Consider the following 55,601-nt stretch of genomic DNA (forward strand, 5'->3'; position numbering starts at 1 on the left):
AGCCGGGCCGACGCTGCCGAAATCCATCTGGCCGGTATATCTGGACTTCAAGAGGCCCATGACCTTGCCCATGTCGCGAATGCTGTCCGCCCCGACCTCGGCCACGGCCTCGTCGACCGCCTTGGCCACCTCTTCCTCGCTCAACTGGCGCGGCAGGAAATCCTCGATCACCTTGATCTCGTTCAGTTCCTTCTCCGCCAGTTCCAGACGCCCGCCCTCCTCGTAGGCCCGCGCGCTCTCCTGACGCTGCTTGACCATCTTGCCCAGGATCGCAAGAACCTCGCTGTCGTCCACGCCATCCGCGTTGCCCTTGGCGCGCGCGTTGATGTCCTGATCCTTGATCGCGGCATTGATCAGACGCAGCGTGGACAGCCGGGTGGCGTCCTTTTCGCGCATCGCCTCTTTCAATCCGGTATTGATCCGCTCTCTGAGTGGCATGTTGATCCCATGTCCCTGTGGTTTTCCAAGGGATGTTAGATAGGTCATCTGCCGCGCCGCAACAACACCCCTTGCCTGCTTGACCCCGGATGGGCGCGCCCATACTGTGCCGCGACTTTTCCCAAGCCCCTGTTGATGGAGTCGCCCCGATGCCCGACCATGCCACAGCCTGCCTGGTGCTTGCAGACGGCACCGTTTTCTACGGGCGCGGGTTCGGGGCCACGGGGCAGACGGTGGCGGAGCTCTGCTTCAACACCGCGATGACCGGATATCAGGAAATCATGACCGACCCGTCCTATGCGGGGCAGATCGTGACCTTCACCTTTCCCCATATCGGCAATACCGGCGTCACCGCCGAGGACGATGAAACCGCCACCCCCGTCGCCGCCGGCATGGTCGTGAAATGGGATCCTACCGAGCCGTCGAACTGGCGCGCGGAGGCGGAGCTGACCGGCTGGCTGGCACGGCAGGGGCGGATCTGCATCGGCGGTGTCGACACCCGGCGGCTGACCCGTGCGATCCGGCAGCAGGGCGCGCCCCATGTGGCGCTGGCCCATGACCCCGAGGGCAAGTTCGATCTGGAGGCCCTGGTGGCCGCTGCCCGCGGGTTCGCGGGGCTGGAGGGGCTGGATCTGGCCAAGGATGTGACCTGCGCCCAATCCTACCGCTGGGACGAAAAGCGCTGGGCCTGGCCGGAAGGCTACACCCGGCGGACGGAGCCGGGCCCCAAGGTCGTGGCGATCGACTATGGGGCGAAACGCAACATCCTGCGCTGTCTGGCCTCGGCGGGCTGCGACGTGACCGTGATGCCGGCCAGCGCGACCGCGGAGGATGTGCTTGCGCAGTCGCCCGATGGCGTTTTCCTGTCGAACGGTCCCGGCGATCCGGCGGCAACCGGGCGTTATGCGGTGCCGATGATCCGGGGCGTGCTGGATGCCGACCTGCCGGTTTTCGGCATCTGTCTCGGCCATCAGATGCTTGCCCTCGCGCTTGGGGCCAGGACCATCAAGATGAACCACGGCCATCACGGGGCCAATCATCCGGTCAAGGATCTGGAAACCGGCAAGGTGGAAATCACTTCCATGAACCACGGCTTCACCGTCGACAGCCAGACCTTGCCGGCCGGTGTCAGGGAAACCCATGTGTCCCTGTTCGACGGGTCGAATTGCGGGATCCGGATGGAGGACCGCCCGGTGTTTTCGGTGCAGTATCACCCCGAGGCAAGCCCGGGCCCGCAAGACAGCTACTACCTGTTCGAGCGCTTTGCGGCGGCGATGCGCACCCGCGCCGGAACGCCCGCGTGACACCCGACCGGGTGCGGCCCGCACCGCCACCGGGGGACCGCAAGCGTAGTTAACCGCTTGTTAACACTGTACAACGCATTCTCGGCAAATTGTCTTGTCGCCGCTGGGGCACATGCCGTTGAATACGCTGGTCTTCAAATCCAACCGGACACGTCCGGAGCCTCGTCTGCTGCGTGATCCTCCGGTTCGGGTGGAGGACCGAAAGGCGCGTCGCCGCCCCCGCCCGCTGGCCGAAATCCTCGTGGATCAGGGTGTTATCGGGCCAGAGACGCTGCTCAAGGCCATCGCGCTGCAACGCCATCAGGATCTTCCGATCGGCGAAATCCTGATTGCCCATGGGGACATATCCGAGCGCCAGTTGCTGAACGGCCTCTGCGCGCAATACGGCGCCAAGGCGATCAATCTGGCCACCGACCCCGCCGACGCGACCCTGGCCGCGCTTCTGCCCGCCAAGACCGCGATCACGCTCAGCGCCCTGCCGTGGCGGCGTGCCGGTCAGGCGCTGATCGTCGTCACCAACAGACCCGATCAGGAGGCCGCGATCCGCGCGGCCTTCGACCCCGACCAGCCCTTGATCGTGGCCATCGCCAGCCGCAGCCAGATGCACGATGCGCTGACGCGGGCCTATGGACCGGAACTTGCCCGGCTGGCCGAGGCGCGGGTGCCGCAACAGGCCAGTTGCCGCAACTGGAACGCCAGACGCTGGATGCCGGTTCTGGCAAGCTGGGGCCTGGCGGTCGCGGCCTTCGCCTGGACGAACCCGGTGGTGCTGGCCGTGCTGGCCTATGGGATCGCGCTACTGGTCTTTTTCTGCAACGCGACGCTGAAACTGGCGGCGCTGGCGGCGGCCCTGCGCGCACCCGTCCCCGAACCCTCGAACGGCATCGCGGCGGCCCTTGCCCCGCTCCGCCAGCCGATCCCGCTGCGCCGGCAACCCGTGGTCAGCATCCTTGTGCCGCTCCTGCGGGAACAGGACATCGCGGGCCAATTGGTCAAACGCCTGTCACGGCTGGATTATCCGCGTGAATTGCTGGATGTGATCCTGGTTCTCGAAGCCGGAGACCGGACCACGCAGACCGCCCTGGCCCAGGCCACGCTCCCGTCCTGGATGCGGGCCGTGACCGTGCCGCCCGGGCATCCGCAAACCAAACCCAGGGCGCTGAACTACGCGTTGAATTTCGCCCGCGGCTCGATCATCGGCATCTATGACGCGGAGGATCGGCCCGACCCGGACCAGATCCGGAAGGTGGTACGCCGGTTCTCGGAATGCCCGCCCGAGGTTGCGTGCCTGCAGGGCCGCCTGGATTACTACAACGCCACCCACAACTGGATAAGCCGTTGTTTTACAATCGAATATGCAAGCTGGTTCCGGATGATGCTGCCCGGCGTCCAGAGGCTTGGCCTGTTCGTGCCCCTGGGCGGCACGACGCTGTTCCTGCGCCGGGCCGCGCTGGAGGCGGTGGGCGCGTGGGATGCCCATAACGTGACCGAAGACGCCGAGCTGGGCCTGCGGCTGGTGCGCAACGGCTATCGCACGGAAATCGTGGCCACCACCACCTATGAGGAGGCGAATTCGGCCATCCTTCCGTGGATCCGGCAGCGGTCCCGCTGGCTGAAAGGCTATGCGATGACTTGGGTGACCCATATGCGCGACCCGGTCGCGCTCTGGCGGTCGCTTGGCGCCCGGGCCTTTCTCGGCTTCCAGTTGCAGATACTGGGCACCGTTCTGGGCTTTCTGGCGGCCCCGCTTTTGTGGACCTTCTCCCTTGTACCCTTCGGTCTGCCCCACCCGCTTGACCCGGTGCTCACGCCCTTCGGCTTCGGCATGATCGGGGCGGGCTTCGTGCTGGCGCTGGTGCTCAGCCTGACCATGTCCTTCCTCGCCTGCCGCGCCCCGCATCTGCGCCGGCATCGGCTGGCGCTGCCGCTGATGCTTCTCTACTTCCCGCTTGCCTCCGCGGCGGCGGTCTTGGCGCTGGTCGAGATGCTGTTGCGGCCTTTCCACTGGGCAAAGACCGCCCACGGCAAGTTCAGTCATCGCCGCGGGATGGTGGCAACCCCCGGCACCGGGACAGCGCCCTAGACGTTGCGCGCCTGTTCCTTCAGGCGCACTTCGAAAGCCGTGGAGAGGTGCTTTCTCAGCGCTTTCGCCGCAGTGTCCCCGTCCCGGTCGGCAATCGCCTGAACGATCGCGGCATGTTCGCTCAACGCATCCTCGCCCCGGCCCGCTGCCGCCAGCGACGTGGTCGCCATCAGCGCCATGGAGCGATGCACGAGGTCAAGCTGCTGCACCAGATACCGGTTGTGGCTGGCCAGATGGATCTGCTTGTGGAACCGGCGATTGGCCCGCGACAGCGCGTCGGGATCATCCAGAAGCGCGCGGTCGGCCTCCACCATGTCGCGCAGCACACGGATTTCCTCGGCCGCGGCATGCTGCGCCGCAAGCCGGGCCGCCAGTCCCTCAAGCTCGGTGCGCACCGCGTAAAGCTCCGCCGTCTGCGCGTGGTCCAACGACGCCACGATCAGGCTGCGGCCATCGCGGGTCAGCAGGCTTTGCGTCTCAAGACGCTGCAACGCCTCGCGGATCGGCGTCCGGCTGACGCCGAAGCGCTCCGCCAGTTCCGACTCCACCAGCCGCGCGCCGGGCCGGTAGATGCCCACATCGATCGCCTCAAGGATCAGGTCATAGGCATCCTTGTGCGGGGGTTTCTTCTGAGCCATCCAAAGTCCTTTCGATCTGCCCGAGGCTAGGCAAGCACAGGGGCCAAGACAAGCCACCCCTTGCCGCGCCCCGCGCCACGGCCTAAACCGCTCCCATGCCAGCCGAGCAGTTCCACCATATCGACACCTGGGTCTTCGACCTCGACAACACGCTGTATCCCCCGGAAATGGCGCTGTTCGACCAGATCAACATCCGCATGACGGCCTATGTGATGGAGGCCCTTGGCGTGGATCGCCCGGAGGCCGACCGCCTGCGGCGGAAATACTGGCAGGATCATGGTACCACGCTGGCGGGGCTGATGGATCTGCACGGGGTCGATCCCGGCCCCTATCTGCACGAGGTCCACGAGATCGACTTCACCGTCCTGAGCCCCGACCCCGACCTTGCCGGGCGGATTGCCGCCCTGCCCGGACGCCGGATCGTCTTCACCAACGGAACCGCGCCCTATGCGGAGAGGGTGCTGGCCCATCGCGGGCTGACCGGGCTTTTCGATGCGATCTACGGGGTCGAACACGCCAATTTCCGCCCCAAGCCCGAGGCGCGCGCCTTCGAAGTGGTCTTTGCCACGGACGGGCTGGCCCCGACCCGCTCCGCGATGTTCGAGGACGAGGCCCGCAATCTGGCCGCCCCCCATGACATGGGGCTGCGCACGGTCCATGTGGCCGCCACCCCGGTGGAGGAGGTCTTTATCGACCATCACACCGATGACCTGACCGGGTTTCTCACCGTACTGACCCGCTGAGGCGAATAGGAGAATCCAAGCAGATTCGGCATATTCGATAGTATTCTCCTATATACTCGATAGATGCCGCACTGCGGCAATTGTGCCTCTCGTTTTCGGTCCTGCCCGCCCCATCTGTGCTCCAGCGAACAGGAGAAACCGCAGATGACAATGACGCCCGAGGCCCCGCGCCCCTATTTCACCCGCAGGATCACATACCGCATCCCGCTCATCGGCCGCATGGCCCGCGAGATCGTGGAAGGCGACGAGGATACGCCCTTTTACGCCATCGCCATGCTGGTCGGGCTCTGGGGCAGCGCCTTCATGATCTTCGGCTATCCCGGCCTGATCATTCCGGCCCTGATCCTGGTGCTCGTGATGTTCCTGACCCTGATCCGGATCACCCTTGGCTGATCTGCGCCCTGTGCGCGTTTGACGCTTCGACCGGTCCGGCTCCGCACCCTATTTCTGTGTCATGGCCAAGCTGATCGACACCGATATCCTGATCTCTGGCGGCGGCGTCGCCGGACTGACCGCCGCGGTCGGGTTCGGCCGCGCCGGCTTCTCGGTGATCTGCGTCGACCCCATGCCACCGGTCACCGAGCGGGACGCGGAAGGCTCCGACCTGCGGACGACCGCATTTCTGCAACCGTCCCGGGATTTCCTGGACAGGATCGGCCTCTGGGACCGGCTGGCCGATCATGCGACGCCGTTGCAGGTGATGCGGATCGTCGATGCGGGCGGGGAAACGCCCGAGCCCCGCGCGGTCCATGATTTCAACGCCGCCGATATCTCCGACCTGCCCTTTGGCTGGAACCTGCCCAACTGGTTGCTGCGCCGCGAGATGCTGGCCGCGTTGGACGGGCTGCCGAATGTCCGGTTCCGACCGGGCACCGCAACCGCCGGGCTGCTGACCCGGGAGACCGAGGCGCGGGTGACCCTGAGCGATGGCGCGCGGGTCCGGGCCAGGCTGGTGATCGGCGCCGACGGGCGCGCCTCCCCCGTCCGGGAAGCGGTCGGGATCGGCGTGAAGACAACGCGCTACGGGCAGAAGGCGTTGGCCTTTGCCGTCACCCATCCGATCCCGCACGAGAATGTCTCGACCGAGATCCACCGCTCGGGCGGGCCCTTCACGCTGGTGCCGCTGCCCGATTACGAGGGGCTGCCTTCCTCCGCCATCGTCTGGATGGAGCGCGGGCCCGAGGTGACGCGGCTGGCCGCGCTGGATGTCACCGCGTTCGAGGCGGAAATGTCCGAACGCTCCTGCCATCTGTTCGGGCCGCTGACGCTGGTCTCCCGCCGGACGGTCTGGCCGATCATCAGCCAGGTCGCCGAGCGGATGGAGGCCGAACGCACCGCCCTGATCGCCGAGGCCGCGCATGTCATGCCGCCCATCGGGGCGCAGGGTCTGAACATGAGCCTCGCGGATCTGCGGGTACTGCTGGAGTTGATCGAAGCGGCCCCGGGCGATCCGGGCGCGCGCGACCTGCTTCGCAAGTACAACCGGATCCGCCATGCCGAGGTGCTGGCCCGGGTGACCGGCGTCGATGCGCTCAACCGCGCCTCGATGGTGGAGGCGCAGGGGCTGCGCGATCTGCGGATGCAGGCGTTGAACACCTTCTACTCGGTCGCGCCCGTGCGCCGTGTGCTGATGCGCGCGGGTCTGGGCGCCCGCGGCTGAACCGGGCGCCCTGCAACGGTGTGCCCGTCAGGGAAAGACCTTGTCCACGACCGTTCGAAGTCGCGCCACCGCGCCCTCCACGTCATAGAGCTTGTCGAGCCCGAAAAGCCCGATCCGGAAGGTCATGAACCCCTCCGGCTCATCCACCTGCAACGGCACGCCTGCCGCGATCTGCATGCCACATGCGGCGAATTTACTGCCGTTCTGGATCGCCGGGTCGTCGGTATAGCTGACCACCACTCCAGGCGCGCCGAACCCGTCGCCCGCGACGGAACGAACGCCCTTCCCGGCCAGCAGGTCGCGCACGGCGTTGCCCAAAGCCCACTGATTTTCCTTCAGTTTCTCAAAGCCATAGTTCTGCGTTTCCAGCATCGTGTCGCGAAAGGCGCGCAGCGCATCGGTGGGCATCGTGGCGTGATAGGCATGGCCGCCCTCCTCATAGGCCTGCATGATCTGGCGCCATTTCGCGAGATCGAGCGCAAAACTGTCCGATGCGGCACCGGCCATCCGCGTCACCGCCCGGTCCGACAATATCACCAGCCCCGCCGAGGGCGAGGCGGACCATCCCTTCTGTGGCGCCGAGATCAGCACGTCGACGCCGGTGGCTTGCATGTCCACCCAGACGCAGCCCGAGGCGATGCAATCCAGCACCATCAGCGCACCGACCTCATGGGCCGCCGCGGCCAGCGCCGTGACATAGGCATCCGGCAGGATCAGACCCGCGGAGGTTTCCACATGGGGCGCAAAGACCACATCGGGCTTTTCCGCGCGGATCCGTGCGGTGACCTCTTCGATCGGGGCGGGCGCGAACGGTGCGTTCGGGGCGTTGCCCGAAGCCCGCGCCTTCATCACGGTCACCTCACCCGCAAAGCCGCCCGCATCGAGGATCTGCGACCAGCGGTAGGAGAACCAGCCGTTGCGGACGACCAGCACGCTGGCATCCCGCGCGAACTGGCGCGCGACCGCCTCCATCGCGTAGGTGCCGCCACCGGGGACAAGCGCCACCGCGTCGGCATTGTAGACCTCCTTCAGCAGGGCGCTGATATCGGTCATCACCGTGCGAAAGCTCTGGCTCATGTGATTGAGCGAGCGGTCGGTGAAGACGACGGAGTATTCCAGAAGCCCCTCCGGGTCTACGTGATCGAGAAGTGCGGCCATGTCAGGTGCTCCCATTGCATGGGGCATGGGTAGCGGCAGGCCGCCGGCGACGCAATGTCGGGGCGTCATCCCAAGGGCCCCGGTCGCCGCTCCTCGGACAGAAGGACATTGGCCTCCACATTGCCGATGCCGGGCAGGGTCATGATGCGTCGTCGCAGAACCCGTTCGAAATCGGGCAGGTCGCGGGCGACGACCCGCAACCGGTAATCGTAAAGGCCAAGCACATGCTCGACGGTCTGCACCTCGGGGATCGCCGCGACAGCGCGCTCGAAATCCTCTAGGCTCACGCGCCCCTTGGTGGCCAGTTTCACACCCAGAAAGACCGTGACGCCGAAGCCGATTTTCTCCGGATCGATCCGCAACCGTTGCGGATGCAGGATGCCGGCCTTCCGCAGATCGACGATCCGCCGCCATGTGGCCGGTTGCGACAGGCCGATCCGACGCCCGATCTCGCTTGCGGTGAGGGTGCCGTCCCGCTGCAACTCGCGCAGGATCTCCCAATCGGTGGCATCGGGATCGCTCATAGCGGATAGACCTCCTCCGCCTTGATCCGGGCGACATGCATCAACGCCTCGATATCGGCGATATGCGGCAGCGTGAGGATGCGGTCGCGATAGACCTCCTGATAATGCGGCATGTTGCGAGCGATCAAGTTGAGCCGCGCATCGACACGGCCCAGAAAGGTCTGGATCTCGATCACCTCCGGCACCTCGCGCGCGGCGGCCAGAAACTCGTCGAAGGCGCGCGGCACCGTCTTGTCGAGCGTGATCCGCAGCGACACCTCCACCGTGTAGCCAAGCGCGGGCCAGTTGATCTGCGCCTCGATGGACTTCACCACACCGCGCTGCCGCAGCATCTTCATCCGCCTTGCCACCTGCGCCGCCGACAGCCCGACCTTTTCCCCGATTTCACCCGGGGACAGACTTGGCTCGTCCTGCCAGTAACGGAGTATGCGTCGCTCGTGATCGGTTAGCATGGTTTTTCCATAGAATCTGTAAATAGAGAATAATTATGCCACTATATGGATCATTTTCTGCGTGTATCATAGGTGCCAGCGCCGCAAAAACGCCATAGGGTCGCGCTGAAACGTATCCGCAGACGACCCCGGAAAGGAAAATGACATGCGCGTTTACTATGATCGCGATTGCGATGTGAACCTGATCAAGGACAAGAAAGTGGCCATTCTGGGCTATGGCTCCCAGGGCCATGCCCATGCGCTGAACCTGCGGGATTCGGGCGCGAAGAATGTCGTCGTCGCGCTCCGCGAAGGCTCCGCCTCCGCGGCCAAGGCGCAAGGCGAGGGTCTGGAGGTGATGGGCATCGCGGAAGCCGCGGCCTGGTGCGATCTGATCATGTTCACCATGCCCGACGAACTTCAGGCCGAAACCTACAGGAAATACGTTCATGACAATCTGCGCGAGGGCGCGGCGATTGCCTTCGCCCATGGGCTCAACGTGCATTTCGGCCTGATCGAGCCGAAAGCTGGCGTCGACGTGATCATGATGGCGCCCAAGGGCCCCGGCCATACCGTGCGCGGCGAATACACCAAGGGCGGCGGCGTGCCCTGCCTTGTCGCGGTGCATAACGACGCCTCCGGCAAGGCGCTGGAACTGGGGCTCAGCTATTGCTCGGCCATCGGTGGCGGCCGGTCGGGCATCATCGAAACCAATTTCCGGGAGGAATGCGAAACCGACCTGTTCGGGGAGCAGGCCGTTCTGTGCGGCGGTCTGGTGGAACTGATCCGGATGGGCTTCGAGACGCTGGTGGAGGCCGGCTATGAGCCCGAGATGGCCTATTTCGAATGCCTGCACGAGGTGAAGCTGATCGTCGACCTGATCTATGAGGGCGGCATCGCCAACATGAACTACTCCATCTCCAATACGGCCGAGTATGGCGAATACGTCTCCGGCCCGCGCATTCTGCCCTATGACGAGACCAAGGCGCGGATGAAGGCGGTCCTGACCGATATTCAGACCGGGAAATTCGTGCGCGATTTCATGCAGGAAAACGCCGTCGGCCAGCCATCCTTCAAGGCGACGCGCCGGTTGAATGACGAACATCAGATCGAAAAGGTGGGCGAAACCCTGCGCGGCATGATGCCATGGATTTCCGCCGGCAAGATGGTGGACAGATCCAAGAACTGACTGCGCTGCGGGCGGCATGCCTGCCCCCGCGGACCAGAAAAACGGCCGTCCCGATGGCAGATCGGGGCGGTCAGCGCGTCGCCAAACGCCGCCTTGCGAGCGCTTTGGAGGCGTATCTCCCGCGCCTGGACCGGTGGCTCAGGGTTTTGTATTCGGGTTCGGCCCCGGGCCATCCTTGGCCAATGTCGATTTCGGGGCGTCGTCATCCTTCATCCGCTCTTCGGTTTTCGCTTTCGAGCGAAGCGCAAGGACGATAACGGCACCAAAGGTGATAACGATGAGCGTAATCACAAGGGCTGAGGTATCCATGGTCAATCTCCGGGCTGAATGCGGGGGGTCTTGTGTGAAGAACGCAGAGACCCCCGTCAGGGTTCCTTGATGCAGGCCGCCACGCCTGAGAGGCCCGGCGCGCTCAACTGGGCGCTTGTCCTCGGGCTGGGCGTCATCTGGGGCACCGCGTTCATGGGCGTTTCCGCCGCGCTGGAGGGGTTCGGAGTCTGGACGGTGACCGCGGGGCGCACGGCGATGGGCGCGGTGGCATTGATCCTTGCCGGGCCGCTGATCGGTCAGAGCCTGGCGCAGGTCAAGGGCGCGCGGGCCTGGGCCTACAGCTCGGTGATCGGCGTCGTTTCGGTTGCGATGCCCTTTTCGCTGCTGAGCTGGGGGCTGAGCCATGTCCCCTCGGCCTTTGCGGGCGTGGCGATGGGGGCGGTGCCGTTGCTGGTTCTGCCGCTGGTCGCGGTCTTTTCACCCGAGGAAGGGATCGGCCCGCGCCGGATCGCGGGCGTGGCACTGGGCTTTGTCGGGCTGGTTCTGCTTGTCGGCGACGGGGCCTTCGACCGGACCGGCCGCGATGCGGAATGGCTGGGCCGGCTGGCCTGCATCGGTGCCGCGGCCTGTTATGCGGTGGGTTCGGTCATGACGCGGCGCGCGCCGCCGATGCCGCCGGTGGCCTTCGCGACCGCCACCTTGGTGGTGGCCGCAGCCGTGATCGTGCCCATCGCCTTGCTGGTGGAGGGCATTCCGCGCGAGTTTCCGCTCTGGCCGACGAGCGCACTGATCTATGTCGCCCTGCTGCCGACCGGGCTGGCCGCGATCATCCGGGTTCGGGTGATCACCACCGCGGGCTCCATATTCATGAGCCTCGTCAGCTATATGGTGCCGGTCTGGGCGGTCATTTTCGGGATCACGCTGATGGGCGAGGCCCTGCCCCCCACGCTTTTCTGGGCGCTCGGCCTAATCCTCGCCGGTATCCTGCTCAGCCAGTGGCGCAGCCTTTTCGGCCGCCGCTAGCAGGGACGCGCCAGCACCAGCACCCAGACATCGCCTGCATTCGCGAAACCGAACTGCGTGGCGTTGGGGTTGACCATATTCGCCTGATGCCCGGCCGAGCCCGACCAACTGGCGATCGCGCTGCGGGTATCGGGCTGGCCGCGGGCGACGTTTTCGGCGGCAAAACAGGCGGTATAGCCGCTGCGGCGGATCCGGTCGGACAGGGTCGAGCCGTCGCTGCCGACATGGCCCAGACCGCCGGTGATTTGCAGATCATCGGCATGAGCCTGAGCCGCGCCCTGCAAGGCCGCGCTGTGGACCAGGGGGCGCAGGATACCCGCGCTTGCGCGCTGGACCGAGATCAGCGTGTTGGCCTGCGCGATCATCCCGGTGGAGGCAAGCGGCACCCGCTCGGTTCCGGGCGCAGGCGCGCAGGCGGCAAGGGCAAGGGACAGAAGGAGAAACAGGGCGGAACTGCGGATCATCGGGGGCCTCGTCGGTTCTTGGATGCTTCTTGGGGCAGCGTTACGGCCAAGGATGCGGGATCGGCGGGGTTTAGGCAAGAAAACGATATCCCGGCGTGGCACGGGGGCGAAGCTCCGCCTTTTTTGCACAAGGGGATGGATCAATCTGTGGATGGCATGTGGATCGCTCGGACCTTGGCAAGCACGGGCCGCGATGTGGGCCTGACGGGCGGGTTAAAGGTGGCACGAATCCAAGGTCAGAACGGGCGCACGTGTGTGTAACCCTGTGGAAAATGCCTTGGGCAAGGGTTCGCGGGGGATGCCGTCTCCGCCGCCCGCGCCACCGCAAGACCGCACCTCGAACGACGCCAGGTCCGCGCCCTACGAAGCCGTTTTCAGCAACTCCAGCGCGGCGGCATGCAGCGTGGCGTTGCCCGCGGCCAGTATTCGGCCGCCTGCATGGGCCGGGCCGCCCTGCCAGTTGGTAACCACGCCACCCGCCGCCTCGATCACCGCGATCGGGGCCGCGATGTCGTAGCAATGCAGCCCCGCCTCTATCACCAGATCGACCTGACCGGCGGCCAGAAGCGCATAGGCGTAGCAATCCATGCCATACCGGGTCAGCCGCACACGGTCGCGAACGGCCTCGAAACCGACACGCTCCGCCGCGGTTCCGACCTCCGGGAATGTGGTGAAGAGGATGGCGTCGGCCAGCCGGGCCGTGCCCCGGGTTCGCAGCGGCGCGATGCCCTGCGGCCCGATGACCCGCGCCCGGTCGAACCCGCCTTCGAACCGCTCGCCGATATAGGGCTGGTCGATGATCCCGAAAACCGGTCCCGCGTCCGCCTGCAGCCCGATCAGTACGCCCCAGGTGGGCGTGCCCGCGATGAAGCCCCGGGTGCCGTCGATCGGGTCCAGCACCCATGTCAGGCCCGAACGCGACGGGATGTCGGCCTCCTCCTCGCCCATGATACCGTCCTCGGGGCGCAGATCGGCCAGAACCCGGCGCATCGCGGCCTCGGCGTCGCGGTCGGCGCGGGTGACCGGATCAAAACCGTCCGCCTGCTTGTTCTCGGTCAGCAGATCGGGCGCGCGGAAATAGGGCAGGCTGGCCGCCCGCGCCGCATCGGCAAGCTTGTGGGCTACCGCCCGCAACTCATCAATCGGCAACTCGGATCGGTCTGTGGTCGGCATCGGGCTTGGGCACCTCGGGCACTGGCAGGTCATTGCGCACGCGCGCCGAGGTCGCACGGGGTGGCCCCCGTGGTCAACCCGGTCTCAACCCGATCTCAGGCAGCGGTATCCGACAGGACGCGTGCGAGCTCGAACAGACGCCGGCGCTGGTTCTCCGGGATCGCGTAGTAGGAGCGCACAAGCTCCAACGCTTCCTTGTCCGCCAGAATGTCGCCCGGCACGACGCCTTGGGCCATCAGGCCCTCCTCGCCGCCAAGGCCTTCGAAGAAATAGTTGATCGGCACACTCAACGCCTCGGCGATATCCCAAAGCCGGGAGGCGCTGACGCGGTTCATGCCGGTCTCGTATTTCTGGATCTGCTGGAATTTGATGCCCACTTTTTCGGCCAGCTGCTGCTGTGTCATGCCCAGCATCCAACGGCGGTGCCGAACGCGTTTGCCGACATGGACATCAACGGGGTGTTTCACGAAATCATCCTCTCTTTGTCAAACCTGGTTCCGGCTCACCGCCGGGCGTGTCCCGGACGGCGCGTGCCACGTTTCCGGACGGCGCGGGCGCAAGCTGATGGCACGACGGGCGCGGCCTTTCAGATAACCGCCGATTTCGTCACGATTTGGGCGGCACATGAAAAGGCTACTCTACTTATGCGTGTCCGGCAATGATCTGGATCAACTGCGCTGTCTGCTCGCGGCGCGGTCGGGTTTGGCACTGGTACAGGCGCTTCAGGCGCAGTAGCTTTGGCGCCGATCCCGGCCAGAAGGAGCCACAAGATGCGCGCTTTTCGCGTCACCGCCCATGACACCCCGCCCGCCCTGACCCGGATGGATCCGCCGCAACCCGGACCGGGGGAGGTCCTGGTGGAAATCGCGGCCTGTGGGCTGAATTTCGCGGATTTGCTGATGATCCGGGGGCAGTATCAGGACACGCCCGCCCTGCCCTTCACATTGGGCATGGAAATCGCCGGAACCGTGCGCGGCCATGGCGACGGGGTGACCGGCCCCGCCATCGGCACCCGGGTTGCGGTGTTTGCCGATCAGGGCGGGCTTGCCGAGTTTGGGGTTTTCCCCGCGTCCCGCGCCATCGCCATCCCCGAGGAGATGCCGTTCGAGGATGCGGCGGGGTTCCTGATCGCCTATGGCACTTCCCATCTGGCGCTGGCGCATCGGGCGCATCTGCGGGCGGGGGAACGGTTGCTGGTGCTGGGTGCCGCGGGCGGTGTCGGTCTGACAGCGGTCGAAATCGGGGCCCGCATGGGCGCCGAGGTGATCGCCTGCGCGCGCGGGGCCGACAAGCTGGCCGCGGCCCGCGCCGCCGGGGCGGCCCACGCGATCGACAGTGAAACCGGCGACATCCGCGCCGAGGTCAAGGCGTTGGGCGGGGCCGATGTGGTCTATGACGCGGTGGGCGGCGCGCAATTCACCGCGGCGATGCGGTGCACCAACCCCGAAGGGCGCATTCTGGTCATCGGTTTCGCCAGCGGAGAGATCCCCGACATTCCGGCCAACCACCTGCTGGTCAAGAACATCTCCGTGATCGGCCATTACTGGGGCGGCTACATGCAATTCGCGCCCGAAACCCTGACGGACAGTCTTGCGACCCTGTTCGGCTGGTATCGCGACGGCGGGCTCAGGCCGCATATCGGGGCCACCTATCCGCTGGATCAGGCCGCCGATGCACTGGCGCTGCTGAAAGGGCGGAATTCGACGGGCAAGGTTGTCGTGACACCGTAAAGCCGCCGGACCGGGGCGGGTCGTCCCGAGGACCCGCACGGCGACGGCCCGCGCGGCCGGTCGGGCACATGGAATGGCCCCACCTTCACCAATGAACCGGAGCCCGGCGTCTTCCACGAAAGCACCGACGGCAAGATCTATTTCTTTCCCGATCTGGGGCCGGTCGACACGCTGAGCGAAGCCAGCGCCGTTTCGCCCGCCCACCGGTCCGGCCCAGTCGGCCCCCGTGGCCACGCCAGAAAAAAAGCCCCCCGTGCGCGCAGGCACGAGGGGCTTTTCCGATGTTTACGTGGTGCTGGAGGTTACTCGTCCTCAAGGCTCAGCGCGACGAAACGCGGGTTCCCGGCGCGGCGGATCAGCAACAGAATGCTCTTCTGTCCGGCGTCCCGGGCCTCGGTCACGCGGGTCTCAAACTCCGCAACGTCGCTGACCGGGCGCTGGCCCACCTCGGTAATGATGTCGCCGGCCATGAGGCCCTTGGCGGCGGCGTCGCTTTCGACATCCACCGCTTCGATCACCAGCCCGCCCTGAACGCCCTGGGCGCCCAGTTCCTCGCGGCGCGCATCGGTCAGCGGCGTCAGCGTCATGCCCATCACATCGGCGCTGGAGGGCGTCTGCGGCGTGGCACCCGGCCCTGCGGCCCCTTCGGCGGTTTCCCGTCGCCCGAGCGTCACCCGCAGGGTCTGCGTGGCGCCGTCGCGGAACACCACCATGCGCACGGTCTCGCCCACCGGTGCGTTGCCCACGTTGCGGACCAGTTCGCCGGTATCGTTCACATCCGTTCCATCGAAGGACAGAATGACATCGCCAACCTCCACACCGGCCTCCATCGCCGGGCCTTCCGGCACGTCGGTCACAAGCGCGCCGCGTGCCTCCTCAAGGCCCAGACCTTCGGCGATATCGTCGGTCACGTTCTGAATGCGCACACCCAGCCAGCCGCGGCGGGTTTCGCCAAACTCACGCAATTGCGCCACGACATCGGTCACCACGGTGGATGACATGGCAAAGCCAATGCCGATCGAGCCGCCATTGGGCGACAGGATCGCCGTGTTCACGCCGATGACCTCGCCATCCATGTTGAAAAGCGGCCCGCCCGAGTTGCCCCTGTTGATCGCGGCATCGGTCTGGATGAAATCGTCATACTGGCCTGACAATTCACGCCCGCGGGCCGACACGATACCGGCGGAGACCGAAAAGCCCTGACCAAGGGGGTTGCCCATGGCCATGACCCAATCGCCCACGCGCATCACATCGCTGTCGCCGAAGGGAACGAAGGGCAGCGGTTCATCGGGCTCCACCTTCAAAAGCGCGATATCCGTGCTGGGGTCGGTCCCGATCACCTCGGCATCAAGCACGAACCCGCCGCGAAACTCGATCAGGATTTCATCGGCCCCTGTGATCACGTGATTATTGGTCACGATATAGCCGTCTTCGGAGATCACGAACCCGGAGCCGAGCGCCTGACTGCGGCGCGGCGCTTCCTGCCCGCGATTGTTGCGGTTCATGAAGTCGTTGAAGAAATCCTCCAGCGGGGAGCCTTCGGGCACCATCGGCTGCGGGCCCGTGCGGGCGGCCACCACCGATGAGGTCGTGATGTTGACCACGGCATCGCCCACCTGATCGACCAGATCGGCAAATGTCGCGGGTCGGGCCGTCTGGGCGCTTGCCGGGGAAAAGCTGGCCAGAACGGCTAGGATCGCCATCGCCAGGATCATCGCCATCATCGATACGCGATAGACCATGCTACGCTCCTGACTGGCGCTCAGGGCGTAGGCACGCGCCCCTTGTCGCTGATGGGTCTTTTGGATGTTCACGGATCGTCCTCCTGTCACGCCGTAGGCGGATGTCTCCCGCCCTTCGACCCATAATATTTGACCGAAGACGGCTATAATCAACCGCAGCCGTGTGGCTCAGGGATCAGATATCCGCCAGTTCGGTGTCACATAGACGTGAAGCAGTCTCGCATCCGGGCATCCACCCGGCAATGAGTCTCTTGCCCCGGCCCCGGTCCGCACCGTTTTTCAGCCCAGAAGACTTGTCGCCCAGGACACCAGGACGGCCCCGATCACGATTGCGAAAAAGCCGATGAGCCGGCGGGTCTCCACCGGGATCTGGGTCAGCACGCGCATCAGGTCTTCCAGACGCGATGGGGCCAGTGCGAACACCAGCCCCTCGATTACCAGAACCATGCCGATCCCCAGAAGGATCGTCGCAAGCATCGGACGGGCCTATTCCTGCGCGGGCGCCAGAAGCGTGCCCCGGGATTCGCCCAGATACTCGAAGAACTCGCCATCCGGGCTGATCACCATGGTGGAGTTCTGCTGCCGCAGGGCGCGCTCATAGGCCGTCATCGACCGGTAGAACTCGAAGAATTCCGGGTCCTGACCGAAGGCTTCGGCGAAGATCCGGTTGCGTTCGGCATCTGCCTCACCCCGGATGATCTCCGCCTCGCGATTGGCCTCCGACACAAGCTCGACCACCGTCCGGTCCGCCTGCGCGCGCACCCTGAGCGCGGCCTCTTCACCCCGGGCGCGTTCGTCCGTCGCCTCCCGTTCGCGTTCCGCCCGCATCCGCGAGAAGGTCGCATCGAGGTTCTGGGTCGGCAGATTGGTCTGCTTCAGACGCACATCGAGCACTTCCAGTCCAAGCGGCAGCGCACTTGCCCGGGCCTGCGCGGTGATCCGCGCCATGAGTTGGGCCCGATCGGCCGAAAGGATCGTGTTGGATGTCACCCCCTCGGAACCGAGCACCCCCCGGATCTGCGGGTTCAGAATACCCTCCAGCCGCGCCTCGGCCACGCTCATCCCGCCGACGCCCACGGCACGGCGGAACTGCTCCACATCGTTGATCCGGTACCGTGCGAAGGCGTCCACGACCAGACGCCGGTCATCGGACGGGGTCACCTCGATCGCGGCTGTGTCGAGCGACAGGATCCGGTCGTCGTAATAGACCACTTGCTGAGCGATCGGGATCTTGAAGTACAATCCCGGGTCTTCGATGGCCTGGCGGATCTGGCCGAACTGCAGAACCAGCGCGCGCTGCCGCTCGTCCACGATGAAGATCGAACTGAGCAGCCCGATCACCGCGACGATCACCACGGGGACGACATAAACCATACGTTTCATCAGTTGCTGCTCCCTGTGGTGGTGGTGGTTGCTCCGGCGCCGCTATTGCGGCGCAGTTCGTTCAGCGGCAGATAAGGCACAACACCGTTCGTGCCGCCCTCTCCATTGCTGTCGAGGATGACCAGATCGACATCGCTGAAGACCCGCTCCATGGTTTCGAGATAAAGGCGTCGCCGCGTCACTTCCGGGGCTTGCTCATATTCGCCCAGCACCGCGAGGAAGCGGCTCGCTTCACCTTCGGCCTCGTTCACCACCCGGGCGCGATACCCTTCGGCCTGTTCGAGAAGCTGGGCCGACTCACCCCGGGCGCCGGCCAGAACCTGGTTGGCATAGGCATCCGCACGGCGTTCAAGCTGGTCGCGCTCCTGTTCGGCGGCCTGCACGTCGCGGAACGCATCGATCACTTCCGATGGCGGGTCGGCGCGGTCGAGGTTCAGACGAACGATATTGATACCGCTTTCATAGCTGTCGAGCGTGGACTGGATCAGTTCACGCACCGTATCGGCGATGGCTTCCCGGTCCCGGTTCAGGATCGGCGCCAGCTGGGAGGCCGCGATGATCTCCCGCATGGCCGATTCCGACACCGCGCGCACGGTCGCTTCCGGGTCACGCAGATTGAACAGGAACTTGCTCGGATCGTTGATGTTCCAGACCACTTCGAAATCGATGTCCACGATGTTCTCGTCCGTGGTCAGCATCAGCCCGGTATCGGAGGCGCCGGACCGGTTGGTCCCGATGCTTTCCGTCCGTTCCGAGGTCACCGCGATGACTTCGGCGGTGACCACCGGCCAGGGCGCGAAGTTCAGGCCCGGCTCGCCCACCTGGGAAAACGTGCCCAGAAACAATTCCACCGACTGCTCTTCGGGCCGCACCGTGTAGACCGACGAGAAGAGCCAGAGAAGAAACAGGGCCGCACCGCCCAGGAGCCATCCGCGGCGCCCGATCTCCGGGAACTGACCGCCACCGTCGCCGGAGCCGCGGTTGCCGCCACCGCGCCCGCCCATGAGCACGCGCAACTGCTCCTGACCCTTGCGGACGATTTCATCAATCTCGGGGATCTGCTGGCTGCCATCGCCGCCGCCGGGCCTGCGCCCGCCGCCTCGGTTATCATCACCGCCGCGGTTGCCACCGCCGCTTCCGGAGCCGCCTCCGCCGCCCCATGGACCGCCGTTATTGCCAGCCATTGATGTCTATTCCCCTCATCATCACGTCTGTTGTGTGTCTATATGGGGCCTAATGGCCCCAGTTGCACGGGCAACCTGTGCGTTTTCTGCGTGAAATCAAGCCACCCGCATGGGTGTCTTCATCGTCACCAGTTCTTCGGACATCGTCGGGTGCACCGCGACGGTCCTGTCAAAGTCTTCCTTGGTTGCGCCCATTTTGACCGCAATCCCAGCAAGTTGGATCATCTCTCCGGCCCCGGGCGCGACGATATGACAGCCCAGAACGGTGCGGTTTTCCTTCGAAACGACCAGTTTCATCAGCACCCGGTCCGGCCGCCCCGCAAAGGCCGATTGCATGGGCCGGAACGAGGTGCAGTAGATTTCCACCGGCTCCCGTTCGCGGGCCTCTTCCTCGGTCAGACCGACCGTGCCCAGTTCGGGCTGCGTGAACACCGCCGAGGGGATCAGGTGGTGATCGACCGGCGTCGGGTTGCCGTTGAACACCGTCTCGACGAAGGCCATGCCCTCGCGGATCGCGACCGGGGTCAGCTGCACCCGGTTGGTCACATCGCCGATCGCATAGATCGAGGGGACGGCCGTCTGGCTGTAGTCATCCACCACGATCTCCCCGCGGCGGCCGATTTCCACGCCGATCTCCTTCAGCCCCATGTCTTCGGTGTTGGGGTCCCGCCCGGTCGCGAACAAGACCGCGTCATAGACCGCTTCGGTGCCGTTGGTCGCCTTGACCCAGACCGGCCCCGAGCCACCACCATCCGCATCCTCGCCCACCCGTTCGCCCGCGGGCGCGCCCATCGCCGCATCGCTCTGCGTGCCGGTCCAGCTGGCCGTGTGATCGTCGCTGGCGCGGGCCATTTCCACGATGTTGGTGCCCAGATGCAGGTTCACCCCTTTTTCGCGCATCATCTCGGCCACCAGCCCGCGCGCCTCGTCATCAAAGCCGCGCAGGATCTGCGCGCCGCGATAGAATTGCGTCACCTCCACGCCCAGCCCGTTCATGATGCCCGCGAACTCGCAGGCGATGTAGCCGCCGCCGATGATCAGCAGACGCTTGGGCAGTTCGGGCAGATGGAAGATGTCGTCCGATACGATCCCCAGATGCGCATTCGCCATGTCCGGGCGTACCGGCCGCCCGCCGGTCGCCACCAGGATGTGCTTCGCCGTCTTCTTCGCCCCGTCGGCCAGTTCCACCGTATGGGCATCGGCCAGACGCGCCCGGGTATCGTAGATCTCCACATCCGAGCCCTTCAGGAGGTTGCGATACACCCCTTCCAGCCGGTCTAGCTCCGAATTCAGATGTTGGGAGAATCGCGGCCAGTCGAAGGCGCCGTCCTCCAGATCCCAGCCATAGCTGCGCGCGTCGTCGAACATCTCGCGATAACCCGAAGCGAAGACCATGAGCTTTTTCGGCACGCAGCCGCGGATCACGCAGGTGCCGCCCATCCGGCTGCTTTCCGCAATCGCCACCCGGGCCCCGCCCGCCGCCGCAACCCGCGCCGCACGCACCCCGCCGGACCCGCCGCCGATGACGAAAAGGTCGTAATCAAATGCCATCAGCCGGTCCTTCCCGCGCCCTTAGTCGGCGACATCGACGAACAGGTTATCGGTGTCGACGATCTCGATCCGTTCATGTTCCACGGTGCCGTTGTTGATGTCGCGCACCTCGACCGTACCATCGGAATTGCCGATCACGACGATGTCGCAGATATCCAGGAACAGCCCGTTTTCCACCACGCCGGGGATCTGGTTCAGAACCAGGCTCAACTGCTGCGGGTTGCCGATACGGCGCAGGTGCAGGTCCAGAATATAGTTGCCCTCGTCGGTGCGAAACGGCTCGTCCATGTTCAGTCGAAGCGACGCATTCCGGCCCTGAACATCAATGTTCGAAAGCATTTCCTCGATCAGCGCCTTGGTCGTCTGCCAGCCGAACGGGATCACCTCCACCGGCAGGGGAAACGCGCCCAGCGTGTCCACCTGCTTGGACGGATCGGCGATCACGATCATCTGGTCCGACGCGGTGGCGACGATCTTTTCCTGCAACAGCGCCCCACCGCCGCCCTTGATCAGGTTCAGGTTGCTGTCGTATTCATCCGCCCCGTCGATCGTCAGATCCAGCCATTTGACCTCGTCCAGCGTTCTGATCGGCACACCGACCTGCCGGGCCAGATCGGCCGTCCGCGACGAGGTGGCCACGCCCGTGACCCGGATGCCCTCCTCCCGGACGATCTCTCCCAGACAGCGCACCATCCACGCGGCGGTGGAGCCGGTGCCAAGGCCCACGCGCATCCCGTCCTCAACATAATCGACCGCCCGCTTGGCAGCCACGAATTTCGCTCGGTCGATGGGCGAAAGCTCCGCCGTCATGTTGGTATCCGTCCGTTGTTTCGGGGCCTGTTTACAGAAGCCGGTGCGGGCATGCGAGAGGAAATGACCTCAGATCAGCGCCTCCAGCGCGGCATCGAGCATCTCGCGCGGCAGGATGATCAGCATGCCGGGCCCGTCAAAGGCCATTTCGACCCGCGGCGCCACCGCCTCGTTCGAGGTTCCGATCTGCCCCCAGGGCCGGAAGTCGACCGGGTCGATCGGCCAGCGCAAACCGGTGGACCGGCCCCGGACCGGCGCCAGAGGAAACAACGACACCCGCGTGCCCGGCGGCAGCGTCAGGGCGATCTCGGGCGGGGCGTGAAAGGCGATGTCATCGCTTCCCAGTACCACGCAGGTCTTCTCGGGCCGGGTCACCAGCGTGTTGTAGACAGACAGCTCATGATCGATCCGCCGGCCGGTAAACCCCACCGCAATCACCCCCGGCGCCGCGATATTGCGCAGGGCCTTGTCGAAATCGGTGCTGATTTGTTCATCAATATGGTGAATACTGCGCGGGTCCAGTGCGGCCCGTGCCGCCGATCCAAGCGAATCCATGTCGCCGATCACGGCCCGGGGTCGATGACCGCTGGCGAGCGCCCGATCGGCCCCGCCATCGGCGGCCACAAGAACCGGTGCGCGGCGCAGCGCATCGGCAAGATCGGCGGGTTCATGCTGCCCCCCGCCCAATAATGTCACCAATGTGTCAGCGCGAACAATCACAGAAGGATTTGGCAAATTGTCGCCTTTTTTGAGGTTAAAGATCACCGAATGGCCCAAATACCGTCCCGTTTCCTAGGAATCAGTTTGTTACACCAAATGACGAGATGGTAAATTCCGGCCTCGTCCGGACGAGCAGAGTGAAGTTGAGCGATGTCTGACGCAAACAAGATCTTGACCGTATCCTACGGCACATTTTCCTGCACTCTGGAGGGCTTCGAAGACCCGTTCAGTGCGATGAAAGGCATTGCCGAGTATTTCCGCGACCTTGCCGCGGAGGACCGGTATTTCGGCGCCGAGCCCCCCACGCCCGATACCGAGATGCTGCAACGCATCACCGAAGAGGCGATCAACCGCCGGGTCGAGGCGCGGATGTCCGAAACCGGGCTGATCATGCGCCCGCAGATCGAGGACGCGGTCGAAACGCCGGCTGCCGATGAAGTTGCCCTGGCAGATCGCGCCCCCATCTCGCCCGCCCCGGCGACAGCCACGGAAGACAACATAGTCGCCAAACTCGATGCGGTTGCCGACGCGCCCGAGGCCGAACTGAAAGCCCCCGACACGGAGCCGCTCGCCACCGCCACGCCGCAGCCGGACGAACCCGAAGATGGCGTCCCCGAAGATGCCGGCCGGGGCGACGCCGATGACAAGGAGAAGCCGGTCGCGGAAGACACGCGCCCGGTCGAAATCGTCGCAGAGACCGAGGACACGCCGGACACCGGCGATGAGGCCGTCGCAGTCACGCAGGCGCCCGAAGCCGCGGCCGAAGAACCCGACGAGGCATCCGACGACATCGCCGCCATCGCCCCTGAGGAGACCACGGAGGAGGACACGTCCGGGACCGACGCCGCCGACATGGAGCCCGCCGAGAGCGAGGCCGCGGCTGAAGCCGCCGAGCTTGATCAAGAGCCCGCGGATGACGGGACCGAGGATGACGGGGCCGAAGCGGAAGACGCGATGCTGGCCAGCATCGCTGCCGCCACCGCTTCCGAAGATCGGGCGGATGATAAGGCGCAGGATGCGGATATCTTCGCCGGTGAGAGCGATGAGGAAGGCTCCTTCGCCGAAACCTCCGACGCCGGGCCATCCGAGGATATCGACGTCGCCGCCTTCTTTGCCGAGGGCGAGGGGGATGAGCCCGAACTGGCCGAAGATGACGGGTTCTTCGCCGACCAGCCCGCCGATGGAGCCGAAAGCGTCGCCGCCAAACTGGCGCGGATCCGTCAGGTCGTCGCCGAGGAAGACGACGGAGATGCGCCGACCGACTGGTTCATCGAGGATCAGGACAGCGGTACCGCCGATGACGTCCCCGAGGCCGAGGCCTTCGCCGAAGCGTCACCGGATATGGCCGACGACCTGCCCGAAGCGGAAACCGCAGAGGACGAGTCGCAGGCAGTCGCCGACGCCGCATCTGAAGAGGACGGGGCGGAGACCGGTGCCGAAAGCACCGACCCCGAGGCGCAGGCCGACACCGCGCCGGAAGATGCGATCCGGGCCGAGATCACCGTCCTGCGCGCCAGCCGGGACGACACCGCCGCCGCCCCGGACGCCACCGAAGACATGCCCGCCGAAGATCATGCGGAGGCCGCGCTCAGCGCCGAAGCAGAAGCGGAATTGCAGGCCGAACTGGCCGCGATCGAACGCGAACGTCAGGCGCAGGAAGAACAGCGCGCCTCCCGGCGGCGCCAGTTTGCCGATCCCGACGAGCGCGAAGAGGCGGATGCCGAAGTCAGCCGCCTGTTCGAGGCCACCGCCAGCCGTCTGGAAACCGAGGAAACCAACCGCCGCCGCGCCAATATCGAACATCTCAAGGCCGCCGTCGCCGCGCGGAGCGCCGAGGAAAAACTCGGCGGCAGTGACAGCGCCGGTTCCGATCATACTGCGGATTACCGCGACGATCTGGCCCGTGTTATGCGCCCGCGCAGGGTGCGCGTCGATGGCACCCGCCGCCCGCGGGCCGAAAACCGGCCGGCGCCGCTCGTGCTTGTCTCCGAACAGCGGATCGACACCGCGCGCGACACCGGCGGCGACACGCCTGCCGCCCCCGCACGGCCGCGCCGCGTGACCTCCGGCAGCCTTGCGCTGGCCGATCACGAAGACGAGGCACGGATGCAGAGCCCGCTCCGCCTCAACGAGGAGAACCGGGCCGAGACCCAGACGCGCGCGGAGCCGGCCCCGGAGTTTTCCGAGACCGACCGCGCAGACACCGCACCGCAGCACCGCGACGACACCGGCGACCGGCACGCACCGCGCAAGATCGCGTCAAGCCTTGCCGATCTGGCCGCCCGCGCCGGTCAGATCATCGGCGCGGCCAGTTCCCGCAGGCGTGCGGAATTCATCGAAGAGGACGCGACAGCCGCGGAGACCGCGTATCTGGCGGAGCCGGAGCGGGACATGGCCGCGCATCAGACCCACCACGCCGATGCCGCAACCGACGAGATCGCGCCGGTCGACAGGCCCCGGCAGGACACGCCCCGCCCGACGGAGCCCGAGAGCGATTACGACGACGACCTGGCCGATGATCTGGCCGACACCGGCACATGGACCGAGGATCAGACGGATGCGTCTGCCCGGCCCGCGGCGGACGCCACCGATGCCACGGCCACCGAAGAGACGGACGCGCCCGCGCAACCGGCGACCGGTTTCCCCGCCTATCTGGCCAAACACGATGCCAGCACCGTGCAGGACAAGATGGAACTGGCCGCCGCCTATATCACCCACGAAGAAGGGCGCAGCGTTTTCGGCCGCCCCGATCTCGTGCGGCACATGTCGGCAGCGGGCGACGACGCGGCCGACCGGGAAGAGGGGCTGCGCGCCTTCGGCATCCTGCTGCGCGACCGTCTGATCAAGAAGGTCGGCCGTGGCGAATACAGGCTGACCCGCCGGTCCCGCTACTTCAAGCGCTGAACCAGCCTGCGAGCCGCAGGAAAGACCCCATGCCTCTTTCCCCGGAGGCATGGGGTTTCTTCATGGATCATGGGGGTCTGAAACGTAATGGCGCCGCGATGCCTACGGGTCCTTGGGCGGGGCCGCGTCCGGGTCCGCCTGACCGACGCCCCGGAACACCGCCTTGAAGGGCAGCGCCCAGAGAATTCCCAGGACCACATAGATCGCAAGTTCGACCAGCACCGAGGGCCGTTCGAACAGGCTCACCACGAACCACGCCGCCGCGATGTAGAGCGGCAGGCCAAGCAGCAGGATCAGCAGCGACAGCCGCCGTCTGGTCTTGTAGCTCAAGGCCATGGGTCGCCCTCCTTCTTCAGTCGGCAAACGGATCGGTCACAAGGATCGTGTCCTCGCGCTCCGGCGAGGTGGACAGTAGGGCGACCGGGCACTGGATCAACTCCTCGATCCGCCGGACATACTTCACCGCCTCGCCCGGAAGATCGGCCCAGGAGCGGGCGCCCGCGGTGCTGTCGGACCAACCTTTCATCGTTTCATAGATCGGGGTCACGCGCGCCTGCTGCTCGGATGCGATCGGCAGATAATCCAGCCGTTTCCCGTCCAGCTCGTAGCCGACACAGATTTTCAGCTCCTCGAACCCGTCCAGAACATCCAGCTTCGTCAACGAGATACCGTTCACGCCCGAGGTCGCGCAGGTCTGGCGCACCAGCACCGCGTCGAACCAGCCGCAGCGGCGCTTGCGACCGGTGGTGGTGCCGAATTCGTGGCCCTGTTCGCCAAGGCGCTGGCCATCCTCATCGAACAGTTCGGTCGGAAACGGGCCCTCGCCCACACGGGTCGTGTAGGCCTTGACGATGCCCAGCACGAAATCGATCGAGCCCGGGCCGACGCCCACGCCGGTGGCGGCCTGCCCGGCGATGACGTTGGAGGAGGTCACAAACGGGTAGGTTCCGAAATCGATATCCAGAAGCGCGCCCTGCGCCCCCTCGAAGAGAATACGCTTGCCCGCACGGCGCGCCTCGTTCAGCACCTTCCAGACCGGTTTCGCATAAGGCAGGATCTGCGGAGCCACCGCGCGGAGCGATGCCAGAAGCGCGTCGCGGTCCACCGGGTCCAGCCCCAGCCCCCGGCGCAGCGCGTCGTGATGGATCAGCGCGCGATCCACGCGCAGTTCCAGCGTCGCGTCATCCGCCAGATCGGCGACGCGCACCGACCGGCGCCCCACCTTGTCCTCATAGGCCGGGCCGATCCCGCGCCCGGTGGTGCCGATCTTGGCTACGCTGTTCTGGCTTTCCCGCGCCCGGTCAAGCTCTCCGTGGATCGGCAGGATCAGCGGCGTGTTCTCGGCCACCATCAGGGTTTCGGGCGTGATCTCGACACCCTGGCCGCGGATCCCCTCGATTTCCTCCATCAGATGCCACGGATCCAGCACCACACCATTGCCGATGACCGACAGCTTGCCGCCGCGCACCACGCCCGAGGGCAGCGCGTGCAGCTTGTAGACCTCGCCGTCGATCACAAGTGTGTGGCCCGCATTGTGCCCGCCCTGAAACCGCGCGATCACGTCGGCGCGTTCGCTGAGCCAGTCGACGATCTTGCCCTTGCCCTCGTCGCCCCATTGCGCGCCGACAACCACCACATTGGCCATGTTCCGAAACCCCGTTGTCGTGAAACCGGTGCCGGTATAGCCGCGCGCGCCCGGGGGCGAAACCTGTTTGTTTCGCGCCACGCAAGCTGCCGCCCAATGGGTGCCGCGCACAGAAAATGATTGCGCAATCAGCGGCTTTTCAGCCTATGGTTGCGCTATCCGCCCTTGCGGCGGCCTGTCGCATCTCATAAGTAGGCACCGACCAAAATCAGGCAGAAGACCCGCCCATGGAAAATATCATCCTCGTCATTCACCTGATCCTCGCCATCTGCCTGATCGGCGTTGTGCTTTTGCAGCGCTCCGAAGGGGGCGGTCTGGGGATCGGCGGCGGGGGCGGTGTGATGACCGGGCGGCAGGCGGCAACCGCACTCGGCAAGCTGACCTGGGCCTTCGCCATCGCGTTTCTGGCCACCTCGATCACGCTGACAATCATCGCGACGCAGAACTCGGCCTCCGACTCGGTGCTCGACCAGTTGGGAATTGAAGCGCCCGCCGACGGCGATGCCGGCGATGCTCTGCTGCCGCCCGCCCCGACCCTGCTGCCGCCGAGTTCCGGCGAAGCACCGGCCCTTCCACCCCGCGCAGATGAATAAATCTGGGGTTTCCGCCCCGTCAGTTTACATCATGTAGCGTTTTTCTTGTCCTTTGCGGGCGAATCCTGTTATTCTTAAATCCCGTGATAGACGGATTCGGATGGGCGCCGGACGGCAGGGTTTGGTCCATCCTCACGGGGAGTTTCAAGATCAGATGGCGCGTTTTATCTTCATCACCGGCGGTGTCGTGTCGTCGCTTGGCAAGGGCCTTGCCTCGGCGGCGCTCGGTGCCTTGCTTCAGGCGCGGGGCTACACGGTGCGGCTGCGCAAACTCGACCCTTATCTGAACGTCGACCCCGGCACGATGAGCCCGTTCGAACATGGCGAGGTGTTCGTGACCGATGACGGGGCCGAAACCGATCTCGATCTGGGCCATTACGAACGCTTCACCGGCGTGGCCGCGCGCAACACCGACAGCGTCAGTTCCGGGCGGATCTATTCCAACGTTCTGGAGAAGGAACGCCGCGGCGACTATCTGGGCAAGACCATCCAGGTGATTCCCCACGTCACGAACGAGATCAAGGATTTCATCTCCATCGGGGAGGATGAGGTCGATTTCATGCTCTGCGAAATCGGCGGCACCGTCGGCGATATCGAAGGGCTGCCGTTTTTCGAGGCGATCCGGCAATTCGGCCAGGACAAACCCCGCGGCCAATGCGTTTTCATGCATCTCACGCTGCTGCCCTATATCAAGGCCTCGGGCGAGCTGAAGACCAAACCCACCCAGCACAGCGTCAAGGAAATGCGCTCCATCGGTCTGGCCCCCGATATTCTGGTCTGCCGGTCCGAGGGGCCGATCCCGGAAAAGGAGCGCGAGAAACTCGCGTTGTTCTGCAACGTGCGGCCCGATGCGGTCATCGCCGCGCAGGATCTGGAATCCATCTACGAGGCGCCGCTTGCCTATCACCGCGAGGGCATGGATCAGGCGGTGCTGGACGCGTTCGGCATCGCGCCCGCGCCGAAGCCCAATCTGGCCGTCTGGGAAGACGTGGCCGACCGGATCCACAATCCCGAAGGCGAGGTGCGCGTCGCCATCGTGGGCAAATACACCCAGCTTGAAGACGCCTACAAGTCGATTGCCGAGGCGCTGACCCATGGCGGCATGGCCAACCGCGTCCGCGTGGTGGCCGAATGGATCGACGCGGAAATCTTCGAGCGTGAAGACCCCGCCCCCTGGCTTGAAGGCTTTCACGCCATTCTGGTGCCCGGCGGCTTCGGCGAACGCGGGACCGAAGGCAAGATCAAGGCCGCGGAATTCGCCCGCACCCGCAAGATCCCCTATCTCGGCATCTGTCTGGGCATGCAGATGGCGGTGATCGAAGCGGCCCGTAATCTGGCCGATCTGGACGATGCCGGGTCGGAGGAGTTCGACCATGAGGCCGGAAAGAAGCGTTTCACGCCCGTGGTTTATCACCTGAAGGAATGGGTGCAGGGCAATCACAAGGTCAAGCGCAAGCCCGGCGACGACAAGGGCGGCACCATGCGGCTTGGCGCCTATGACGCCGTTCTGACCGAAGGCACCAAGGTGGCCGAAGTCTATGGCAACACCGCGATCGAGGAACGCCACCGCCACCGCTACGAGGTGGATATCCGCTATCGCGAAGCCCTTGAAAAGCAGGGGCTCATCTTCTCCGGCATGTCGCCGGACGGCCGCCTGCCCGAGATCGTCGAGGTCAAGGATCACCCGTGGTTCATCGGCGTTCAGTTCCACCCCGAACTGAAATCGAAACCCTTCGCGCCCCACCCGCTGTTTCGGGATTTCGTGCGCGCCGCCAAGGACAATTCGCGGCTGGTCTAGCGCGTACGCGCCCCCGCGCCTTGGCCGCCACAGCGGCCGAAGCATCCCTCCCCCAAACAACGCGCCCCGTCCAGTCCGGCACCCCACCGCCGCCCCCCCCCGCGATTGGATCTTGCCGAACATCGTTCCTGCCCGTGCCCGGCCCCCGGCCCCGCCCCTGGCCGGATGACCGGCCACCCCCTATCCAACCGCCGATCTGTTGCATAAATACAACAACTTTCGGCCCGGACACGCGCAGGCGACATCGCTTTGAACCTTCGCACCCCCGCGCCCGTCCCAAGACAGAGCTGTCGCAGTTTCGCCCAGCTCAAAATGGAGACCTGGTTAATGCAAAAAATTCTCAAAACATTTGGCTTGGCGACAGCCTGTTCCCTGACCCTGGCCACCGCATCCCTGGCGCAGGACGCCCTGCAGTGGCAGGGGTTTTATGGCGGCTTGCAGGCAAACTCGATCAGTCCCGAAATCGACGGACTCTTCATCCCGCTTGGCAGCGGTCAGAGTGTCGGCGTCTTCGGCGGATACAATCACGCCGTGGGGGATCACTTCGTCATCGGCGGCGAGCTGAACTACAACTCCGATACCAGTATCGAGATCACCCCCGCCGTGGATCTGACGCTTGAAGGGCTGCTCACCATTCGTGCGCGCGCCGGCTATGCCATTGGCAACGCCCTGTTTTACGGCTCTCTCGGCTACGCGCAGACGGATGTGTCGCTCACCGGCGCCCCGTTCACGCTGGAAGCGGATGGCGCGATTTTCGGGCTGGGGGTCGAAGCGATGCTGACAAGCAACATCTCGGCCCGGATCGAATACATCCGCTCGGATATGGATCTGAGCGGCGGGCCGATCCCGCCGGGCACGAATGTGAATGCCGACAGCGTGACCATGGGCATCGCCTACCATTTCTGATGCCCTCACAGGACACATGGAAACGGGGCGCGCGGTCGCGCGCTCCGTTTCCCGCGCTTGCGGCGCGCGGGCGACATCGACCGGGCCTTGCCAATCTCTCCCCGCCGGATCAATCCTGCACATCCGAAGCCTCAACCGGATCACGCGCATGATGCTCCCCTTCGCCACCTATGATGTTTTCACCGACACCGCCTTTGCCGGAAATCCGCTCGCGATCGTGGAGCAGGCCGATGCGCTCGGCACCGCGCAGATGCAGGCTCTGGCGCGCGAGTTCAATCTCAGCGAAACCCTCTTCGTGCAGACCCCGGACGACCCCTCCCACACCGCCAAGGTCCGCATCTTCTTTCCCACCGCCGAAATCCCCTTCGCCGGGCATCCCACCATCGGCTGCGCGATCCATCTGGCCAGCACCGCACAGCCCGCCGGCGATTTCGAGACGCTGATCACGTTGGAGGAGGTCGCAGGCCTCGTTCCGGTCACCGTCACCCGCCGGGGGCAAAGCATCACCGCCGAACTGACCGCACCGAAAATCCCCGCCCCCCATCCCGGCACCGCCGATCCCGCGCGGGTCGCCGCCGCGCTGGATCTGCCCCGGGACGCGATCGGCCCGCACAGGCCCGGCATCTGGCAGGGTGGGCCGGCTTTTCTCTATGCGCCCGTCACCGATCTTGGCGCGCTTGCCCGCGCCCGGCCCGTGGAGCCGCACTGGTCCGCGCTGATGGAGGCCGCGGATGTCGACAGCGCCTATCTCTACACCGCCGCCGGACCCGGTTACCGGGCGCGCATGTTTTCCCCCACCGCCGGTATTCACGAAGACCCCGCCACCGGATCGGCCAGCGCGATCCTTGCGGGCCAGCTTCTGGCCAATGGCGCGCTGACGGAAGGCACAACCGTCACCGACCTGCTTCAGGGGGTCGAAATGGGCCGCCCCAGCGCCATTCGCCTGACGACGGAGATCGCCGGCACGCGGATCGTCGCGATCCGCATCGCGGGCGGGGCCGTTCCGATCTCTCACGGTCAGATCCGCGCGCCGGGGTGAGCCTTGCCCCCCTGACCGCTCCGGCAGGACGGCATTAAGCCCGATGGTGAAAGCCCGCTTTACGAATGCGGGCCAAGACCCATATGAAGGCCCATGTTTGGTGATTTTCTGCGCCGATTGACGGCCCCCGACCCTGAACCGATGTCACAACCCGATGCCAGCCTTGCGCTGGCCGCCCTTCTGGTGCGCATCGCGCGCACCGATGGCGACTATGCCCAGGCCGAGATCGACCGCATCGACAGGCTTCTGGCCCGCCGCTACGGGCTGTCGCCCTTCGAAGCCAGCAAGCTGAGAACCGAGGCGGAAACGCTGGAGGCCGAGGCCCCGGACACGGTCCGCTTCACCCGCGCGATCAAGGACGCCGTCCTCTATGAAAACCGCAAGGAAGTGGTCGAGACCTTGTGGGAAATCGTTCTGGCCGACGGCGTGCGCGACGATGACGAAGACGCGCTGATGCGGCTGGTGGCCCCGATGCTCGGCGTCAACGACATGGACAGCAACCTGGCCCGCCAAAGGGTGGATGCGCGGCGGGAATGATCGCCGCCCTGCCCATGTACGACCGGGCGGAAATCCGGGACGCGACAGACCGGTTCTGGGCCCTGATCCGCGATGAGCTGCGCAGGCTCGGCCTCGCTGCGTCCGGCCGCGCTGACCCGCGACACCGACCCGTGGGAGATCTGGCAAAGCCCCGATCTGATCCTCGCGCAGACCTGCGGGCTGCCCTATCGCGCCCGTCTCGCCCCCCATGTCACGCTGGTGACCACCCCCGATTACGCGCTGCCCGGCTGCCCGCCCGGCCATTACAACAGCGTCATCGTGGCCCGCAGCACCAAGCCGGGGCCCAGGCCCGCGGTGAACGACGCGCTCAGCCAGTCGGGCTGGGCCGCGCTGAGCGACTGGGCCGCGGCGACCGGCCACCGGCTTGACGCGCCGCTGATGACCGGCGCGCATGAGGCTTCCGCCCGCGCGGTGGCCGAAGCCCGGGCCGATCTGGCCGCGATCGACGCGCAGACATGGCGGCTGCTGACCCGCCACGCCCCCTTCACCGCCGATCTGGTCGAGGTAGCGCGCACCGCACCGACGCCCGGCCTGCCGCTCATCACCGCCGGATCGCAAAGCCCCGCCCCGATCCGCGCCGCGCTGGACAGCGCATTGGCGGCGCTTGACCCCGCAGACCGGGCGGCGCTTGGCCTCCACGGCTTTTCCGACATCTCCGAATCGACCTATCTGGCGCAACCCATGCCGCCCAAACCCTAGGCGTCTGCCCTGTTTTTCCGCAGAATCGGCCGCCTCCCCCAAGGTCAACGGCCACGAATCCGTTGCAATCACCCTGATTCTCATGACAACTCTCCAAAACAACAGGGATCCTGCGCAAACGTGACCTCTGCCACACCCCCGGTGATCGAAATCACTGGTCTGCACAAAAGTTTCGGCGCCCTTGAGGTGCTGCGCGGTGTCGATCTGCGCGCCTCGGCGGGCGATGTCGTGTCGCTGATCGGCTCCTCGGGGTCCGGGAAATCCACGCTGCTGCGCTGTGCGAACCTGCTTGAGGACAGCCAGGAGGGCGAGATCCGCTTCGAGGGGGAGGCCGTGGAATGGCGCGGCACCGGCCACCATCGCCGCCCCGCGAACCCGGCGCAGGTCACCCGGATCCGAACCAATCTGTCGATGGTGTTCCAGCAGTTCAACCTCTGGGCGCATATGTCGATCCTGCAAAACGTGATGGAGGCGCCGGTCACCGTGCTGGGCGAGGACAGGGCCGAGGTCGAGACCCGCGCCCGCGCCCTGCTGGACAAGGTTGGGATCGGCGCCAAATGCGAGGCATGGCCGGCCCAGCTTTCGGGCGGACAGCAGCAACGCGCGGCGATTGCGCGGGCGCTCTGCATGCAGCCGCGAGCGCTTCTGTTCGATGAGCCAACCTCGGCCCTCGACCCGGAGCTTGAGCAGGAAGTTGTCAATGTTATCAAGGATCTGGCAAACGAAGGCAGGACGATGATCCTGGTCACCCATGACATGCGGCTGGCCCGCGATGTCAGCGATCACGTCATTTTCCTGCATCAGGGCCGTATCGAAGAAGAAGGCCCGCCCGACCAGCTTTTCGGCGCGCCCAGATCGACGCGCCTTCAGCAATTCCTCAGTCACGGCCACGCCGCCTGAGGCAATATCAACCAGGGAGTACCAAAATGAGAAACATCATTCTGTCCGCCACACTTCTGGCCATGTCCGCAGGGGCCGCGCTCGCCGATGCCCATTCGGTCGTCCGCATGGGCACCGAAGGCGCCTACCCCCCCTACAACTTCATCAACGACGATGGCGAAGTGGACGGGTTCGAGCGGGTTCTGGGCGACGAGCTTTGTGCCCGTGCCGGGCTGACCTGCGAATGGGTCCTGAACGACTGGGATTCGATCATCCCCAACCTGACCTCGGGCAATTACGACACCATCATCGCCGGCATGAGCATCACCGACGAACGGGACGAGGTGATCGATTTCACCCAGAACTACATCCCCCCCGCCTCGTCGCTCTTCGTCGCGCTCAGCGACGACGCCGATCTCGAAGGCGGCGTGATCGCGGCGCAGACCAACACGATCCAGGCCGGCTACATCGCCGAAACCGGTGCGACGCTTCTGGAATTCGCAACCCCTGACGAAACCGTGGCCGCCGTGCGCAACGGCGAGGCCGACGCGGTGTTCGCCGATGGCGATTTCCTTCTGCCGATCGCCAATGAAGATGCCGATCTGATGGTCGTCGGCGACCCGGTGCAACTGGGCGGCGGCGTCGGCATGGGCCTGCGCGAAACCGACACCGAACTGCGCGACGCGTTCAATGCCGCCATCCAGTCGATGAAGGATGACGGCACGCTGAACGCGCTGATCATCGAGTGGTTCGGCGAGGAAGCGGCGACCTTCTGATCAAGGGCGGGACTGGGGTGCCCGGGGGCTGATCTGATCGCCCGGGCGCCCCTGTCCCGAGACCGTCCGCACCGCCATCCGCCCGGCCCGCCCGCAGGGCCCGCACCAAGGAAGCTGAGGCGCAATGTTCGAATTCTGCGAAGATCCCAGCACTTTGGAAACCGCCAGATGGTTCGCCTGCTACCTCACCAACGGGGTGCATTTCCGCTTCTATCAGAGCTTCCTGACTGTCCTGCTCCTGCTGGCCATCACCGCACCCGTGGCGCTTGCCTTCGGCTTCGCCGGGGCGATGGCGTCGCGCTCCCATGTCGCGCCGCTGCGCTGGATCGGCAAGACCTACACCGCGATGGTGCGCGGCGTGCCCGATATCGCGTTCTTCCTGTTCTTCGTGATCGCGCTCGATCAGGCGCTGGAATGGCTGGCCCATCAGGCCGCCTGCCCCGACTGGACCGACCCGATCCGGCAGGGCGCGAATTTCATCGTCTGCGATGCGGCCAAGATCCCGCAAAGCAACGCCCCCCAATGGGTTCACGAGGCGTATAATTTCGGCATCGCCGTGTTCACCTTCGCCATCGTCTTCGGCGCCTTCGCGGCCAATGTGCTGTTCGGGGCCATGCGCGCCGTGCCGCGCGAGCAGCTTGAAACCGGCGAAGCCTATGGCATGACCCACCGGCAGACATTCTGGCGCATCCTCGTCCCGCAGATGTGGATCTACGCGCTGCCCGGGCTCTCCAATCTCTGGATGATCCTGATCAAGGCGACCCCGCTTCTGTTCCTGCTGGGGGTGGAGGATATCGTCTACTGGGCCCGCGAACTTGGCGGCTCCCGAACCTCGCAATACCAGTATCCGCATCCCGACTGGCGGCTGTGGTACTTTCTGGGCCTGCTCGTCTTCTATCTCGGCATGACGCGGATTTCCGAAATCCTGCTTGGCCGTCTGACCCGCCGGCTGTCGCGCGGGCAGGCCACGATGGCGGGCGAAGACCAGCGCAAGGCTTTCGCATGACGGGGCCGGGCCGGGCATCACGGGCGGGCGGGCCCGGCGCGACGGCGGGCGCGCGCACCGTTGGCCCGGGCGTTGCCGGAAAGGTCCGCCGATGAGCTGCCTTCAGACCATACAGGATTACGGCCTCCGCTCGCTCGGCTACGGGGAACGTCTGCTGCCGCGCGGCGACATCACGCTCTGCGAGCAGTTCACCCTGATCGGCTCGGGGATGATCTGGAATGTCTATTTCGGCGCGCTGGCCCTGATGTCGGGGTTTTTCTTCGCGGTCGCGCTCGCCGTGGCCAAGAACAGCCGCCCCTGGATCACGCGCAAACCGGCGGAATGGTTCATCTTCATCTTCCGCGGCTCACCACTCTTCATCCAGTTCTTTCTGGCCTATGAGACCTTCGTGCTGCTGCCGCGGGTCGGCATCGACATCAATCTCGGCTTTGCGGAGATCACCGCGGAAACGCGCTGGTTCGCGCGGGCATGGCTGGGGGCGTTGATCGTGCTCTTTCTCAACACCTCCGCCTATGCGGCGGAGATCTTCTATGGCGCGCTTCGCTCCGTGCCCAAGGGCGATCTGGAGGCCGCCGATGCCTATGGCCTGACCGGATGGACGCGCTTCCGCCGCGTGGTGTTCCCCACCACCATGCGTCTGGCATGGCCCTCCTACACGAACGAGGCGATTTTCCTCTTCCACGCCACCACGCTGGTCTATTTCTCGGGCTTTCCGGCCTTCCAGCAAAAGGGCGACGCGCTCTATTACGCGCAGTATTTCGCGGACCGGACCTTCAACCCCTTCATCCCCTACCCGATCGTGGCGGGCTATTTCGTGATCCTGACATTGTGCATCATCATGCTGTTCGGCATGATCAATGCCCGGCTCAACCGCCACCTGCCCTCTGAAACCCGCAGCAAGCTGCGCTATCGCCCGAACCTGATCCGATGAGCGACTATCTGGCCGACCATCCCGAGGTGAAATCGATCCGGGTCGCCGCCGCCGATCTGAACGGTCAGGCCCGCGGCAAACGCATCGCCCGGCGCTTTGCGGGCAAGGTGGCCGAAGAGGGCACGCGCTTTCCCTATTCGGTGATGAATCTCGACATCTGGGGCGAGGATATCGACGACAGCCCCCTTGTCTTCGAGGCCGGCGATCCCGATGGCGTTTTACGGCCGACCGAGCGCGGGTTCCTGCCCATGCCGTGGCTCCCCGCGCCCTCGGCGCTGCTGCCGATCTGGATGTTCCACGAGGATGGCCGCCCCTATGACGGGGATCCGCGTCAGGCGCTGGCCCATGTGCTGGCGCGCTACACCGCGCGGGGCCTGACCCCGGTGGTCGCGACCGAGCTGGAATTCTACATCATCGACGACCGCGGCCCCGATCTCAGGGTGCCGAAATCGCCCGTTTCCGGCAAACGCCGCCATCAGGCCGAAACGCTGGCCATGCGGCAGCTCGATGCGTTCGATATCTTCTTCACCGATCTCTACGACGCCTGCGAGGCGATGGATATCCCCGCCGACACCGCCATTTCCGAGGCCGGTCCGGGCCAGTTCGAGATCAATCTGATGCATCAGCCCGACGCGATGAAGGCCGCCGACGATGCGTGGCTTTTCAAGGTGATGGTGCGCGGGCTGGCGCGCAAGCACGGGTTCGCCGCCAGTTTCATGGCCAAACCCTATGCGGATTACTCCGGCAACGGGCTGCACAGCCATTTCTCCGTGCTCGATGCCGATGGCCGCAACATCTTCGATGACGGCGGCGCGGACGGGTCGGTCGCATTGCACCATGCGGTTGCCGGATGCCTCGCCGCGATGCCGGGCTCCATGCTGATCTTCGCACCCCATGCCTCCAGCTACGACCGCTTCGTGGCCGGGGCGCACGCGCCCACCGGCATCGCCTGGGGCTATGAAAACCGAACTACCGCGCTGCGTATTCCGGCGGGCGCGCCCGCCGCACGGCGGATCGAACACCGCGTCGCCGGTGGCGATATCAACCCGTATCTCTTTATCGCGGCGATCCTCGGCGCGGCCCTGAACGGGATCGAGGATGCCGTGATGCCCCCGGCCGCGGTGGCCGGCAACGCCTATGGCCAGAGCCTTGCGCAATTGCCCACCTCATGGGGCGCCGCGATCGACAGCTTTGCCACCTGCCCCCAGATCCCACGGATCTTCCGGCCCGAACTGGTCACCAATCTGCTGGCCACCAAACGGCAGGAACGCCACTACATGGCCGAACTCAGCCCCGAAGAGCAGACGCAGCTCTATCTCGATACGGTGTGACACCTCTTGCCGCCGCCCCGGCGCAGGCATAGCTTCACGTCACAATATCGAATGGGCACCCCCAATGATCCTCGGCATCCTGCAAACCGGCCACGCCTCAGACGAGATCCGGCAAACCCATGGCGATTTCGACAGCATGTTCCGGCGGCTTCTCGACGGGCGCGGCTTTGACTTCCGCGTCTTCAACGTGGTCGATATGGAGTTTCCCGACGGCCCCGCCGCCGCCGACGCCTGGCTCGTGACCGGCTCCAAGCATGGCGCTTACGAGGATCATCCGTGGATCCCGCCGCTGGAAGAGCTGATCCGCGCCATCCGGGAGGCGGAACGGCCCATGGTCGGCATCTGTTTCGGCCATCAGATCATCGCGCAGGCCCTGGGCGGCCGGGTGGAGAAATTCGCCGGCGGCTGGTCCGTTGGACGGCAAGGCTACCGGATCGGCGGGAAAACCTTCCATCTGAACGCGTGGCATCAGGATCAGGTCGTCGACCTGCCGGCAGGGGCGGAGGTGCTGGGCCAGTCGGATTTCTGCGCCAATGCGGTGCTGGCCTATGGTTCGCGGATCCTGACGGTTCAGCCCCATCCCGAATTCGACGCCGCGATCATGGCCGGTCTTATCGCCCATCGCGGCCCCGGTATCGTACCGGCAGACCAGCTCGCGCAGGCCGCCGCCGATCTGCCGCAACCCAACGACGCCGGCGATATCGCCCTGATGCTGGCCGACGTACTCAAGAAGGCCCGGGTCGATGCATGAATTCCTCGACAAGCTGCCCGAGACCGCGCAGGCCTATCTGGAAGGCCGGACGCTGGACGAGGTCGAATGCATCGTCTCCGATCTGGCCGGGATTGCCCGCGGCAAGGCCATGCCGGGCGCCAAATTCGCCAAGCAAAGCCATTTCTACCTGCCCAATTCGATCTTCTTCCAGACGATCACCGGGGATTGGGCGGATGCCGCCCCCGATGGCTTCACCGAACCCGATATGATCCTCACGCCGGATTTCGACACCGCAACGCCCGCCCCCTGGACCGCCGACTGGACCCTTCAGGTGATCCACAATATCGACGATCAGCAAGGCCGGCCCGTGCCCTACGCCCCCCGGAACGTCCTGAAACGGGTGGAGGCGCTTTACAACGCCAGGGGCTGGCAGCCGATCGTGGCCCCGGAGATGGAGTTTTTCCTCGTCGCGCCCAATACCGATCCCGGGCAGGCGATCAAACCGCCCATGGGCCGCTCGGGCCGGCCCGCCGCCGCCCGGCAGGCCTATTCGATGTCCGCGGTGGATGAATACGGCCCCGTGATCGACGATATCTACGATTTCGCCGAGGCGCAGGGGCTGGAAATCGACGGCATCCTGCAGGAGGGCGGCGCCGGGCAGATCGAGTTGAACCTGCGCCATGGCGACCCGGTGCGGCTGGCCGACGAGATCTTTTTCTACAAGCGCCTGATCCGCGAGGCGGCCCACCGCCATGGCTGCTATGCCACCTTCATGGCCAAGCCGATCGAGGGCGAACCCGGCAGCGCGATGCATATTCACCATTCGGTGGTGGATGCCGAAACCGGGGCCAATATCTTCTCCGCCGCGGACGGGGCCGAAACCCCCGCCTTCGGCCATTTCATCAGCGGCATGCAGCGGCACCTGCCCTCGGTCATCGCGCTTCTGGCGCCTTACGTGAACAGCTACCGCCGCTACGTCCCCGATTTCGCCGCCCCCATCAACCTCGAATGGGGCCATGACAACCGCACGACCGGCATCCGCATTCCGATTTCCGATCCGGGCGCGCGGCGGGTCGAAAACCGGCTTCCGGGGATGGACTGCAACCCCTATCTCGGCATCGCTGCCTCGCTCGCCTGCGGCTATCTCGGCCTCACGGAAGGGCTGGAACCCGGTCCCGAATACACCGGCGATGCCTATGATGCCGACGATGCGATCCCGCGCGGGCTTGACGCCGCGCTGGAGCTGTTCACCGCGAACACGGCGATGGCCGAGGTGCTGCACCCCGATTTCGCCCGCGTGTATGCAGCCGTCAAGGAATTGGAATACAAGGAATTCCTGCAAGTCATCAGCCCGTGGGAGCGGGAGCATCTTCTGCTCAACGTCTGAACGCCATGGACCTGCTTTTCGCCAATGACCGGCAGGGCACCCTCCCGCCAAGCTGGTATGCGGAGGTCACCCCGCCGCTTGCGCCCTTCCCCGCGCTCCGGGGCGAGACGCGGGCCGATATCTGCATCGTCGGCGCGGGTTTCACCGGTCTGTCGGCGGCGCTGCATCTGGCCCGCGCGGGCCGCTCCGTAGTCGTGCTCGACGCCCATCGCGTGGGCTTCGGCGCATCGGGCCGCAACGGCGGGCAGGTTCTTGGCGGCCAGCGTCTGGATCAGATCGCGCTGGAGCGGATGGTGGGCCGGGACGACGCCCGGAAGCTCTGGCAGATCGGGCTCGACAGCGTCCGGATCGTACAAGATCTTATAGAGGAAGGCGACATCTCGTGCGACCTGCACTCCGGCGCGCTGCATGCGGATTGGCAGGCAAAGGGCGTCGCCGAAAGCCATGACTATGTCGCGCATCTGGCGCGGCATTACGATTACACACACGCCGAGCCTCTGGATGCCCCGGGCCTGCGCCGCTACGTCAACACGGATGTCTATGCCGGCGGCGTGATCGACCATGGCTCTGCCCATCTGAACCCGCTGGCCTATGTGTCGGGGCTGGCCCGCATGGCCCGCGCCGCGGGCGTCACGATCCACGAGAAAAGCCATGTCCGGCAGGTCGCGCCGGGGCATGTAACGACCGAGGCCGGCGCCGTGCGTGCCGATCAGGTGGTTCTGGCCTGCAACGGCTATCTGGGCGGTCTGCATCCGCAGACTGCGGCCCGCGTCATGCCGATCAACAATTTCATCGTCGCCACCGCGCCGCTGCCCGACAGCGCGGCCCTGCACCGCCGCATCTGCGCCGCCGACAGCAACTTCGTGGTCAATTACTATCGCACCACGCCTGACAACCGGCTGCTTTTCGGTGGCGGCGAAAGCTATGGCTACCGGTTCCCACGCGACATCGCCGCGCTGGTCCGCAGGCCGCTGGCGCGGACCTTTCCGCATCTCGCGAATGTGGAGATCACCCATGCCTGGGGCGGCACGCTGGCCATCACCATGAACCGGATGCCGCATTTCGCCCAAACCCGCCCGGGCCTCTGGTCGGCCTCGGGCTATTCCGGCCACGGGGTCGCGATGGCCACGCTGGCGGGCCGGATGATCGCCGAGGCCATTCAGGGCCAGACCGACCGCTTCGATGTCATGGCCCGCGTGCCATCGCCCCGTTTTCCCGGTGGCGCGGCGCTCAGATGGCCCCTGCTCGTCTCCGCCATGACCTGGTACGGGCTGCGCGACAAATTGGGCATCTGATCGCGGAAAATCGCGCCGGGGACGCCGCCCCGCTGGATTTCCCCGCGCTTTGCATGTAAAGAAAACTGAAATAGGAGTTTTCGAAAAGGTGAAATGATGGCCCTCGCCCCCAATGTCTACGACGCCGAACCGATCCCCGAGGCCGCCCGCGCCGAGATTGACCGGCTCCTGCAATCCGGCGATCTCTTTCGCTACACCGCCCCCGAAGACGCGCCCGTGGCCCTGCTGGAGCAGGAATTCGCCGCACTCATGGGCTCCAGATACGCGCTTGCCGTCTCCTCCTGCTCGGCCGCACTTTTCCTGTCGCTCTGCGCGCTGGACCTGCCCAAGGACGCCCGCGTCCTGATCCCGGCCTTCACCTTCGCCGCCGTGCCCTCCGCCATCGTCCACGCCAACTGTCAGCCCGTCCTCGTCGAGGTCGGCCGGAACTACCGCATCGGCATGGATGATTTCGCCGCGAAACTGCCCGGGGCCGATGCGGTCATCATCTCTCACATGCGTGGCCACACTTCGGATATGGACGCGATCATGGCGCTCTGCGATGAAGCCGGCATCCCGGTGATCGAGGACGCCGCGCATTCGCTCGGCACGCTCTGGAACGGGCGCAAGGTCGGCACCATCGGGCGGGTCGGCTGCTTCAGTTTCCAGTCCTACAAGCTGGTGAACGCGGGCGAAGGCGGCATTCTGATCACCGATGATGCCGATCTGGTGGCCCGCGCGGTCATCATGTCGGGCGCATACGAGCATAACTGGAAGAAACACGCCGTCCTGCACGAGGCCTTCGCCCGCTGGCAGAACCGGCTGCCGCTTTACAACATGCGGATGCAGAATCTCAGCGCCGCTGTGATCCGCCCGCAATTGCCCGAGGTGGCCCGCCGGGTGCGCGATGGCCGGACCAATCACGATTATGTGGCCGCCGCGCTGAACTCCTCGCCATGGCTGAACGTGCCCGACGCCCTGCCGCCGGAAGAGCGCGCGCCCGATTCGATCCAGTTCAACCTGCAAGGCTTCGACCATGATGCGGATGCCCGCGCCTTTGCCGATGCCGCCGCCGCGCGCGGCGTGAAGGTGCAGGTATTCGGGCTCAGCACTGACAATGCGCGCGCCTTCTGGAACTGGCACTTCATTCCCGGCGATACGCCCGAACTGCCGCAGACCCGCGCGATGCTGATGCGCGCCTGCGACGTGCGGCTGCCCGCCCGGCTGCAAAGGCCCGAGCTTGACTTCATCATCAGCGCCCTGATCGCCGCGGCGGAGGATATCATGGGCGAAAGCCGCGCCTATGGCACCTGAGGGCACGGGGCCGCCGCGGCGCCCGGTGCCGCGGCAGGGCCGAACCGGCGCCGCGCCCGCGCACCCCGCGGGGTGCGCGGTCACAAGGGTGATTGCGGGCCGCGCCGGGCAGGTCTAGCGTGGCGCAAACGCCAATTCGGGAGCCGCTCCGATGAACGATCACGCACCCAATTCCTGGGAAGCCCGGGCCGCGCAATACGCGCTTTACGGCTTTACCGATCTGCCCTCGGTCCGCGATCGCGGCACGGTCGTCGTGACCCATGGCGAGGGGCCCTATATCTTCGACACCAACGGCAAGAAGTATCTCGACAGCAATTCGGGCCTCTGGAATATGGTCGCCGGGTTCGACCACAAGGGCCTGGCCGAGGCCGCGAAGGCCCAGTACGACCGTTTCCCCGGCTATCACGCCTTTTTCGGGCGCATGTCAGACCAGACGGTCGCGCTGTCTGAAACGCTGGTCAACGTCTCGCCCTTCCCGCGCGGCAAGGTGTTCTACACCAATTCCGGATCCGAGGCGAATGACACGCTGGTCAAGATGCTGTGGTTCCTCAACCGCGCCGAAGGCCGGCCGCAGGCGACCAAGATCCTGACCCGGAAAAACGGCTATCACGGCGTCACGGTGGTTTCCGCCTCGATGACCGGCAAACCCTATAACGCGGTGTTCGGCCTGCCGCTTGACGGGTTCATTCACCTGACCTGCCCGCATTACTGGCGCGAGGGCCGCGACGGCGAGAGCGAGGCGGAGTTCACCGCCCGTCTGGCCGCCGAACTGAACGAGGTGATCGACCGCGAAGGTGCCGACACGATCGCGGGCTTCGTGGCCGAGCCGGTCATGGGCGCAGGTGGCGTCATTCCCCCGCCCGAAGGGTATTTTAAGGCGATCCAGACGGTCCTGCGGCGCCACGGCATCCCGCTGATCTCGGACGAGGTGATTTGCGGCTTCGGCCGGACGGGGGAGGTCTGGGGCGCGATCACCTATGATTTCATGCCCGATGCGATCATCAGCTCCAAGAACCTGACCGCCGGATACTTCCCCATGGGTGCGGTGATCCTCGGGCCCGATCTCAGCGACCGGATGCAGGCCGCCATAGACGAGATCGAGGAGTTTCCCCATGGCTTCACCGCCTCCGGCCACCCGGTCGGCTGCGCGGTGGCGCTAAAAGCGATCGACGTGATCCTGAACGAGGGCCTGATGGACCGGGTGCGCGAAGGCGCGCCGCGCATGCAGGCCGGGCTGAGCGAGATCGCCGGGCATCCCAATATCGGCGAGCTGCGCGGCATCGGCTACATGTGGGCGCTGGAGGCGGTGCGGGACCGCGCCACCAAGACACCGTTCGAGGGGCAGCTGTCCGTCTCCGAGCGCATCGCCAATACCTGCACCAATCATGGGCTGATCTGCCGGCCACTCGGCCAATCCGTCGTGCTTTGCCCGCCCTTCATCCTCACCGATGCGCAGATGGATGAGATGTTCGGGAAACTGGATGCCGCGTTGAAGCAGGTTTTCGCGGAACTCGCCTGAGGGCGCGGCGCCCGAACAGGATGGCCCTACATCTTCGACAGCTTGCTTTGCAGCTCGGCCAGTTGCTTCTTGATCTCGTCAAGCTCTTCCGCGGGCACGGTGTCGGGCTCGTCTTCCTCGTCTGGTAACGGGCCGCTCCACTGGTTGCCCAAGCCGCCGGTCATCGCCTTGAAGAACGCCTCTTGCTGCGCGCGCATCGTCTCGAATCCGGGCATGTTCACCATCGGATTTATCGCGGCCATGTTCTCGACCATCTTCGATTGCCCGTCTTTCAGCATCTCGAAGGACATGGCCAGAAAATCGGGCACCACGCTGCGCGCCTGGGTCTGATAGCTTCGGACCAGATCGGTCAACACCGCAAGCGGCAGAACATTCTCCCCGCGGCTTTCATGTTCGGCAATGATCTGAAGGAGATACTGGCGGGTCAGGTCGTCGCCCGATTTCAGATCGACGATCTTGACCTCGCGGCCTTCGCGGATGAAGCCGGCGATATCCTCCAGCGTCACATAGTCCGAGGTTTCGGTGTTGTAGAGCCGTCTGCTGGCATAGCGCTTGATGAGAAGCGGTTCTGCGGTTTTTGCCATGACACAAGTCCCTTCCCTGCAGTGCAGCATAGATCAGCCTACGCAGTTGCAGAAGAAAAGCAATCACCGGATTTCTTGTATAAGAAAAGGGCAGGCCCGTTTCGGGGCCCACCCTTCCAGATCACACCGATGGGGAGGACATCGGCGTGTCGCGTTGCCGCGTCTGATCGCTTACTTCGCGGTCGCTTTCTTGGCGGCCGTGGTCACGTCTGCGGTGGCTTTCTTCACGGCTGCGGTGGCTTCTTCCGAAGCTTCCTTGCCCGCGGCCATCATCAGCTCGACAGTTTCCATCTGCACTTTTTTCGCGACTTCGGCGAAAGCGGCCATGTTCTCGGCGGCCATCTCTGCCTGTGCCGAAGCGAAATCGGTCAGGGATTTGGTGTAGTCGGTCGGCTCGTCCTTGACGGCGGCGACGTCACCCATCTTGGCGATGGTGTCTTTGGTCCATTTCGAGGAAATCTCGGTGGATTTCTCGGCGGCTTCCAGAGCCACTTTGGACATACGCTCGCCCAGTGCGGCGGAGGTTTTGAACGCGTCGTTCATCGCGGACATGTCCATCGGGTAGGCGGACATCATTTCGCTGACGTATTTGGTGAAATCGTTGGTCTTTGCCATTGGTCTAGTCTCCTGTCATCCCCTGTGGCGGGGCGCTTTGCTGCGGATGAACATGATATAGATGCTGCAGTGCGGCATTGCAAGTATTTTCTGCACTGCAGCATAGGCTTTCGCTGGACCCGGTTTCCTTAAGGGAAATCAGCTATTTGTCTTGGCCAGAACATAGGTCCCCGGGGCGGGCGCCAGAACATCATACCCCGACTCACCCGGAACACGCGCCTTTATCTGCGTGCCCGACCGCTTTTTCAGCCAGGTTTCCCACCGCGGCCACCACGACCCTTCATGATAGCTGGCGGCCTCCAGCCACGCCTCGGGCGCGCCGCTCACATCGGGGTTCGTGTAATGGCCGTATTTCTTCTTGGAGGGCGGGTTCACGATCCCCGCGATATGGCCCGATTCCGACAAGATGAAGGTCTTGTCCTTCGATCCCATCTGCACCACGCCCCGGAAACTGTCCTTCCATGCGGCGATATGGTCCGTCTCGCAGGCAATCGCGCAGACGGGCACCGTCACCTCCGACAGATGCACCGTTTCGCCCAGAACCTCGAAGCCCTCGCCCGCCAGCCCGTTGCCCTGACACAGGCCGCGCAGATACTGCATCGCCATCGTGCCCGGCAGGTTGGTGCTGTCGCCATTCCAGTACAGCAGATCGAAGGCCGGCGGCGCCTCTCCCATCATGTAGCTGCGCACCGCAGGGCCATAGACCAGATCGTTGGCGCGCAGGAAGCTGAAGGTCTTGGACATGTAGTAGCTGTCCAGTATCCCCTCGTCGGCCACCTGCCGTTCGATCGCGTCGACGAAATCGTCCTCAAGGAAGACGCTGAATTCACCCTGATTCGAGAAATCGGTCAGCGTGGTGAAAAACGTCGCCGATTTCACCGATCTGTCGCCCTTCTTCTTCAGATAGGCCAGCGTCAGGCTCAGCGTCGTGCCCGCGATGCAATAGCCGATCGCGTTGACCTGCTTTTCGCCGGTGATCTCGCGCGCGACGCGGATCGCCTCCAGATACCCCTCCTCGACATAGGTCTCCATGGCGACATCCGCGTAGGTTTCGTCGGGGTTCTTCCAGCTCACCACGAACAGCGTATAGCCCTGATCGACGACCCAGCGGATCAGGCTGTTCTGCGCCTTGAGATCGAGAATGTAGAATTTGTTGATCCATGGCGGGAAGATGACCAGCGGGGTCTTGTGCACCTTTTCCGTGGTCGGCGCATACTGGATCAGCTCCATCATCCGGTTGCGGAACACCACGGCGCCTTCGGTGGTGCCGATGTTTTCGCCCACCTTGAACGCGTTCGGGTCCGCCAGCGTGGGCAGCACCTCGCCATGGTGGCTTTCGATGTCGCGCACCAGGTTCTCCAGCCCCTGAACAAGGCTCAGGCCGTCGGTCTCCACCGCGCGTTCCAGCGCGTCGGGATTGGTGGCCAGATAATTGGTGGGCGAGAACAGGTCGATGATCTGCTTGGAGAAGAACTCCACCCGCTTCTTGTCCTTGTCGTCCAGCGTATCGAGCTCCGAAACCGCCTTCTCGATCGCGGCGGAGGAGATCAGGTATTGCTGCTTGATGAAGTTGAAATAGGGATGCGTCTTCCACATCGGGTTGGCGAAGCGCCGGTCGTCTGGGGTGTCGTCCTCGGGCGCCGCCAGATGCCCCTTGGCCAGTTCCTGCTGCGCCTCCAAAAAATGGGTCAGCGTCTGGCCCCAATACTGCACCTGCTGTTCCATCAGCTTGGCGGGATTGGTCATCATTTCGCGCATATATGCGGTCCCGGCCTTCAGATACAGATCCTGCCCCGGGCCCTGCAGCCCCGCATCCGCCGGCTCCCGCGCGGAGATGGCGGCCACCATGCGTTTGCTCAGTTCTTCCATTTTCGCGAGGTTCGCGTTCAACCGATCCAGGTTCTCGCCCATCTCGTTTTCCTCCCCGTTCATCCCGGACATTGCTTGCTTTTACCCCTCAAATGCTGCATGTGCATTCATAGCGATGCCGCGGTGAGGGGGCAAAGCGACGAATAGACCCGAACCCGTCGCGTTCCGGGCGCATCTTGGCTGGAGAGCAGTATGAAGTACCTTCTCACCTATGATTTCATGGAATCCATGCGTGTCACCAACCAGTGGCTGGGCTCCACCGCGCGGGCCATGTGTTCCTATCCGCAACTCGGGCTCATCGCGAATCCCGCGATCCAGATGACCGCCGCTTGGGGCGAGGTGATGGAGCGCAGCTTTGCCCGCATGGTCGTCAAGCCCGACTGGAACATCCATTCCATCGCGGGCGATGACGGGCGCGATCATTCGGTCATCGTCGAAACCGTGCTCAAGCGCCCCTTCGGCGACCTGATCCGCTTCAAGGTGCAGGGGCGCGCGCCCACCGGCCGCAAGGTTCTGCTTGTGGCGCCAATGTCCGGTCACTATTCCACCCTTCTCCGTTCCACTGTCATCAGCCTGCTGCCCGATTGTGACGTCTATATCACGGATTGGCACAATGCGCGCGACATTCCTGTCAGCGCGGGCAAATTCGATATCGAAGATTACACTCTTTATCTGGTTGATTTTCTGCGCGAAATGGGACCCGACAGTCACGTGATCGCGGTCTGCCAGCCCGCGCCGCTCGCCCTTGCCGCCACCGCCTATCTGGCCGAGGAAGACCCCGCGGCGCAGCCCCGCAGCCTGACGCTGATCGGCGGACCGGTGGACCCGGACGCGGCGGCCACAGATGTCACCGATTTCGGCAACCGCATCACCATGGGCCAGTTGGAGCGCCACATGCTGCAACGGGTCGGCTTCAAGTATGCCGGTGCCGGGCGCATGGTCTATCCCGGCCTGCAACAGCTCTCCAGCTTCATGGCGATGAATGCCGACAAGCACACCAAGGCCTTCACGGACCAGATCCTGCGCGTGGCCAAGGGCGAAGCCTCGGATCATGACAAGCACAACAAGTTCTACGACGAATATCTCGCGGTGATGGATATGACGGCGGAGTTCTATCTCTCCACCGTCGAGCGGATCTTCAAGGAGCTGGAGATCGCTCAGAACCGCTTCACCGTGGCGGGCAAGCCGGTCGATATCGGCAAGATCACGACGGTTGCCGTGAAAACCGTCGAAGGCGGGAAGGACGATATCTCCGCGCCCGGTCAATGCGTGGCCGCCCTCGATCTCTGCACCGGGCTGCCGGCCAGCAAGAAGGCCAGCTATATCGAGCCCGAGGCCGGCCATTACGGGATCTTCGCAGGCAAGAGCTGGCGCAACAACATCCGCCCGCTGGTCCTTGATTTCATCGATGCGAATTGCGATGTGCCCAAGACGCCGATCAGGGACGTGGCGGCAGAATAAGGAACCAACCCGATGTCGGATCTTCGGTTCTCCTGCACCTGCGGGGCGCTGACGGGCCACCTCGTGGAGGCCAGCCCGCGCGCCGGGGCCCATGTCATATGCCATTGCGAAGACTGCCGGCGCACGCTGGCATATTACAATATCCCTCTGCCCGCGGATGAAGGCGTGGGGCTTTTCCAGACCAATCCCGACAATATCCGCATCGACACCGGGCGCAGATATCTCGGCCTCATGCGCCTGTCGCCGCGCGGCCTGTTCCGCTGGTATGCGACATGCTGCAACACCCCGCTCTTCAACTCCTCAACAAGGCCGCGCTTCCCCTTCAGCAGCGTGCTGACCCGGAACATGGTCGACACCGACCCGCTCGGGCCGGTCGTGGGGCAGGTGTTCAAGCGCGGCCCCAACGGCAAGACGCGCCACCAGGGCATGGGCCGTCTGGTCGCGGGGATGATGCTGCGCACCGGCTCGGCGCTCGTCACCGGAAAATGGCGCCAGACCCCGTTTTTCAACATCGAAACCGGGGAGCCGGTGGCGACACCCGTGATCGCGCCCAAGGATGCGGGCCGCGCAGGCTCCTGACCCCGGGGAGCCGCTCAGGCCGCGTCAGCCAGCCATCTTCGCAACGCCGCCGTGGTGGCCTTTGGCTGCTCCAGCGTCGGCAGGTGGCCCGCGCCTGCGATAATCTCCAGCCGGGCCCGCGGGATCAGATCGGCCATGAATTCATGCCGCCGCACCGGGCACAGCGCGTCATATTCGCCGCACAGCACCAGCGCGGGCACCGAAATGCGCCGCAGCACCGCCTGCTGGTCGGATCGCCGCTGCAACGCGCGCGATTGCGCCACGAAAACCTCCGGGCCCAGATTGCGGGCCATCTCCACCACCAGATCCAGCACATCCTGCCGCACCGGCCCGGGGGCCAGATAGCCGGGCGCCACCTCGTCGCGCATCACCTGTTCCAGCCGGCCGGACTTGGCCGCCACAATATGCGGCTCGCGCGCGGCGGCCACGGGCGGCGTTTCCGCCAGCGGGTTCGTGTCCAGAAGCGCGATCCGGCTCACCCGCTCCGGCGCGCGGCGATAGATCTCCATCGCCACGATCCCGCCCATGGACAGGCCCGCCAGCGCGAACCGGTCCGGGGCGGTCTCAAGGGTCTGCGCGGCCAGTCTCTCGATATGCTCGGCGCCGGTGATCGGGGCCATATGCACCGCGCGGTCTGCACAGAACGCCACCATCTGCGGCCACCACAGCCGCGCGTCGCACATCATTCCCGGCAGCAAGACCAGCGGTTCGGTCACCGGCATTCCCTTCCTCCGGCCTGAAATCCCCCGGTCCGGGGGCTCCGGCGGGGTTCGGCCTCACGCGGCTCCGGCCCGCGCCCCGGCCAGGGCCGCACCGGCGCTCAACGCCGCCAATTTGGCATAGGCAATCTCCGGGTCAACCGCCCCGAAGCCTGCAAACGTGCCGAAACCGCAATCGCTGCCCGCAATCACCCGATCCGCGCCCACGATCTGCACAAATCGCCCGATCCGCTCGGCCACAAGCTCCGGGTGTTCCACGAAATTCGTCGTCGTATCCACCACCCCCGGCACAAGGATCTTGTCGTCCGGTATCTCCGCCGCCCGGTCGCGGAACACCGCCCATTCATGGGCGTGGCGCGGGTTCGAGGTTTCGAACAGCAACTGGCTTGCCGCCACCTTCATGAAAGTGGCGAACACCGTGTCCATAGGAATGTCGCAGATATGCGGCCCCTCGTAATTGCCCCAGCAGATATGCACCCGCACCCGCGCCGGGTCGATGCCTGCCAGCGCATGGTTCAACGCCTCCACATGGCCCTCGGCGATTTTCACGAACTCCGCATCCGACAGATCGGCGAACAGCATGTGCCGCGACAGGGCCAGATCCGGGCAATCCAGCTGCAACATCAGCCCGGCATCGACGATCGTCCGGTATTCGTCACGCATCGCATCGGCAAGGGCGGCCAGATACGCCTCCCGCGTCGGGTAGAAGTCGTTTTGCAGGAACAGCGAAATCACCCCGGGCGAGGCCGCGTTCATGAATCCTTCGCGCGCCCCGTGTTCGACCATCCCCGCCTTGAGATTGGCGATGTCCTTCTCCAGCTCCCCCTGCCCTTTCGAACGTACCTCTCCCACGCACATGGGCCGGGCATAGCTGGGCGTGCCGCCCTCCCGCTTCAGGCGTTCCAGAAAACTCGGGAACAGTTTCAGATCGGCCGGCGCGTTGCGCGGGCTGTCGCCGTCGAACCCGGTATAGCGATCCTTCACATAGGTCGCATAGGAGATCTTGGAGGTCTCCCCGTCACTCACCAGATCGATCCCCGCCGCCACCTGCCGGCGCACGGTTTCCGAACAGGCCGCCGCCATCGCCGCATCGAACGCCGCGCGGTCGTACTCCTCGCCCCTCTCGCGGGCGAAAATGAAATCCACCACGTCCTGCGTCCGGGGCAGGCTGCCCACATGGGTCGTCCTGATCATTCCGTCTTTCCCTCGATCCGGGCCACAACCCGCAACTCCACCAATGTGCCGGGGGTCACGAAGCCCTGCACCTCGATCGCCGTCCAGGCCGGATAGGGCTCGGAGACATGGCGCGCGCGGATCTCCCGAAACGCCGCGATATGGTTCTGCAGCCCCACATGGTACGAGGTCATCTCCACCATCCTGGCGCCTGCGGCCTCCAGCACGATCCGCACCCTCTCAAAGGCCAGCTCGATCTGCACCACCGGGTCCGGGTTCACGGTGCCATCCGGCCCCGCCCCGGTCATGCCGGTCAGAAATACCAGATCACCGACAACCAGCGCGGGCGACATCTTCCAGTCGCGCAGATAGCCCTCGAACCCCTCCGGTGCGATGGATCTTTCGGTCATGGCTCTCCCTTCACCCGGCCCATGTCGCGCCTGCCGGGTCATCCGTGCCGACCACGTGATAAAGGCTTGCCTCCCCGGTCATCGCCGGCACCGCCGCATGGTCAAGGTTCTCCGGCACGCTCATCGTATCGCCCGGCGCCAGCGTCACGCTGCCGCCCTCCCATGTCACGCGCCAATGGCCCCGCACCGGCATCAGAACGCTTGGCCTGTCATGGGAATGCATCGCCGCGCTGGCCGAGGCGCGGGTGATGAAATCCACCTCGAAGCCCGGCCTGTCCCGCAACCGGCCATGCGCGCCGATCACCTTCGCGGGCGCCTTGTCCGCCAGCGCGGTCAGATCCCAGTATCGCGCGACGCATCCGGGCACCACATCGGCCGCTTCGGGCTCGGGGAACGCCGCGAGGTCCGCCTCGCTCAGGACCGGCATCGGCGCCACGCCATCGGGCAGATGCTGCCCCAGCTTGGTGTCGTAAAGCCTGCCGTTTTCACCCAGCATCAGCCCATGTTCTTTTGCATCTTCAATAACTTGTGGCGCCCAGATCACGCCGCCGCCGGCGTCGTCACCGCCGAGGATCGCCATCACCATTCCGTAATCCGTGCCGATATTCTCGAACCCGCGAAAGATGCCCGTGGGGATGTTGAAGATATCGCCCTCCTCCAGCACCACCGCGCCCGCATCGCCCCGGCGGCCCCAGAAAAACCGCCAGCGGCCTTTCAGGACGAAAAACACCTCCGCCGTGCGGTGGGAATGCAGGGAGTTCCGGCAGTTCGGCGGCTGACCCGCGGCACCGATATTGAACCCGTGCGGGATCTGGATATGCACGTGCTGATCGGGGCTTTCGCTGACACCGCCACCGATGATCGTGAAGTTCTCCTTCTGGTCGCTGCCGGGCGTGTGGGCGTCGATGAAGGCGGTCTTGCAGGGCTTGAGGTCGCCATAGCGGACGATGCGCGAGGCCATGTCTTCGGGGGTCATATGCTCACATGCTCATGGATCCGGCCGCCGGAAAAAAACCACGGACTGGCTTTGGAAATAAGGGGAAGACGCGACGATTGGCGCGATGCAAAGGGCCGGCGGACATTTCATCCCATCTCCGCCAGCAAGATCTGCTTCCAGATCGCGGTTTCATCCAGCATCACATACTCCCGGCGAAGGCCCCATGGTCCGAACTCGGCATGGCTGATACCCAACACATAGACCTCCGCACCGGTGGGCTTGCCGAAGCTGCCCCAGCCGGAATGCGTGCCATGCAGGCTCCAGCGGATCGCGGCGCGGGGCGGCATCATCGGGTCGTCGCGCCCGATCTGGTGGTGGATGGTGAAGGCGGCATCGGGAAAGGCGGCGCGCAGGCCCATCCAGAAACGGTCGGCATCGCCATGGCCGTGGCCGGTGACGCCGCCGGGATGTTCCAGCTGGCAGGCCCGGTCGTAAGCCTCTGGAATAATGGCCATATCCGCGCCCATGATACGGGCCAGGATATCGCCATAGCGCTGGCCCCATTCGTTATCGTTACCGTGGCCCTGATAGGGGCCGGGCTTGTCGGTGGCCGGGGTCAGCGGTTTCACGCAGGCGTCGGGTCCGCCCTCACGCGCGATCTGATCGCGGGCGAAATCGATCGGGTTCCAGCCCATCTGGCGGACAATGGCGCCCTGGTCGCGGATCAGCCATTCATCGTCGATCCGGTTATCGATCGCGTGGCAATCGGCAATGATCCGGTAGGTGAGCCTGCGCCCCGTCGCCGCGCCATAGGCGCCGTCGCCCGCATGGGTCGCGCGGCTCAGGATACGGTGCGACGAGAGCATCCCCTCCTCGGGCGTGCCGGACCACATCACATCCTCGCCCAGAAGCGTCCGGTCGGGAAATTCGGCCAGCGTCGCCATGGTGGCCGCAATCACGCCCTGGTTCCCCACCACGACCGACGCAGGCGAGCGGACGACGATATCTTCGCTGTAATAGTCATGCAGCGTGGCGATCCGCCGGTCTTCCCAGATCTCCCGGGTGATCCCGAGGATATAGTCGGGGAAGTCCCTGAATTTCGGGTCGAACCCTTTCATCCGCCCCATCCTTCCGGGATTCTGGCAGAGGCGCGAACGATCAGCGGCCCCTCGATTTCCGTCAGCACGCCGGGCTGTTCGTCCGCCTCGATCTCCCCCAGGATCGTGTCGACCGTCGCATGGATCATGGCGTTTACCGATTGCCGCACCGTCGTCAGCCGATAGGAGGACCAAGAGGCCATCGCCACATCGTCATATCCAACGATGGAGACATCCTCGGGCACCCGCAGGCCCAGATCGAACCGCAGCGTGTCCATCACCGCCAGCGCCATGTGGTCGTTGCCCACGAAAATCGCGTCCGGCGGATCGGCCGTCTCCATCATCCGGCGGGCCACGTCCGAGGCCGTGTCCCGGCGATACATCCCGTCATCCAGCGCATGCAGCGACCGGCCCGCCGTCGCCAGCGCCTCGCGAAACCCGTGCAGCCGGTCGACCCCGGTGGAGGATCCCTGCCAGCCGCTGATATGGGCGATCCGCCGATGCCCGCCTGCAAGCAGGAACTCCGCCACCTCCGCCCCGCCAAGCCGGTTTTGCGACGTGACCGCCGACAGGCCGGAGCCGTTGATGGAGCGGTTGAACAGAACCACGGGGATGCCTTCCTGCGCACAGCGCCGGGTCAGCTCGCCGGACAGGTTGATCGACGCGGTGATGATGCCATCCACCTGATAATCCATCAGATCTTCGAGCACCTGATTTACATCCGCGTCGGAATTGCCGGCCAGAAACACCAGCAGGTGATAGCCCCGCTTCTGCAGCGCCGCGGACAGTTTTTCGACTGCGTCGGAATAGAACGGGTTATCCAGATAGGCCACCACCAGCCCGATGATCCGCGATTTGCCCGTGATCAGCGACCGCGCCAGAACGTTGGGCCGATAGCCAAGCTGCGCCGCGGCGTCGCGCACCTTGTCCGCCATCTTTTTCGACACCGACGCGCCGGGCGTGAACACCCGGCTCACCGCCGACTGGCTGACACCGGCCAGCCGCGCCACATCCAGTGATGTTACCTTGCCCTGTGGCATCTTCCCCCTACCCCGCGGTCCAGCCGCCATCGACCCGTATGGACGCACCCGTTACCATGGCCGACGCATCGCAGGCCAGAAACAGGACCGCGCCCATGATATCCTCCACCTCGGCCACGCGCGGCAGCTTGATCTTGCTCTCGATCCAGGCGCGCTTCTCCGGATCGTTGAAGGTCGGTTCGGTCAGGGGCGTGCGAATGAAGGTGGGACAGATCGTGTTGACCCGGATGTTCCGCGGCCCCCATTCGATCGCCATCGCCTTGGTCATCCCCTCGACCGCGTGTTTCGTGGCGCAATAGACGGCCCGGTCGATCCCGCCCACATGCCCCATCTGGCTTGAAATCTGGATGATCGAGCCGCCGCCGCTCTCCTGCATCGCACGGGCCGCGCCGACGGCCAGAAAATAGGCCGCGCGCACATTCACATCCATCACCGCGTCATAATCCCCGGGCAGCGTCTCCAGCGCCGGGGAATGGCGGGCCAGACCGGCGGAATTGCACAGGATATCAAGCCGCCCGAGCCCTTTCAGCGCGCCCCGAACCGCCGCCTGATCGGTCACGTCAAGGGTCATCCCCTCGGCCGCGTACCCCGCGCCCGTGATCTCCGCCACCGCCGCCGCCACGGCCTCCGCGCCGCGCGCGGCGATCACCACATGGGCACCCGCTTCGGCCAGCGCCATGGCGCAGCCAAGGCCGATCCCGCGCGAGCCGCCGGTGACAAGCGCGCGACGGCCCTCCAGCCGGAAGGAGGGGGTCCGCGGCAAGCTCATGACGCCCCCGCGCCTGACAGGGAAGGATCGGCAAACCGCCCAGGACACGGCCCACCGGCGCGCGCCCGTCGCCCTGCACAATGCGGGTGGTCTTGCCCACATTCGCCACGACCGCGGATCGCCAGCGCGGGTGGCAAGGCGGCCCCCGGCGGCGCCGGCTCGGCGCTTGGGCGGATCGGCGCGGATATCATGACGCCAGTTCCCGCATGCGGGCCAGCACATCGACACCCAGCTGGTCATACACATCCAGCAGGTCGACCAGCACCCAGTTCTCCCGGATCTTGCCGGCCTCGACCCGCCAGAAATCCAGCGAACGCATGGTGAGCCTCTGCCCAGTTCCGGGGATCCCCAGCCAGGTACCGCCGCTCAGTGTCATGTGCATTCCGGGCCAGCCGGTGAAGCCCACATAATTGCCTTCGGCAAAAAGATGTCCGCCGGCCGGGTCGCCCACCCGGTCGGGCATCGCGCCCAGAAACGGTACCTGATGATGGGCGCGGAACCCGTCTATCCCTCGGGCGGTACCGATGCCCGCAGGCCCATACCAGCTACAGGCATCGTGCCAGTAGTCCGGCAGGCGCATCGCCTCGACACCTTCGGCATTCCTGCCGAGCGCTCTCAGCATGTCGCCCACGATCCCGGCCGCTTTCGTGCCGTCGCCGGAAATGCGCAGGCCGTCCTGCGTGGCCGGGCCCGGCACCTGCCATTCCCGCCCGAGCGACGGCGACAGCGGCCAGACACCGGCCTGCATCATCAGTTCCGGGATATCCCAAAGCCCCTGAAACTCCACGATATTCCCCGCCTCGATCCGGTAGAATTCGTGAAGCCGCATCGCCGCCATCCGCCCGGTCGGCGGAATGTC

General features: G+C 65.2%; 56 protein-coding genes (2 of these 56 running past the window's edge). 27 read left to right on the forward strand and 29 right to left on the reverse strand.

Features of this window, described 5'->3' with window-relative positions; genetic code table 11:
• Positions 1 to 438: the 5' portion of a GatB/YqeY domain-containing protein gene (locus ACQ651_RS11180; protein WP_227285009.1), read on the reverse strand. 21 nt of this gene lie to the left of the window's left edge; 438 of the gene's 459 nt are visible here — the first part of the coding sequence; it begins with the start codon at positions 436 to 438; the stop codon falls past the left edge of the window.
• Positions 439 to 587: 149 nt separating this feature from the next.
• On the opposite strand from ACQ651_RS11180, the gene carA reads away from it, so the two are divergent.
• Together carA and ACQ651_RS11190 are read left to right on the forward strand one after the other, a co-directional pair.
• Positions 588 to 1,742 (forward strand): glutamine-hydrolyzing carbamoyl-phosphate synthase small subunit, encoded by a 1,155-nt coding sequence (gene carA / locus ACQ651_RS11185; protein WP_227285010.1) that lies wholly within the window; start codon positions 588 to 590, stop codon positions 1,740 to 1,742.
• Between the two features lie 112 nt (positions 1,743 to 1,854).
• Complete coding sequence (locus ACQ651_RS11190) at positions 1,855 to 3,825, forward strand: glycosyltransferase family 2 protein (RefSeq protein WP_430449305.1); 1,971 nt, start codon at positions 1,855 to 1,857, stop codon at positions 3,823 to 3,825.
• On the opposite strand, the gene ACQ651_RS11195 is transcribed toward ACQ651_RS11190, so the two are convergent.
• Positions 3,822 to 4,463, reverse strand: coding sequence for a GntR family transcriptional regulator (locus tag ACQ651_RS11195; protein ID WP_227285012.1), 642 nt, complete (start codon positions 4,461 to 4,463; stop codon positions 3,822 to 3,824). The two genes, ACQ651_RS11190 and ACQ651_RS11195, sit on opposite strands and share 4 nt — an antisense overlap.
• Positions 4,464 to 4,558: 95 nt before the next feature.
• Here ACQ651_RS11195 and ACQ651_RS11200 point away from each other — a divergent pair, with 95 nt between their 5' ends.
• The 3 genes from ACQ651_RS11200 to ACQ651_RS11210 all read left to right on the forward strand — a co-directional run bounded on the left by ACQ651_RS11200 (position 4,559) and on the right by ACQ651_RS11210 (position 6,866).
• Positions 4,559 to 5,206, forward strand: a complete 648-nt coding sequence (locus ACQ651_RS11200) for a pyrimidine 5'-nucleotidase (protein WP_227285013.1) — start codon at positions 4,559 to 4,561, stop codon at positions 5,204 to 5,206.
• Between the two features lie 144 nt (positions 5,207 to 5,350).
• On the forward strand, positions 5,351 to 5,599 hold the full coding sequence (locus ACQ651_RS11205; protein ID WP_227285014.1) for a hypothetical protein: 249 nt from the start codon (positions 5,351 to 5,353) through the stop codon (positions 5,597 to 5,599).
• Positions 5,600 to 5,660: 61 nt separating this feature from the next.
• Positions 5,661 to 6,866: a UbiH/UbiF family hydroxylase gene (locus ACQ651_RS11210; protein WP_430449306.1), complete on the forward strand. Its 1,206-nt coding sequence runs from the start codon at positions 5,661 to 5,663 to the stop codon at positions 6,864 to 6,866.
• Between the two features lie 27 nt (positions 6,867 to 6,893).
• On the opposite strand, the gene ACQ651_RS11215 is transcribed toward ACQ651_RS11210, so the two are convergent.
• The 3 genes from ACQ651_RS11215 to ACQ651_RS11225 all read right to left on the reverse strand — a co-directional run bounded on the left by ACQ651_RS11215 (position 6,894) and on the right by ACQ651_RS11225 (position 9,000).
• Positions 6,894 to 8,024 carry an aminotransferase class V-fold PLP-dependent enzyme gene (locus ACQ651_RS11215; protein ID WP_430449307.1) on the reverse strand — a complete coding sequence of 377 codons (1,131 nt, stop codon included), beginning with the start codon at positions 8,022 to 8,024 and terminating at the stop codon, positions 6,894 to 6,896.
• A gap of 65 nt (positions 8,025 to 8,089) precedes the next feature.
• Positions 8,090 to 8,548, reverse strand: a complete 459-nt coding sequence (locus ACQ651_RS11220) for an Lrp/AsnC family transcriptional regulator (protein ID WP_430449308.1) — start codon at positions 8,546 to 8,548, stop codon at positions 8,090 to 8,092.
• Positions 8,545 to 9,000 carry an Lrp/AsnC family transcriptional regulator gene (locus ACQ651_RS11225; protein WP_375551743.1) on the reverse strand — a complete coding sequence of 152 codons (456 nt, stop codon included), beginning with the start codon at positions 8,998 to 9,000 and terminating at the stop codon, positions 8,545 to 8,547. Before ACQ651_RS11225 ends, ACQ651_RS11220 begins: the two co-directional genes overlap by 4 nt.
• A 145-nt stretch (positions 9,001 to 9,145) precedes the next feature.
• Here ACQ651_RS11225 and ilvC point away from each other — a divergent pair, with 145 nt between their 5' ends.
• Positions 9,146 to 10,168: a ketol-acid reductoisomerase gene (ilvC, locus tag ACQ651_RS11230; RefSeq protein WP_227285019.1), complete on the forward strand. Its 1,023-nt coding sequence runs from the start codon at positions 9,146 to 9,148 to the stop codon at positions 10,166 to 10,168.
• Positions 10,169 to 10,306: 138 nt separating this feature from the next.
• Here the strand turns inward: ilvC and ACQ651_RS11235 are convergent, their stop codons facing one another.
• Positions 10,307 to 10,477 (reverse strand): hypothetical protein, encoded by a 171-nt coding sequence (locus tag ACQ651_RS11235; RefSeq protein ID WP_227285020.1) that lies wholly within the window; start codon positions 10,475 to 10,477, stop codon positions 10,307 to 10,309.
• A 69-nt stretch (positions 10,478 to 10,546) separates the two neighbouring features.
• On the opposite strand from ACQ651_RS11235, the gene ACQ651_RS11240 reads away from it, so the two are divergent.
• On the forward strand, positions 10,547 to 11,461 hold the full coding sequence (locus tag ACQ651_RS11240) for a DMT family transporter (protein WP_430449309.1): 915 nt from the start codon (positions 10,547 to 10,549) through the stop codon (positions 11,459 to 11,461).
• On the opposite strand, the gene ACQ651_RS11245 is transcribed toward ACQ651_RS11240, so the two are convergent.
• The 3 genes from ACQ651_RS11245 to ACQ651_RS11255 form a co-directional block, all read right to left on the reverse strand.
• Positions 11,458 to 11,925, reverse strand: a complete 468-nt coding sequence (locus tag ACQ651_RS11245) for a CAP domain-containing protein (protein ID WP_227285022.1) — start codon at positions 11,923 to 11,925, stop codon at positions 11,458 to 11,460. The genes ACQ651_RS11240 and ACQ651_RS11245 overlap by 4 nt on opposite strands.
• A 360-nt stretch (positions 11,926 to 12,285) precedes the next feature.
• The gene (gene hisN / locus ACQ651_RS11250; protein WP_430449310.1) at positions 12,286 to 13,098 is read right to left on the reverse strand and encodes a histidinol-phosphatase; all 813 of its coding nucleotides are present in this window, start codon (positions 13,096 to 13,098) and stop codon (positions 12,286 to 12,288) included.
• Between the two features lie 95 nt (positions 13,099 to 13,193).
• Entirely contained in the window at positions 13,194 to 13,565 is a 372-nt protein-coding gene (locus ACQ651_RS11255; RefSeq protein ID WP_227285024.1) for a helix-turn-helix domain-containing protein, read from the reverse strand.
• A 303-nt stretch (positions 13,566 to 13,868) separates the two neighbouring features.
• Here ACQ651_RS11255 and ACQ651_RS11260 point away from each other — a divergent pair, with 303 nt between their 5' ends.
• On the forward strand, positions 13,869 to 14,828 hold the full coding sequence (locus ACQ651_RS11260) for an NADPH:quinone oxidoreductase family protein (protein WP_430449311.1): 960 nt from the start codon (positions 13,869 to 13,871) through the stop codon (positions 14,826 to 14,828).
• A 302-nt stretch (positions 14,829 to 15,130) separates the two neighbouring features.
• Here ACQ651_RS11260 and ACQ651_RS11265 read toward each other — a convergent pair whose 3' ends face one another.
• From ACQ651_RS11265 to ACQ651_RS11295, 7 genes are all read right to left on the reverse strand, one after another.
• Entirely contained in the window at positions 15,131 to 16,570 is a 1,440-nt protein-coding gene (locus ACQ651_RS11265; protein WP_430450324.1) for a Do family serine endopeptidase, read from the reverse strand.
• Positions 16,571 to 16,849: 279 nt separating this feature from the next.
• Positions 16,850 to 17,047: a DUF2065 domain-containing protein gene (locus tag ACQ651_RS11270; protein WP_227285026.1), complete on the reverse strand. Its 198-nt coding sequence runs from the start codon at positions 17,045 to 17,047 to the stop codon at positions 16,850 to 16,852.
• Between the two features lie 9 nt (positions 17,048 to 17,056).
• On the reverse strand, positions 17,057 to 17,953 hold the full coding sequence (hflC, locus tag ACQ651_RS11275) for a protease modulator HflC (protein WP_227285027.1): 897 nt from the start codon (positions 17,951 to 17,953) through the stop codon (positions 17,057 to 17,059).
• Positions 17,953 to 19,137 carry an FtsH protease activity modulator HflK gene (hflK, locus tag ACQ651_RS11280; RefSeq protein WP_227285028.1) on the reverse strand — a complete coding sequence of 395 codons (1,185 nt, stop codon included), beginning with the start codon at positions 19,135 to 19,137 and terminating at the stop codon, positions 17,953 to 17,955. The genes hflC and hflK overlap by 1 nt, the downstream gene beginning before the upstream one ends.
• A gap of 96 nt (positions 19,138 to 19,233) precedes the next feature.
• The gene (locus tag ACQ651_RS11285) at positions 19,234 to 20,688 is read right to left on the reverse strand and encodes an FAD-dependent oxidoreductase (protein WP_227285029.1); all 1,455 of its coding nucleotides are present in this window, start codon (positions 20,686 to 20,688) and stop codon (positions 19,234 to 19,236) included.
• Between the two features lie 21 nt (positions 20,689 to 20,709).
• A complete protein-coding gene (gene rpiA / locus ACQ651_RS11290) occupies positions 20,710 to 21,498 on the reverse strand; it encodes a ribose-5-phosphate isomerase RpiA (RefSeq protein ID WP_227285030.1) in 789 nt (262 codons plus the stop codon).
• A 69-nt stretch (positions 21,499 to 21,567) separates the two neighbouring features.
• Positions 21,568 to 22,194 carry a thiamine diphosphokinase gene (locus tag ACQ651_RS11295; protein WP_430449312.1) on the reverse strand — a complete coding sequence of 209 codons (627 nt, stop codon included), beginning with the start codon at positions 22,192 to 22,194 and terminating at the stop codon, positions 21,568 to 21,570.
• Between the two features lie 174 nt (positions 22,195 to 22,368).
• Here ACQ651_RS11295 and ACQ651_RS11300 point away from each other — a divergent pair, with 174 nt between their 5' ends.
• Entirely contained in the window at positions 22,369 to 25,122 is a 2,754-nt protein-coding gene (locus ACQ651_RS11300) for a hypothetical protein (RefSeq protein WP_430449313.1), read from the forward strand.
• A 102-nt stretch (positions 25,123 to 25,224) separates the two neighbouring features.
• Here the strand turns inward: ACQ651_RS11300 and ACQ651_RS11305 are convergent, their stop codons facing one another.
• Both ACQ651_RS11305 and ACQ651_RS11310 read right to left on the reverse strand, forming a co-directional pair.
• Positions 25,225 to 25,458, reverse strand: a complete 234-nt coding sequence (locus tag ACQ651_RS11305; RefSeq protein ID WP_227285033.1) for a DUF2842 domain-containing protein — start codon at positions 25,456 to 25,458, stop codon at positions 25,225 to 25,227.
• A 16-nt stretch (positions 25,459 to 25,474) separates the two neighbouring features.
• A complete protein-coding gene (locus ACQ651_RS11310; RefSeq protein ID WP_430450325.1) occupies positions 25,475 to 26,767 on the reverse strand; it encodes an adenylosuccinate synthase in 1,293 nt (430 codons plus the stop codon).
• Positions 26,768 to 26,994: 227 nt separating this feature from the next.
• Here ACQ651_RS11310 and secG point away from each other — a divergent pair, with 227 nt between their 5' ends.
• The 16 genes from secG to ACQ651_RS11390 all read left to right on the forward strand — a co-directional run bounded on the left by secG (position 26,995) and on the right by ACQ651_RS11390 (position 43,489).
• A complete protein-coding gene (gene secG, locus ACQ651_RS11315; RefSeq protein WP_227285034.1) occupies positions 26,995 to 27,360 on the forward strand; it encodes a preprotein translocase subunit SecG in 366 nt (121 codons plus the stop codon).
• A gap of 154 nt (positions 27,361 to 27,514) precedes the next feature.
• Positions 27,515 to 29,158 carry a CTP synthase gene (locus tag ACQ651_RS11320; RefSeq protein ID WP_430449314.1) on the forward strand — a complete coding sequence of 548 codons (1,644 nt, stop codon included), beginning with the start codon at positions 27,515 to 27,517 and terminating at the stop codon, positions 29,156 to 29,158.
• A 327-nt stretch (positions 29,159 to 29,485) separates the two neighbouring features.
• Positions 29,486 to 30,064, forward strand: coding sequence for an outer membrane protein (locus tag ACQ651_RS11325; RefSeq protein WP_430449315.1), 579 nt, complete (start codon positions 29,486 to 29,488; stop codon positions 30,062 to 30,064).
• A gap of 148 nt (positions 30,065 to 30,212) precedes the next feature.
• Positions 30,213 to 31,103: a PhzF family phenazine biosynthesis protein gene (locus ACQ651_RS11330; RefSeq protein WP_430449316.1), complete on the forward strand. Its 891-nt coding sequence runs from the start codon at positions 30,213 to 30,215 to the stop codon at positions 31,101 to 31,103.
• 93 nt (positions 31,104 to 31,196) lie between these two features.
• Entirely contained in the window at positions 31,197 to 31,640 is a 444-nt protein-coding gene (locus tag ACQ651_RS11335; RefSeq protein WP_430449317.1) for a TerB family tellurite resistance protein, read from the forward strand.
• Between the two features lie 72 nt (positions 31,641 to 31,712).
• Complete coding sequence (locus ACQ651_RS11340) at positions 31,713 to 32,360, forward strand: phosphate/phosphite/phosphonate ABC transporter substrate-binding protein (protein WP_430449318.1); 648 nt, start codon at positions 31,713 to 31,715, stop codon at positions 32,358 to 32,360.
• Positions 32,361 to 32,480: 120 nt separating this feature from the next.
• A complete protein-coding gene (locus tag ACQ651_RS11345) occupies positions 32,481 to 33,260 on the forward strand; it encodes an ABC transporter ATP-binding protein (RefSeq protein ID WP_430449319.1) in 780 nt (259 codons plus the stop codon).
• Positions 33,261 to 33,286: 26 nt separating this feature from the next.
• The gene (locus ACQ651_RS11350) at positions 33,287 to 34,015 is read left to right on the forward strand and encodes a transporter substrate-binding domain-containing protein (protein WP_227285040.1); all 729 of its coding nucleotides are present in this window, start codon (positions 33,287 to 33,289) and stop codon (positions 34,013 to 34,015) included.
• Positions 34,016 to 34,139: 124 nt separating this feature from the next.
• A complete protein-coding gene (locus ACQ651_RS11355) occupies positions 34,140 to 35,021 on the forward strand; it encodes an ABC transporter permease (protein WP_375551729.1) in 882 nt (293 codons plus the stop codon).
• A 91-nt stretch (positions 35,022 to 35,112) separates the two neighbouring features.
• Positions 35,113 to 35,952, forward strand: a complete 840-nt coding sequence (locus tag ACQ651_RS11360) for an ABC transporter permease (RefSeq protein ID WP_121899357.1) — start codon at positions 35,113 to 35,115, stop codon at positions 35,950 to 35,952.
• Complete coding sequence (locus ACQ651_RS11365) at positions 35,949 to 37,283, forward strand: glutamine synthetase family protein (protein ID WP_430449320.1); 1,335 nt, start codon at positions 35,949 to 35,951, stop codon at positions 37,281 to 37,283. Before ACQ651_RS11360 ends, ACQ651_RS11365 begins: the two co-directional genes overlap by 4 nt.
• Before the next feature lie 64 nt (positions 37,284 to 37,347).
• A complete protein-coding gene (locus ACQ651_RS11370) occupies positions 37,348 to 38,034 on the forward strand; it encodes a type 1 glutamine amidotransferase (RefSeq protein WP_430449321.1) in 687 nt (228 codons plus the stop codon).
• Positions 38,027 to 39,382 carry a glutamine synthetase family protein gene (locus ACQ651_RS11375; protein ID WP_430449322.1) on the forward strand — a complete coding sequence of 452 codons (1,356 nt, stop codon included), beginning with the start codon at positions 38,027 to 38,029 and terminating at the stop codon, positions 39,380 to 39,382. The genes ACQ651_RS11370 and ACQ651_RS11375 overlap by 8 nt, the downstream gene beginning before the upstream one ends.
• A 5-nt stretch (positions 39,383 to 39,387) precedes the next feature.
• Entirely contained in the window at positions 39,388 to 40,677 is a 1,290-nt protein-coding gene (locus tag ACQ651_RS11380) for an NAD(P)/FAD-dependent oxidoreductase (protein ID WP_430449323.1), read from the forward strand.
• 96 nt (positions 40,678 to 40,773) lie between these two features.
• Positions 40,774 to 41,970 (forward strand): DegT/DnrJ/EryC1/StrS family aminotransferase, encoded by a 1,197-nt coding sequence (locus ACQ651_RS11385; RefSeq protein ID WP_430449324.1) that lies wholly within the window; start codon positions 40,774 to 40,776, stop codon positions 41,968 to 41,970.
• A gap of 151 nt (positions 41,971 to 42,121) precedes the next feature.
• Positions 42,122 to 43,489, forward strand: a complete 1,368-nt coding sequence (locus tag ACQ651_RS11390) for an aminotransferase (protein WP_430449325.1) — start codon at positions 42,122 to 42,124, stop codon at positions 43,487 to 43,489.
• A gap of 26 nt (positions 43,490 to 43,515) precedes the next feature.
• Here the strand turns inward: ACQ651_RS11390 and phaR are convergent, their stop codons facing one another.
• The 3 genes from phaR to phaC form a co-directional block, all read right to left on the reverse strand.
• Complete coding sequence (gene phaR / locus ACQ651_RS11395; RefSeq protein WP_430449326.1) at positions 43,516 to 44,073, reverse strand: polyhydroxyalkanoate synthesis repressor PhaR; 558 nt, start codon at positions 44,071 to 44,073, stop codon at positions 43,516 to 43,518.
• A gap of 171 nt (positions 44,074 to 44,244) precedes the next feature.
• Complete coding sequence (locus ACQ651_RS11400) at positions 44,245 to 44,688, reverse strand: phasin family protein (RefSeq protein WP_121899368.1); 444 nt, start codon at positions 44,686 to 44,688, stop codon at positions 44,245 to 44,247.
• 138 nt (positions 44,689 to 44,826) lie between these two features.
• On the reverse strand, positions 44,827 to 46,620 hold the full coding sequence (phaC, locus tag ACQ651_RS11405; RefSeq protein ID WP_430450326.1) for a class I poly(R)-hydroxyalkanoic acid synthase: 1,794 nt from the start codon (positions 46,618 to 46,620) through the stop codon (positions 44,827 to 44,829).
• 129 nt (positions 46,621 to 46,749) lie between these two features.
• Between phaC and phaZ the strand changes: the two genes are divergently transcribed.
• Positions 46,750 to 48,018: a polyhydroxyalkanoate depolymerase gene (phaZ, locus tag ACQ651_RS11410; protein ID WP_430449327.1), complete on the forward strand. Its 1,269-nt coding sequence runs from the start codon at positions 46,750 to 46,752 to the stop codon at positions 48,016 to 48,018.
• 12 nt (positions 48,019 to 48,030) lie between these two features.
• Entirely contained in the window at positions 48,031 to 48,597 is a 567-nt protein-coding gene (locus tag ACQ651_RS11415; protein WP_430449328.1) for a DUF6151 family protein, read from the forward strand.
• A 14-nt stretch (positions 48,598 to 48,611) separates the two neighbouring features.
• On the opposite strand, the gene ACQ651_RS11420 is transcribed toward ACQ651_RS11415, so the two are convergent.
• The 8 genes from ACQ651_RS11420 to ACQ651_RS11455 form a co-directional block, all read right to left on the reverse strand.
• Complete coding sequence (locus tag ACQ651_RS11420) at positions 48,612 to 49,319, reverse strand: alpha/beta fold hydrolase (RefSeq protein ID WP_430449329.1); 708 nt, start codon at positions 49,317 to 49,319, stop codon at positions 48,612 to 48,614.
• Positions 49,320 to 49,373: 54 nt separating this feature from the next.
• Positions 49,374 to 50,510: a cobalamin-independent methionine synthase II family protein gene (locus ACQ651_RS11425; RefSeq protein WP_430449330.1), complete on the reverse strand. Its 1,137-nt coding sequence runs from the start codon at positions 50,508 to 50,510 to the stop codon at positions 49,374 to 49,376.
• Entirely contained in the window at positions 50,507 to 50,899 is a 393-nt protein-coding gene (locus ACQ651_RS11430) for a RidA family protein (RefSeq protein WP_430449331.1), read from the reverse strand. Before ACQ651_RS11430 ends, ACQ651_RS11425 begins: the two co-directional genes overlap by 4 nt.
• Before the next feature lie 10 nt (positions 50,900 to 50,909).
• A complete protein-coding gene (locus ACQ651_RS11435; RefSeq protein ID WP_375551719.1) occupies positions 50,910 to 51,875 on the reverse strand; it encodes a cupin domain-containing protein in 966 nt (321 codons plus the stop codon).
• Between the two features lie 107 nt (positions 51,876 to 51,982).
• Entirely contained in the window at positions 51,983 to 52,954 is a 972-nt protein-coding gene (locus ACQ651_RS11440; protein WP_375551718.1) for an ester cyclase, read from the reverse strand.
• A complete protein-coding gene (locus tag ACQ651_RS11445; protein WP_430449332.1) occupies positions 52,951 to 53,973 on the reverse strand; it encodes a LacI family DNA-binding transcriptional regulator in 1,023 nt (340 codons plus the stop codon). The genes ACQ651_RS11440 and ACQ651_RS11445 overlap by 4 nt, the downstream gene beginning before the upstream one ends.
• Positions 53,974 to 53,980: 7 nt before the next feature.
• A complete protein-coding gene (locus ACQ651_RS11450; RefSeq protein ID WP_227285059.1) occupies positions 53,981 to 54,742 on the reverse strand; it encodes an SDR family NAD(P)-dependent oxidoreductase in 762 nt (253 codons plus the stop codon).
• A gap of 187 nt (positions 54,743 to 54,929) precedes the next feature.
• On the reverse strand, positions 54,930 to 55,601 hold the 3' portion of the coding sequence (locus ACQ651_RS11455) for an ester cyclase (RefSeq protein WP_430449333.1). 282 nt of this gene lie beyond the right edge of the window; 672 of the gene's 954 nt are visible here — the last part of the coding sequence; its start codon lies off the right edge, out of view; the stop codon is at positions 54,930 to 54,932.

The sequence above is a fragment of the Rhodophyticola sp. genome, assembly GCF_965284195.1.
Classification (GTDB): Bacteria; Pseudomonadota; Alphaproteobacteria; order Rhodobacterales; family Rhodobacteraceae; genus Rhodophyticola.

Bases quoted from the DNA above. Each gene is read 5' to 3' on its own strand.
- ACQ651_RS11435 (WP_375551719.1), bottom strand. From the start codon at position 51,875: ATGACCCCCGAAGACATGGCCTCGCGCATCGTCCGCTATGGCGACCTC.
- ACQ651_RS11420 (WP_430449329.1), bottom strand. From the start codon at position 49,319: ATGCCGGTGACCGAACCGCTGGTCTTGCTGCCGGGAATGATGTGCGAC.
- ACQ651_RS11375 (WP_430449322.1), top strand. From the start codon at position 38,027: ATGCATGAATTCCTCGACAAGCTGCCCGAGACCGCGCAGGCCTATCTG.
- ACQ651_RS11360 (WP_121899357.1), top strand. From the start codon at position 35,113: ATGAGCTGCCTTCAGACCATACAGGATTACGGCCTCCGCTCGCTCGGC.
- carA (WP_227285010.1), top strand. From the start codon at position 588: ATGCCCGACCATGCCACAGCCTGCCTGGTGCTTGCAGACGGCACCGTT.
- phaR (WP_430449326.1), bottom strand. From the start codon at position 44,073: ATGGCAAAAACCGCAGAACCGCTTCTCATCAAGCGCTATGCCAGCAGA.
- ACQ651_RS11320 (WP_430449314.1), top strand. From the start codon at position 27,515: ATGGCGCGTTTTATCTTCATCACCGGCGGTGTCGTGTCGTCGCTTGGC.
- phaC (WP_430450326.1), bottom strand. From the start codon at position 46,620: ATGAACGGGGAGGAAAACGAGATGGGCGAGAACCTGGATCGGTTGAAC.
- ACQ651_RS11300 (WP_430449313.1), top strand. From the start codon at position 22,369: ATGTCTGACGCAAACAAGATCTTGACCGTATCCTACGGCACATTTTCC.
- ACQ651_RS11415 (WP_430449328.1), top strand. From the start codon at position 48,031: ATGTCGGATCTTCGGTTCTCCTGCACCTGCGGGGCGCTGACGGGCCAC.
- ACQ651_RS11260 (WP_430449311.1), top strand. From the start codon at position 13,869: ATGCGCGCTTTTCGCGTCACCGCCCATGACACCCCGCCCGCCCTGACC.
- ACQ651_RS11340 (WP_430449318.1), top strand. From the start codon at position 31,713: ATGAGCTGCGCAGGCTCGGCCTCGCTGCGTCCGGCCGCGCTGACCCGC.
- ACQ651_RS11200 (WP_227285013.1), top strand. From the start codon at position 4,559: ATGCCAGCCGAGCAGTTCCACCATATCGACACCTGGGTCTTCGACCTC.
- ACQ651_RS11390 (WP_430449325.1), top strand. From the start codon at position 42,122: ATGAACGATCACGCACCCAATTCCTGGGAAGCCCGGGCCGCGCAATAC.
- ACQ651_RS11225 (WP_375551743.1), bottom strand. From the start codon at position 9,000: ATGCTAACCGATCACGAGCGACGCATACTCCGTTACTGGCAGGACGAG.
- ACQ651_RS11425 (WP_430449330.1), bottom strand. From the start codon at position 50,510: ATGATCAGGACGACCCATGTGGGCAGCCTGCCCCGGACGCAGGACGTG.
- ACQ651_RS11450 (WP_227285059.1), bottom strand. From the start codon at position 54,742: ATGAGCTTGCCGCGGACCCCCTCCTTCCGGCTGGAGGGCCGTCGCGCG.
- ACQ651_RS11440 (WP_375551718.1), bottom strand. From the start codon at position 52,954: ATGAAAGGGTTCGACCCGAAATTCAGGGACTTCCCCGACTATATCCTC.
- ACQ651_RS11310 (WP_430450325.1), bottom strand. From the start codon at position 26,767: ATGGCCAATGTGGTGGTTGTCGGCGCGCAATGGGGCGACGAGGGCAAG.
- hflC (WP_227285027.1), bottom strand. From the start codon at position 17,953: ATGAAACGTATGGTTTATGTCGTCCCCGTGGTGATCGTCGCGGTGATC.
- ACQ651_RS11365 (WP_430449320.1), top strand. From the start codon at position 35,949: ATGAGCGACTATCTGGCCGACCATCCCGAGGTGAAATCGATCCGGGTC.
- ACQ651_RS11235 (WP_227285020.1), bottom strand. From the start codon at position 10,477: ATGGATACCTCAGCCCTTGTGATTACGCTCATCGTTATCACCTTTGGT.
- ACQ651_RS11190 (WP_430449305.1), top strand. From the start codon at position 1,855: ATGCCGTTGAATACGCTGGTCTTCAAATCCAACCGGACACGTCCGGAG.
- secG (WP_227285034.1), top strand. From the start codon at position 26,995: ATGGAAAATATCATCCTCGTCATTCACCTGATCCTCGCCATCTGCCTG.
- ACQ651_RS11245 (WP_227285022.1), bottom strand. From the start codon at position 11,925: ATGATCCGCAGTTCCGCCCTGTTTCTCCTTCTGTCCCTTGCCCTTGCC.
- ACQ651_RS11195 (WP_227285012.1), bottom strand. From the start codon at position 4,463: ATGGCTCAGAAGAAACCCCCGCACAAGGATGCCTATGACCTGATCCTT.
- ACQ651_RS11285 (WP_227285029.1), bottom strand. From the start codon at position 20,688: ATGGCATTTGATTACGACCTTTTCGTCATCGGCGGCGGGTCCGGCGGG.
- ACQ651_RS11335 (WP_430449317.1), top strand. From the start codon at position 31,197: ATGTTTGGTGATTTTCTGCGCCGATTGACGGCCCCCGACCCTGAACCG.
- ACQ651_RS11210 (WP_430449306.1), top strand. From the start codon at position 5,661: ATGGCCAAGCTGATCGACACCGATATCCTGATCTCTGGCGGCGGCGTC.
- ACQ651_RS11215 (WP_430449307.1), bottom strand. From the start codon at position 8,024: ATGGCCGCACTTCTCGATCACGTAGACCCGGAGGGGCTTCTGGAATAC.
- ACQ651_RS11445 (WP_430449332.1), bottom strand. From the start codon at position 53,973: ATGCCACAGGGCAAGGTAACATCACTGGATGTGGCGCGGCTGGCCGGT.
- ACQ651_RS11400 (WP_121899368.1), bottom strand. From the start codon at position 44,688: ATGGCAAAGACCAACGATTTCACCAAATACGTCAGCGAAATGATGTCC.
- rpiA (WP_227285030.1), bottom strand. From the start codon at position 21,498: ATGACGGCGGAGCTTTCGCCCATCGACCGAGCGAAATTCGTGGCTGCC.
- ACQ651_RS11380 (WP_430449323.1), top strand. From the start codon at position 39,388: ATGGACCTGCTTTTCGCCAATGACCGGCAGGGCACCCTCCCGCCAAGC.
- hflK (WP_227285028.1), bottom strand. From the start codon at position 19,137: ATGGCTGGCAATAACGGCGGTCCATGGGGCGGCGGAGGCGGCTCCGGA.
- ACQ651_RS11330 (WP_430449316.1), top strand. From the start codon at position 30,213: ATGATGCTCCCCTTCGCCACCTATGATGTTTTCACCGACACCGCCTTT.
- ACQ651_RS11270 (WP_227285026.1), bottom strand. From the start codon at position 17,047: ATGCTTGCGACGATCCTTCTGGGGATCGGCATGGTTCTGGTAATCGAG.
- ACQ651_RS11240 (WP_430449309.1), top strand. From the start codon at position 10,547: ATGCAGGCCGCCACGCCTGAGAGGCCCGGCGCGCTCAACTGGGCGCTT.
- ACQ651_RS11325 (WP_430449315.1), top strand. From the start codon at position 29,486: ATGCAAAAAATTCTCAAAACATTTGGCTTGGCGACAGCCTGTTCCCTG.
- ACQ651_RS11220 (WP_430449308.1), bottom strand. From the start codon at position 8,548: ATGAGCGATCCCGATGCCACCGATTGGGAGATCCTGCGCGAGTTGCAG.
- ilvC (WP_227285019.1), top strand. From the start codon at position 9,146: ATGCGCGTTTACTATGATCGCGATTGCGATGTGAACCTGATCAAGGAC.
- hisN (WP_430449310.1), bottom strand. From the start codon at position 13,098: ATGCCGACCACAGACCGATCCGAGTTGCCGATTGATGAGTTGCGGGCG.
- ACQ651_RS11430 (WP_430449331.1), bottom strand. From the start codon at position 50,899: ATGACCGAAAGATCCATCGCACCGGAGGGGTTCGAGGGCTATCTGCGC.
- ACQ651_RS11205 (WP_227285014.1), top strand. From the start codon at position 5,351: ATGACAATGACGCCCGAGGCCCCGCGCCCCTATTTCACCCGCAGGATC.
- ACQ651_RS11370 (WP_430449321.1), top strand. From the start codon at position 37,348: ATGATCCTCGGCATCCTGCAAACCGGCCACGCCTCAGACGAGATCCGG.
- ACQ651_RS11265 (WP_430450324.1), bottom strand. From the start codon at position 16,570: ATGGTCTATCGCGTATCGATGATGGCGATGATCCTGGCGATGGCGATC.
- ACQ651_RS11350 (WP_227285040.1), top strand. From the start codon at position 33,287: ATGAGAAACATCATTCTGTCCGCCACACTTCTGGCCATGTCCGCAGGG.
- ACQ651_RS11305 (WP_227285033.1), bottom strand. From the start codon at position 25,458: ATGGCCTTGAGCTACAAGACCAGACGGCGGCTGTCGCTGCTGATCCTG.
- phaZ (WP_430449327.1), top strand. From the start codon at position 46,750: ATGAAGTACCTTCTCACCTATGATTTCATGGAATCCATGCGTGTCACC.
- ACQ651_RS11385 (WP_430449324.1), top strand. From the start codon at position 40,774: ATGGCCCTCGCCCCCAATGTCTACGACGCCGAACCGATCCCCGAGGCC.
- ACQ651_RS11355 (WP_375551729.1), top strand. From the start codon at position 34,140: ATGTTCGAATTCTGCGAAGATCCCAGCACTTTGGAAACCGCCAGATGG.